Source organism: Fimbriimonas sp. LA-C6, from assembly GCF_055398105.1.
In genome coordinates this window covers 2,694,801-2,752,471 of sequence record NZ_AP038796.1, presented here as the reverse complement: position 1 = coordinate 2,752,471, position 57,671 = coordinate 2,694,801, and the positions used below count along the sequence as shown (strand labels likewise).

At 53.9% G+C, this 57,671-nt stretch carries 46 protein-coding genes and 1 tRNA gene (2 of these 47 cut by a window edge); 23 read left to right on the top strand and 24 right to left on the bottom strand.

Annotation, left to right across the window (positions count from 1 at the left end; genetic code table 11):
• Nucleotides 1-2,068: the 3' portion of a catalase gene (locus tag ACZ51B_RS12760; RefSeq protein WP_464293715.1), read on the top strand. Its footprint begins 14 nt before the window's first position; the window shows 2,068 of its 2,082 coding nt (coding positions 15-2,082); its start codon lies off the left edge, out of view; its stop codon occupies nt 2,066-2,068.
• Between the two features lie 65 nt (nt 2,069-2,133).
• Here the strand turns inward: ACZ51B_RS12760 and ACZ51B_RS12755 are convergent, their stop codons facing one another.
• The 5 genes from ACZ51B_RS12755 to ACZ51B_RS12735 all read right to left on the bottom strand — a co-directional run bounded on the left by ACZ51B_RS12755 (nt 2,134) and on the right by ACZ51B_RS12735 (nt 5,815).
• Nucleotides 2,134-2,490: a DUF2200 domain-containing protein gene (locus ACZ51B_RS12755; RefSeq protein WP_464293714.1), complete on the bottom strand. Its 357-nt coding sequence runs from the start codon at nt 2,488-2,490 to the stop codon at nt 2,134-2,136.
• 111 nt (nt 2,491-2,601) lie between these two features.
• The gene (locus ACZ51B_RS12750; RefSeq protein WP_464293713.1) at nt 2,602-3,000 is read right to left on the bottom strand and encodes a (R)-mandelonitrile lyase; all 399 of its coding nucleotides are present in this window, start codon (nt 2,998-3,000) and stop codon (nt 2,602-2,604) included.
• A 9-nt stretch (nt 3,001-3,009) separates the two neighbouring features.
• Entirely contained in the window at nt 3,010-3,975 is a 966-nt protein-coding gene (locus ACZ51B_RS12745) for an aldo/keto reductase (protein WP_464293712.1), read from the bottom strand.
• Between the two features lie 13 nt (nt 3,976-3,988).
• The gene (locus ACZ51B_RS12740) at nt 3,989-4,822 is read right to left on the bottom strand and encodes an SDR family oxidoreductase (RefSeq protein WP_464293711.1); all 834 of its coding nucleotides are present in this window, start codon (nt 4,820-4,822) and stop codon (nt 3,989-3,991) included.
• Between the two features lie 3 nt (nt 4,823-4,825).
• On the bottom strand, nt 4,826-5,815 hold the full coding sequence (locus tag ACZ51B_RS12735; RefSeq protein ID WP_464293710.1) for an aldo/keto reductase: 990 nt from the start codon (nt 5,813-5,815) through the stop codon (nt 4,826-4,828).
• A 237-nt stretch (nt 5,816-6,052) separates the two neighbouring features.
• Here ACZ51B_RS12735 and ACZ51B_RS12730 point away from each other — a divergent pair, with 237 nt between their 5' ends.
• Nucleotides 6,053-6,961, top strand: a complete 909-nt coding sequence (locus tag ACZ51B_RS12730) for an AraC family transcriptional regulator (protein ID WP_464293709.1) — start codon at nt 6,053-6,055, stop codon at nt 6,959-6,961.
• A 204-nt stretch (nt 6,962-7,165) separates the two neighbouring features.
• Here ACZ51B_RS12730 and ACZ51B_RS12725 read toward each other — a convergent pair whose 3' ends face one another.
• From ACZ51B_RS12725 to ACZ51B_RS12715, 3 genes are read right to left on the bottom strand one after another with little or no spacing between them, the layout of a single operon-like run.
• Nucleotides 7,166-7,465 (bottom strand): superoxide dismutase, encoded by a 300-nt coding sequence (locus ACZ51B_RS12725; RefSeq protein WP_464293708.1) that lies wholly within the window; start codon nt 7,463-7,465, stop codon nt 7,166-7,168.
• Between the two features lie 22 nt (nt 7,466-7,487).
• Nucleotides 7,488-8,168, bottom strand: a complete 681-nt coding sequence (locus ACZ51B_RS12720; protein WP_464293707.1) for a type 1 glutamine amidotransferase domain-containing protein — start codon at nt 8,166-8,168, stop codon at nt 7,488-7,490.
• Nucleotide 8,169: 1 nt separating this feature from the next.
• Nucleotides 8,170-8,769, bottom strand: coding sequence for a flavodoxin family protein (locus tag ACZ51B_RS12715; protein WP_464293706.1), 600 nt, complete (start codon nt 8,767-8,769; stop codon nt 8,170-8,172).
• Between the two features lie 124 nt (nt 8,770-8,893).
• Between ACZ51B_RS12715 and ACZ51B_RS12710 the strand changes: the two genes are divergently transcribed.
• From ACZ51B_RS12710 to ACZ51B_RS12700, 3 genes are all read left to right on the top strand, one after another.
• Entirely contained in the window at nt 8,894-9,853 is a 960-nt protein-coding gene (locus tag ACZ51B_RS12710) for an AraC family transcriptional regulator (protein WP_464293705.1), read from the top strand.
• Between the two features lie 904 nt (nt 9,854-10,757).
• On the top strand, nt 10,758-10,880 hold the full coding sequence (locus tag ACZ51B_RS12705) for a hypothetical protein (protein WP_464293704.1): 123 nt from the start codon (nt 10,758-10,760) through the stop codon (nt 10,878-10,880).
• 131 nt (nt 10,881-11,011) lie between these two features.
• The gene (locus ACZ51B_RS12700) at nt 11,012-11,437 is read left to right on the top strand and encodes a hypothetical protein (RefSeq protein ID WP_464293703.1); all 426 of its coding nucleotides are present in this window, start codon (nt 11,012-11,014) and stop codon (nt 11,435-11,437) included.
• Between the two features lie 191 nt (nt 11,438-11,628).
• Here the strand turns inward: ACZ51B_RS12700 and ACZ51B_RS12695 are convergent, their stop codons facing one another.
• A complete protein-coding gene (locus ACZ51B_RS12695) occupies nt 11,629-11,814 on the bottom strand; it encodes a hypothetical protein (RefSeq protein WP_464293702.1) in 186 nt (61 codons plus the stop codon).
• A gap of 312 nt (nt 11,815-12,126) precedes the next feature.
• Between ACZ51B_RS12695 and ACZ51B_RS12690 the strand changes: the two genes are divergently transcribed.
• The gene (locus ACZ51B_RS12690; RefSeq protein WP_464293701.1) at nt 12,127-13,758 is read left to right on the top strand and encodes a tetratricopeptide repeat protein; all 1,632 of its coding nucleotides are present in this window, start codon (nt 12,127-12,129) and stop codon (nt 13,756-13,758) included.
• Nucleotides 13,759-14,111: 353 nt separating this feature from the next.
• Here the strand turns inward: ACZ51B_RS12690 and ACZ51B_RS12685 are convergent, their stop codons facing one another.
• The 6 genes from ACZ51B_RS12685 to ACZ51B_RS12660 all read right to left on the bottom strand — a co-directional run bounded on the left by ACZ51B_RS12685 (nt 14,112) and on the right by ACZ51B_RS12660 (nt 24,991).
• Nucleotides 14,112-14,744: a hypothetical protein gene (locus ACZ51B_RS12685; RefSeq protein ID WP_464293700.1), complete on the bottom strand. Its 633-nt coding sequence runs from the start codon at nt 14,742-14,744 to the stop codon at nt 14,112-14,114.
• A complete protein-coding gene (locus ACZ51B_RS12680; protein WP_464293699.1) occupies nt 14,737-16,413 on the bottom strand; it encodes a S1/P1 nuclease in 1,677 nt (558 codons plus the stop codon). Before ACZ51B_RS12680 ends, ACZ51B_RS12685 begins: the two co-directional genes overlap by 8 nt.
• 1,183 nt (nt 16,414-17,596) lie before the next feature.
• On the bottom strand, nt 17,597-20,869 hold the full coding sequence (locus ACZ51B_RS12675) for a hypothetical protein (RefSeq protein ID WP_464293698.1): 3,273 nt from the start codon (nt 20,867-20,869) through the stop codon (nt 17,597-17,599).
• Between the two features lie 580 nt (nt 20,870-21,449).
• Nucleotides 21,450-21,626, bottom strand: coding sequence for a hypothetical protein (locus tag ACZ51B_RS12670; protein ID WP_464293697.1), 177 nt, complete (start codon nt 21,624-21,626; stop codon nt 21,450-21,452).
• Between the two features lie 459 nt (nt 21,627-22,085).
• The gene (locus tag ACZ51B_RS12665) at nt 22,086-24,449 is read right to left on the bottom strand and encodes a CHAT domain-containing protein (protein WP_464293696.1); all 2,364 of its coding nucleotides are present in this window, start codon (nt 24,447-24,449) and stop codon (nt 22,086-22,088) included.
• A 466-nt stretch (nt 24,450-24,915) separates the two neighbouring features.
• A tRNA-Arg gene (locus ACZ51B_RS12660) sits at nt 24,916-24,991 on the bottom strand.
• A 94-nt stretch (nt 24,992-25,085) separates the two neighbouring features.
• Here ACZ51B_RS12660 and ACZ51B_RS12655 point away from each other — a divergent pair.
• A complete protein-coding gene (locus tag ACZ51B_RS12655; protein WP_464293695.1) occupies nt 25,086-26,204 on the top strand; it encodes a TolB family protein in 1,119 nt (372 codons plus the stop codon).
• Between the two features lie 145 nt (nt 26,205-26,349).
• On the opposite strand, the gene ACZ51B_RS12650 is transcribed toward ACZ51B_RS12655, so the two are convergent.
• Nucleotides 26,350-28,407, bottom strand: coding sequence for a hypothetical protein (locus ACZ51B_RS12650; RefSeq protein WP_464293694.1), 2,058 nt, complete (start codon nt 28,405-28,407; stop codon nt 26,350-26,352).
• 491 nt (nt 28,408-28,898) lie between these two features.
• On the opposite strand from ACZ51B_RS12650, the gene ACZ51B_RS12645 reads away from it, so the two are divergent.
• On the top strand, nt 28,899-30,641 hold the full coding sequence (locus ACZ51B_RS12645; protein ID WP_464293693.1) for an ABC transporter permease: 1,743 nt from the start codon (nt 28,899-28,901) through the stop codon (nt 30,639-30,641).
• A 12-nt stretch (nt 30,642-30,653) separates the two neighbouring features.
• Nucleotides 30,654-31,991, top strand: a complete 1,338-nt coding sequence (locus ACZ51B_RS12640) for an ABC transporter ATP-binding protein (protein ID WP_464293692.1) — start codon at nt 30,654-30,656, stop codon at nt 31,989-31,991.
• On the opposite strand, the gene ACZ51B_RS12635 is transcribed toward ACZ51B_RS12640, so the two are convergent.
• From ACZ51B_RS12635 to ACZ51B_RS12625, 3 genes are all read right to left on the bottom strand, one after another.
• A complete protein-coding gene (locus tag ACZ51B_RS12635) occupies nt 31,986-33,083 on the bottom strand; it encodes a sensor histidine kinase (RefSeq protein ID WP_464293691.1) in 1,098 nt (365 codons plus the stop codon). The genes ACZ51B_RS12640 and ACZ51B_RS12635 overlap by 6 nt on opposite strands.
• Before the next feature lie 109 nt (nt 33,084-33,192).
• Entirely contained in the window at nt 33,193-33,792 is a 600-nt protein-coding gene (locus ACZ51B_RS12630) for a DNA-3-methyladenine glycosylase (protein WP_464293690.1), read from the bottom strand.
• A gap of 9 nt (nt 33,793-33,801) precedes the next feature.
• Nucleotides 33,802-35,913 carry an acetylornithine transaminase gene (locus ACZ51B_RS12625; protein ID WP_464293689.1) on the bottom strand — a complete coding sequence of 704 codons (2,112 nt, stop codon included), beginning with the start codon at nt 35,911-35,913 and terminating at the stop codon, nt 33,802-33,804.
• Between the two features lie 360 nt (nt 35,914-36,273).
• Here ACZ51B_RS12625 and ACZ51B_RS12620 point away from each other — a divergent pair, with 360 nt between their 5' ends.
• Entirely contained in the window at nt 36,274-36,417 is a 144-nt protein-coding gene (locus tag ACZ51B_RS12620) for a hypothetical protein (protein WP_464293688.1), read from the top strand.
• Between the two features lie 88 nt (nt 36,418-36,505).
• On the opposite strand, the gene ACZ51B_RS12615 is transcribed toward ACZ51B_RS12620, so the two are convergent.
• Entirely contained in the window at nt 36,506-37,432 is a 927-nt protein-coding gene (locus tag ACZ51B_RS12615) for a sugar phosphate nucleotidyltransferase (protein WP_464293687.1), read from the bottom strand.
• An 82-nt stretch (nt 37,433-37,514) separates the two neighbouring features.
• Between ACZ51B_RS12615 and ACZ51B_RS12610 the strand changes: the two genes are divergently transcribed.
• The 5 genes from ACZ51B_RS12610 (at nt 37,515) to ACZ51B_RS12590 (ending at nt 42,445) form a co-directional block, all read left to right on the top strand.
• Nucleotides 37,515-38,807, top strand: a complete 1,293-nt coding sequence (locus ACZ51B_RS12610) for a hypothetical protein (RefSeq protein WP_464293686.1) — start codon at nt 37,515-37,517, stop codon at nt 38,805-38,807.
• A gap of 84 nt (nt 38,808-38,891) precedes the next feature.
• Nucleotides 38,892-39,305, top strand: a complete 414-nt coding sequence (locus ACZ51B_RS12605; RefSeq protein WP_464293685.1) for a Crp/Fnr family transcriptional regulator — start codon at nt 38,892-38,894, stop codon at nt 39,303-39,305.
• Nucleotides 39,306-39,453: 148 nt separating this feature from the next.
• On the top strand, nt 39,454-40,578 hold the full coding sequence (locus ACZ51B_RS12600) for a DegT/DnrJ/EryC1/StrS family aminotransferase (protein WP_464293684.1): 1,125 nt from the start codon (nt 39,454-39,456) through the stop codon (nt 40,576-40,578).
• A 75-nt stretch (nt 40,579-40,653) separates the two neighbouring features.
• Nucleotides 40,654-41,727: a GNAT family N-acetyltransferase gene (locus tag ACZ51B_RS12595; RefSeq protein WP_464293683.1), complete on the top strand. Its 1,074-nt coding sequence runs from the start codon at nt 40,654-40,656 to the stop codon at nt 41,725-41,727.
• Nucleotides 41,728-41,752: 25 nt separating this feature from the next.
• Complete coding sequence (locus ACZ51B_RS12590) at nt 41,753-42,445, top strand: glycosyltransferase family 2 protein (RefSeq protein WP_464293682.1); 693 nt, start codon at nt 41,753-41,755, stop codon at nt 42,443-42,445.
• Here ACZ51B_RS12590 and ACZ51B_RS12585 read toward each other — a convergent pair.
• Entirely contained in the window at nt 42,442-43,461 is a 1,020-nt protein-coding gene (locus ACZ51B_RS12585) for a FecCD family ABC transporter permease (protein WP_464293681.1), read from the bottom strand. The two genes, ACZ51B_RS12590 and ACZ51B_RS12585, sit on opposite strands and share 4 nt — an antisense overlap.
• 74 nt (nt 43,462-43,535) lie before the next feature.
• Here ACZ51B_RS12585 and ACZ51B_RS12580 point away from each other — a divergent pair, with 74 nt between their 5' ends.
• From ACZ51B_RS12580 to ACZ51B_RS12565, 4 genes are all read left to right on the top strand, one after another.
• Entirely contained in the window at nt 43,536-44,684 is a 1,149-nt protein-coding gene (locus ACZ51B_RS12580; protein ID WP_464293680.1) for a pyridoxal phosphate-dependent aminotransferase, read from the top strand.
• A 2-nt stretch (nt 44,685-44,686) separates the two neighbouring features.
• Nucleotides 44,687-45,388 carry a ribonuclease III gene (gene rnc / locus ACZ51B_RS12575; protein ID WP_464293679.1) on the top strand — a complete coding sequence of 234 codons (702 nt, stop codon included), beginning with the start codon at nt 44,687-44,689 and terminating at the stop codon, nt 45,386-45,388.
• Nucleotides 45,389-45,537: 149 nt separating this feature from the next.
• On the top strand, nt 45,538-46,677 hold the full coding sequence (locus ACZ51B_RS12570) for a cytochrome-c peroxidase (RefSeq protein ID WP_464293678.1): 1,140 nt from the start codon (nt 45,538-45,540) through the stop codon (nt 46,675-46,677).
• A 356-nt stretch (nt 46,678-47,033) separates the two neighbouring features.
• The gene (locus ACZ51B_RS12565; protein WP_464293677.1) at nt 47,034-49,490 is read left to right on the top strand and encodes a glycoside hydrolase family 3 C-terminal domain-containing protein; all 2,457 of its coding nucleotides are present in this window, start codon (nt 47,034-47,036) and stop codon (nt 49,488-49,490) included.
• Here the strand turns inward: ACZ51B_RS12565 and ACZ51B_RS12560 are convergent.
• Nucleotides 49,480-49,914, bottom strand: coding sequence for a MarR family winged helix-turn-helix transcriptional regulator (locus tag ACZ51B_RS12560; protein WP_464293676.1), 435 nt, complete (start codon nt 49,912-49,914; stop codon nt 49,480-49,482). The two genes, ACZ51B_RS12565 and ACZ51B_RS12560, sit on opposite strands and share 11 nt — an antisense overlap.
• 49 nt (nt 49,915-49,963) lie before the next feature.
• The gene (polA, locus tag ACZ51B_RS12555) at nt 49,964-52,588 is read right to left on the bottom strand and encodes a DNA polymerase I (protein WP_464293675.1); all 2,625 of its coding nucleotides are present in this window, start codon (nt 52,586-52,588) and stop codon (nt 49,964-49,966) included.
• Nucleotides 52,589-52,708: 120 nt separating this feature from the next.
• Between polA and lepB (ACZ51B_RS12550) the strand changes: the two genes are divergently transcribed.
• The 3 genes from lepB (ACZ51B_RS12550) to ACZ51B_RS12540 all read left to right on the top strand — a co-directional run bounded on the left by lepB (ACZ51B_RS12550) (nt 52,709) and on the right by ACZ51B_RS12540 (nt 54,596).
• Complete coding sequence (lepB, locus tag ACZ51B_RS12550; RefSeq protein WP_464293674.1) at nt 52,709-53,221, top strand: signal peptidase I; 513 nt, start codon at nt 52,709-52,711, stop codon at nt 53,219-53,221.
• 241 nt (nt 53,222-53,462) lie between these two features.
• Complete coding sequence (gene lepB, locus ACZ51B_RS12545; protein ID WP_464293673.1) at nt 53,463-53,996, top strand: signal peptidase I; 534 nt, start codon at nt 53,463-53,465, stop codon at nt 53,994-53,996.
• A 261-nt stretch (nt 53,997-54,257) separates the two neighbouring features.
• Nucleotides 54,258-54,596, top strand: coding sequence for a TfoX/Sxy family protein (locus ACZ51B_RS12540; protein WP_464293672.1), 339 nt, complete (start codon nt 54,258-54,260; stop codon nt 54,594-54,596).
• Between the two features lie 7 nt (nt 54,597-54,603).
• Here ACZ51B_RS12540 and add read toward each other — a convergent pair whose 3' ends face one another.
• Nucleotides 54,604-55,620, bottom strand: a complete 1,017-nt coding sequence (gene add, locus ACZ51B_RS12535; protein ID WP_464293671.1) for an adenosine deaminase — start codon at nt 55,618-55,620, stop codon at nt 54,604-54,606.
• Nucleotides 55,621-55,722: 102 nt separating this feature from the next.
• Here add and ACZ51B_RS12530 point away from each other — a divergent pair, with 102 nt between their 5' ends.
• Nucleotides 55,723-57,671 carry the 5' portion of a phosphocholine-specific phospholipase C gene (locus ACZ51B_RS12530; RefSeq protein WP_464293670.1) on the top strand. Its footprint extends 436 nt past the window's final position, so the window shows 1,949 of its 2,385 coding nt (coding positions 1-1,949); it begins with the start codon at nt 55,723-55,725; its stop codon lies off the right edge, out of view.

Sequence of the window (57,671 nt, the reverse complement as noted above, 5' to 3'; positions counted from 1 at the left end):
GAACAATAATGAAAAAGACTCTCTTCTAGAGGGTTACATCGCGCCACAACCACCTCTTCAGGGGCCGGTTGATTTTCACGCATCGGAATATCAGACCACACAGTCTGGAACAAGGGTATCGGATGATCAAAACTCGCTGAAGGCGGGAACACGAGGCCCAACGCTTCTTGAGGATTTCGTGCTGCGCGAAAAGATCACGCACTTTGACCACGAGAGAATTCCAGAACGCGTAGTCCATGCCAGGGGAGCAGGTGCACACGGGGTTTTCGTCAACTATAAACCCATCCCGGAACTCACGAAAGCAGGGCTCTTTTCAGAAGCCGGAAAAGAAACACCCGTGTTTGTGAGGTTCTCAACAGTAGCTGGCTTCCGGGGTTCCGCAGACACCGCGCGAGATATTCGTGGATTCGCTGTCAAGTTCTACACAGACGAAGGGAACTGGGACCTCGTCGGAAACAACATACCTGTGTTCTTTATCCAAGACGCCATCAAGTTCCCAGACCTGATTCATAGCGTAAAGCCAGAACCCAATAACGAAATCCCGCAAGCTTCTTCCGCTCACGACACATTTTACGACTTCATCTCACTCACACCCGAATCTCTCCATACAATCATGTGGGTCCACTCCGATAGGGCTATCCCCCGCGCCTTCTCAACCATGGAAGGTTTTGGAGTCCACACTTTCCGTCTGATCAACGAATCAGGTGTGGCGTGGTTTGTAAAGTTTCATTGGAAGCCTGTTCGCGGTCTTCACTCCCTCGCCTGGGACGAAGCCCAACAGTTGGCCGGAAAGGATCCAGACTTCCACCGACGCGATATGTGGGAGGCAATAGAAAAGGGCGATTTCCCTGAATGGGAATTCGCCGTTCAAGTCATCAATGAATCGCAGGAGCACGACTTCGATTTCGACATACTTGACGCCACAAAGCTCTGGCCAGAAGACCTCATCCCCATCCAAAAGATCGGCAAGATGACTCTCAGTCGAAATCCCGACAACTACTTTGCCGAAACGGAGCAAGTAGCTTTCTTGCCAACCAATATCGTTCCTGGTATCGACTTCTCAAACGATCCCCTCCTGCAAGGGCGGCTCTTCTCGTATATCGACACACAATTAACAAGGCTAGGAGGTCCAAATTGGCAACAGCTGCCCATCAACCGCCCTCGTTGCCCACTCGCAACTAACCAGCGCGACGGCCATATGCAATACGCCGTCCCCAAGGGTCGAGTGAGCTATTTCCCTAACGGATTAGATGGCCACAAACCGGATGAAGACAAGCAAAACGGATTCGTAACCTACCCTGAGAAACAGGAAGGTGTGAAGGTGCGAGAGCGCTCGCCAAGCTTCTCTGATCATGTTTCACAGGCGGCCATGTTCTTCCACAGCCTTCTGCCATGGGAAAGAGAGCACCTCATCTCTGCTACGAAGTTCGAACTCAGTAAGTGCGACTCCGAAGGCGTTCGCCAACGCATGGTAGATCAGATCAATCGCATCGATCACGACTATGCGCTCCAAGTAGCCGCTCACCTTGGTCTTCCAACTCCGAAGTTTGTTGAGGTCCCCCCAGTGAATACCGCGAAGGGCCTCAGCATGGAAGACCTTCCCAAATCAGGCGTCAAGGGAATGAAGTTCGGAATATTAGTGGGTCGAGGTGCAGAACGGATAGCTCTCTCCGAGCTGTTGTCAGCGATCAACGCTTCAGGCGCCCACGCGGAAATCGTCGCGCCAAGCCTAGAAGAGTTCAACGGAATCAAGCCCGTGAAGACTCTGATGAACACACCCTCTGCCGTTTATGACGCCGTGTGCGTTCTTGAAGCGGAAAGCAACGAGAACTCCCTCCCCGATGACGGACGGGCTCTCCTATTCATCCGAGATGCATACAAGCATGGCAAAGCGGTGGGCATTGCGGGGAATGCAGTTGAATTCGTCAAACGATCGCTCCCCGAAAACTCCAACACAAGCAACGATCCGGGACTGATCATCTCCTCCGACTCCGCCCTCGAAGAGTTCGCACAGAACTTCTTACTGGCAGCAGAGCGAAGACACTGGAATAGACCCCAAACAAAGTAGACCGAGGCAAGATGAACTGGATTCGTCAGATACGGATGAATCCAGTCTTCCTGCTCAAAGAGTGACTACCCTTTGCGAAGTATCTTCTCCATGGCCCGCCCCTTGGCCAACTCGTCGACCAACTTATCCAAGTACCGCGTATTCCGAGTCAACGGATTCTCAATCTCCTCAATCCGATAACCGCAAATGACGCCTGTGATGAGATGAGCATTAGGGTGAATCGTAGCTTCTCCAAAGAACTGCTCAAATGTCGAGCCTTTCTCAATCTGCACTCGCAACTGCTCCTCATCAAAACCCGTGAGCCACTGAATCACCTGATGTAGCTCCGCCTTAGTCCGCCCCTTCTTCTCAACTTTCGCGACGTAATGCGGATAAACAGACGCAAAGACCATCCCGGCAATTCGGTCGTCATGATTCATCATGGGTGCATCTCAGCTCACTGGCGACCCAAAAGATCGCCGACACCCTGTTTTAACACCAGCACGGGTCGTCGGTCAAGGTATCGGTCATCGTTGGGTGGCCTCTGCCAATTCTCAACTACCCAAGTATTGGTCGTCAGTGACCTTCTCCATCCAGTCGACGCTCTTGCCGTCGAGCTTTTCGGCCACCGCAATGTGGGTCATAGAGGTCGTGTCTGTCGCTCCATGCCAGTGTTTCTCCCCGGGATCGAACCACACAATGTCGCCTGGCCTGATTTCCTCGATAGGGCCGCCTTCGCGTTGTGTCCAACCAAGACCCGCCGTGACGATCAATGTTTGACCAAGTGGATGCGTGTGCCACGCAGTGCGTGCTTTCGGCTCAAAAGTGACGATTGCTCCTCCAATGCGAGCAGGGTCCTCCGCTTGGAAGGGAGAGTCGATGCGCACAGTGCCGCTAAACCAATCTTCTGGGCCTTTGACGGATGGCTTTGATCCGTTCCTCTGAATGTTCATAAGCTTCACTTAGTAGCGTGATCCAACGACCGTTATTCCTTCAAGGGCGGTGTGAATGTCCCTGAGATCACTCTCGGTCATCTCTATTAATGCTGCGCCAAGGTTTTCATGCAGCCGCTCTATCTTCCGGCTGCCAGGAATTGGCACGATCCACGGCTTTTGCTCAAGCAACCACGCGAGCGCAATTTGCGCGGGCGTAGCACTCTTCTCTTTGGCGATTCTCTCCAGCAGCTCGATCACAACGCGATTCGCTTTGATTGCCTCCTGTGTGAAGCGCGGATTCTTGCTCCTTATGTCGGAAGGGTCGAACGTAGTGTTCTCATCAATCTTACCGGTGAGATAACCCCGCCCAAGCGGACTATAAGGCACAAATCCGATGCCAAGCTCCTCACATGTAGGGAGCACCTCCGCCTCAACGTTCCTCCACCAAAGCGAATACTCGCTTTGGATAGCCGTAACAGGCTGCACTGCATGAGCACGACGAATGGTAGGAGCATCTGACTCGGAAAGTCCGAAATGCTTAACTTTTCCCTCCTCAATGAGTTCCTTCACCGCACCGGCAACGTCTTCGATCGGCACCGACGGGTCGGGGCGGTGTTGATAAAAGAGATCGATCGCATCAACTCGAAGACGCTTCAAGGATTCTTCCGCCACCCGCTTAATCCTCTCGGGGCGAGAATCAAGTCCGGCGGTGGTCGTTTTCCCTTCGGCATCGTTCTGGAATCCGAACTTCGTCGCAATGACGACCTTCCCCTTGAAAGGTTCTAAAGCCTCACCCACAAGAAGTTCGTTCGTGAAGGGCCCATAGACTTCGGCCGTGTCAAAAAAGGTCACGCCTTGCTCGACGGCCTTTCTGAGAAAGGCCACCATTTCTTCATGGTCGCCAATCGGCTTATCGCCGAAGCTCATCCTCATGCAACCAAGGCCAATCGCCGAGACTTCTAAACCGCTTTTTCCTAAAGTTCTTTGATCCATGTTTTCCTCGTCATTACGCACTTGGCTGAGCGAGATCCCCAAACCAGTAGCCGGCCGTGACTCCGCCATCCATCAGAAAGTCACTTCCAGTAATAAAGCCACCATCCTGTCCCATCAACAGATTCGCGACGTTCGCCACCTCATCCGGGGTTCCCGCGCGACCTGCTACAGAACTCTCAATCATCTTTCTGTATATCTGTCCTCGAGGGCCACTCAGCTCGTCTTTTGCAAGCGGAGTCATCACGATCCCAGGGCTAATCGTGTTGATGCGTGCACCACGCTTTCCCCAGTGAAGAGCCTCGGCCATCACACGCAGCGAGTTCCCACGTTTAGCAAGTTGGTATGCATTGAGCGGGGTGGTCACCTGATCAGGCTGAAGGAAGGGGAGGGCAAGGAGATCTTCAACTGGCGTAGTGGCTAGCGCCCTGTTCTGTTCTTCCGACAGTGCAGGGAGGCGATGTCCTGATTGGGATGCAATGACCACGCCCGAGCCACCAGAAGCGATGACGTTGCCAAACTCCTCCAGCACGAGAGCCGTTCCGAACAGGTCGACCTTTAGAATTGTTTCGGGTGAAGCTTGCGATGGAGAGACGCCCGCCGCATGAATCAGCCCGGAAACCACACCGAGTCCACTAGCCTTGCTAATGAGCGCGTGGACAGTCTCACGCGAGGACACATCGACCGTCGTGATGCTCACGTCATAGCCGGCGCTGCTCAACACCTCAGCAGCCGCAGTAGCGTTTTCCTTCTTTAAGTCAGCCAGTAGTATGTGCTTACCCACCCCAACTCGACGCGCGATGGCCTGGCCGATCTGTCCGGGTCCGATGACAACAATGAGTTCTTTCATGACTTACTTCTCCGACATGCTGAGTAGTCCAGCATCGAGCCTGTCCCCGTGCACCTGGATGCCCGACAGCTTCCTATCTATCTCTTCTAAGTCACGTGGACTGAGTTCGAGGTCTACGGACTTGATGTTGTCGTCAATATGCTCAACGATGTTCATTCCGGGGATGGGCACGATCCAAGGCTTCTGAGCCAGGAGCCAAGCAAGAGCGATCTGTACAGGGGTTGCACTCTTCTCCCACGCCACCTCACGCAACATTTCCACAACTGGCATGTTCGCCTTCATAGCCTCTGTCGTGAATCGGGGGAAATTCGCTCTTAGGTCGGTCGCGCTGTCAAATTTCGTGTCCGGGTCGATCGTTCCTGTTAGAAAGCCCGTACCCAGCGGTCCCCAAGGCACAAATCCAATACCCAGTTCCTCACAGACAGGTAAGACCTCAGCTTCCGGCTCCCGCGTCCAGATGGAATATTGATTCTGCACAGCCGCGACGGGATGCACCGCGTGCGCCTTTCGGATGGTGCTCGCTCCAGCCTCCGACAGTCCATAATGTCTGACCTTCCCTTCCTGAATGAGGTCCCGAAGAGTTCCTGCGACATCCTCGATGGGAACGTTCGGATCTACCCGGTGCTGGTAGAACAAGTCGATATAATCGGTTTGAAGGCTCCTGAGTGAGGCTTCAGCAACGGCTCGAATGTTTTCCGGACGACTATCGACCCCAGTGATACCGCCATTTTCAAGCTTGAAACCAAACTTCGTTGCGATGACCACCTGCCCGCGGTACGACTTCAGTGCTTCCCCCACGAGCTCCTCGTTTGTATAAGGACCGTAAGCTTGGGCCGTGTCGAAGAACGTAATCCCACGATCAACGCCAGCACGGATTGCCTCAATGCCCTTTGCCTTATCTGCCGCTGGCCCGAGTCCAAAACTCAAACCCATGCATCCCATTCCCAAAGCGGAGACTTCGAGCCCGCTGTTTCCGAGTGTTCGTTTCTTCATTCTTGTCCCTTAAGGGAACTTGCACATTGGCAGCGCATGAACCCAGACTTTCGTTAAGATCGACCTGAAACTCCAACCGTGGCGAGCTCCGACTGGTTCGATCTCACGCCCAATGAGTTGATTCTATGCGCAAGAATAGGGGATGAAATATAACAAAACTATAGGTCTCTTGTAGAATCCTACAGAACCGTTCATTCACAAGTTGTGACCCAGCCGAGAAAGGTAAACAGGGATAAGATGGTGCAGCAACAACAGCGACGAGACAGGGAAAATCGAGAGGAGTTGGCCCAAAGGATCGCGAGCAAGTTTCGGAAAGATGGGGTGCTCGAACCGTTTGAAGGACTGCGGTTAACTCGGAATTCCCAACCGACGGACAAGATTTACGCGGTGTCTCGCCCTTCTCTGTGCATCATTGCTCAAGGAATCAAGGAGATTTACCTTGGGGATAGTCGCTACCAGTACGACCCTGAAAACTATCTGCTTGCAACCGTCGAACTGCCGGTAACGGGCCGCGTCATCAAAGCCTCCAACGAGCAGCCCTACTTATCCCTTAGACTTGATCTTGAACCCTCGCTAGTAGGCTCAGTCATGGTAGAAGCGGCAATTCCAGCACCTCACGGTCAAAATGATGCAAAAGCAGTCGTAGTAGACTCGCTAGATTCAGATCTCCTCGACGCGACCGTTCGGCTCATCAGATTGCTCGATAAGCCAAGCGGTCTTGAAGTGTTGGCCCCCCTAGTAAAACGGGAGATCATCTACCTGCTGCTAACGGGTAAACAAGGCGCCCGCCTCAGACATGTCCCAAGACTTGGCAGCGATCCTCATCGTATCGCACGAGCCATTGAACACCTAAGAAAGCACTACGATCAACCGCTCCGCGTGGAGAGCCTCGCAAGAGAGCTCGGCATGAGTCCTTCAGGGTTTCACCACCACTTCAAGGCAGTGACCGATCTAAGCCCGCTACAGTTCCAAAAACATCTTAGACTCCAAGAGGCTAGACGCATGCTCCTAGATGGAAGTATCGACGCAGCCACAGCTGGCTACAAAGTCGGCTATGAGGACCCCTCCTATTTCAGTCGCGACTATAAACGACACTTTGGCCATTCACCCATGAGAGACATCGAACGCCTGCGCAAAATGGCGTAGCATTCAAACGGGCTTCCTACATAGAGCGTGCAGACCCTCCCATGCAACCAGGTTTCACACGCCTCGGTGGAGATATAGAGACTTGACCCATTCTAGTCCTCAACCGACTGAGAGAACTAAGCGATGCGGAGGTAGATGGCCCTGTATAGATCACGCGATCGTAGAGGGGCCATCTAGTTTTTTTAACTTAGTAAAGGGACAGCGTTACTTCTGATCAGTTGCGAACAGCAACTCCCAATTCACGAAAGCTCCAAGGGGAATCAGCTCAAACTCGATCAATCCCGCTTTCACCAACGGAAATTCTGCAACGGCAGCTTGCGCTTGGGTCAAGTCCTCTGCTTCAAGGAAAATGGCCACTCCAGGTCGGTCCTGGCGGTAATAGATATCTCGAACAACGCCAGATTTATAAGCTTCCCACGTGTGCCGAAGCTCAGCTGTCAAATAGGGTTGATACTTTTCGAAAGTTGCACATGGCAAAGGGCGATCTAGACAAAGAATTTTCATAATTGTTATTTCCTGTAGCGAGTTAAATTTCTGTATTGAGCAGTTGTTCGCGGAGCGCTTCTCCTACGCCAGCTGCAGATTGTGGGTTTTGCCCCGTGATGAGGCGACCATCGACGACAACGTTCGCATGCCAATTAGGTGCCGGATGGTGGATGGCACCATGTCCAACAAGTCCGTCGGACAACAGAAACGGAACGATATCAGTAGCCTGCACTTCCGCCTCCTCTTCGTTTGTAAACGCAGCGACGTTTTTCCCATCTACCAAGTAGGCGCCATTCGAGAGCTTCACATTCACGAGCACAGCAGGCCCATGACAGACCGCACTTACAAGTCCACCTGCTTCCCAAATCTCTCGGATTACTCGCTGCGCTGCCTCGCTCTCTGGGAAATCCCACATGGTCCCGTGTCCACCAGCAAAGAAGATCGCAGAGTAGTCGGCAGAGTTGATTTCGTCAAGACGAGCTGTATTGGCAAGCTGCTCCCGAAAATCGTCATTGCTCCAATACTTGGCATTAACTTCGTCGGTCAAGTCGAGTCCGTCCACCGGTGGTTGACCGCCGAGTATCGAAGACAGCTTGCAGGGAATCCCAGCTTTCTCAAGAACTTCCAGCGGATGGGTGAGTTCTGCGAGCCAAAAACCGGTGGGGATACCCGTCGAGCCTTTGACAGCGTTACTTGTCGTCACCATAAGTACAGGCTTCATCTTATGCAACCTCCGCAAAGATTGTCTTCTTGGCCCAACCAGCCACACGAGCTCCGAGTTTTCGCCCAGTCTCAAGATCACCTTCACCAAGGTGGGCGATGCCTGCGCCCTGCGTCTGGGCCATAACTCCGCACCAACTGCCAAGTCGATTGACCCCAGACTCCTGCATAGGTTCCTCTCCAAGGCCAACCCAGATCATTCCGTGCTGCATGCCAAAAGCCTGAAGATACTGAAGGGTGCTGAGCTTGTCTCCACTAGGTGTCCCCGAGACCGTGAACCCAGATGCGAACTTGTCCTTCCAACGCTGACCAGTCCACACCCCGACCGTCGCATCTGCAAACGCTTTGAATTGAGCCGCCGGCCCGGCCATGTAAGTAGGGGTACCGAAGATCATCGCATCGTAGCCTGTGAGGCCGTCAATCAGTTGCTGATTCGAGTATCTGCCTTCTTGAATGTCAGAGCTATCGATGGTGAAAACGTCGGCGGAAACACCCTCAACACCTTTCGCTCCCTCGGCCACTGCCTTGGCTAGTTCCTCGGTGCGACCGGATCCCGTAAAGTAGATCACGGCCACTTTCCTTGTTACAATGTCTATGCTCATGGATTGAATATTCCTTCTTCGTTACCGCTGAGTTGTCACCTGAAAAAGTTATTTGCATCGGCAACTCTCAACTAGATTCTGCCCGCATGAACCAATAAATACATAGAACGGAGTTTCCGAAAACTTGAACGTTTCTACCGACCTCTGCGATAAAGCGAGTAACATGACCCTAGTGGACGAAAAGGTTGCCTTAAAGCAAGAAAGGGATCGAATCAACCTGCGAGACCTAGCGATTCGTATCTCAGAAACGGTCGCCAACGATGAGGTTCTAAGACCCGCGCCTGGAATAGTGCTCTACAAGACCAGCAAAGTCACAGAGCGCTTTTTCGATGTCACTTATCCAGCCTGCTGCATGATCGCCCAGGGTGCAAAGGACGTCTATCTGGGTGGCAAGTCCTATCGATACGACGCGGACAATTACCTGCTAGCGACCATGGAGATGCCGGTCCTCGCACGCATTGCCGAAGCGTCCCCAGAAAAGCCATTTCTCGCCATAAGAGTTGAGCTTGAACCCGCGCTCGTCGGCTCCGTGATGGTGGAAGCGGGCTTATCCCCAACGAGTCGAACAGATGTCGACCAGGTACTGGGAGTCTGCCCGTTCGAGTCCGCACTCCTAGACACCGCCGCTCGCATCGCAAGGCTTCTCGACAACCCACGAGACCTAAAGATCCTCTCTCCGTTGCTTATCCGTGAGGTGGTCTATCGCCTTCTCGTCGGAGATCAAGGAGCAAGACTGGCCCGAATGCCATTTGCCGCCGGCCATACCGATCAAATCGCAAAAGCCCTCGACAAGATCCGCCGAGAGTTCGACAGACCTCTGAATGTGCACGCACTGGCCGACGAGATCGGCATAAGCCCAACTCGGTTCTTTCACTACTTCAAGCGGTTCACAGACATGAGCCCGCTCCAATTCCAAAAACAGCTACGCCTCCAAGAAGCCCGCCGCATCATGATCGACGAAGACCTCGACGCCGCAAATGCCGGCTTCCGAGTCGGATACAGCGACGCCTCCCACTTCAGCCGAGACTACCGCCGCCACTTCGGCCTCCCCCCAGCCCGAGACGTGAACCGGCTAAGGGAGTAAGCGTTGCTGGACACATAGGCGAAAGCCAGTGGATAAGCGCTTGCTCCAGGCAAACGATCCGAAGAAGAGATTTCTCGGAAAACACCGCCGAAGAATCACAATCAGAATCGCTCTCGAGCAGCCCCAATCTCTCAATTAGCAACGACAACCAGCTACCAGAACAGCTCCAAAGTCCAATCGTTAGGTGCAACAACCGGGTTGGAGTGGACACTAAATACGTGGCGGCCTCGGAGGGACTCGAACCCCCGACGCCCTCCTTAGGACCGAGTTATTGCGAGCTCATCCGCAACATTTATATTCCAGGACCGACCGGGACCGGGTGGGAGCGTCCGGGGCGTTTGACAGACTAATTGAGAGACCTTTGATGGCTTCTCTGTTCTACCGACGGGGCAGATGGCTCCATCCGTGAAATGCATATGGTCCATGTTGCGAAGATTATCCGTTGACGAAGCATCTATAGGCACTGCAGTCCCAAGGACAACGGAACGGATAGTCCATGCCATTGAACGCCTCTGAATAACGCGCAGCAAGTCACCTATCCGACAGGTCACTGGCATCGGTCGAGAATCGTCTTCCCGTTCAACGTGTCCGGTCGGTCGTTTTCAGCAAACCAGAGTTCGAGCACTACCGCATCTAAATCGATCCGGGGACGGCTTAAGAGCCGTTCGCACTTGTTACCTTCCGCGCAGGACCCCTATTGTGGGGCGGAGGAGGTAGATAAGCCCGAAAATACATTATGTAGAAGATAACTGAATAACTATTTAGGGTTGCGGAGACGGCTTCCGGCTAAAATCACCAAGGCTTTTCCTTTTTTGACTTTGACCTGATCACAAGGAAAGAAGTAGTACGGCTTGGATCGGCAGGGGCCGTGGCCTCCCCCTTGGGGCACTCATGCGAAAACGCAATGACAACTGCTCAAGGTGTGGCCATGGGAGAGCCGTTTCTGACGATCTCGAAGTACTGCGGAGACGATATGCCGAACTACCGTTTGATCAGCGCGCTTCCCGAAAAGAGCTTGCGGTCCTAACTACAACGATTTATGAGAAGATAAGTCGCACTTGGAGCGCTATTATTGTATCAATGAATGGTATCGGGCTAGTCGCAGTTTTGCTTACACTGGGTGGCGCATTGATGCCTCTTACCGCGAGGAGAAGAGGCATGCTCGCTGCCGGTGCCGGTCAAGCGGGAATTTCGTATCTTCGCCTCTACGCACTGATCGCCTTGATCTTCGGCTGTGTATGCCTAGCGCTTTATTGGAAACAGGTAGTAGATCTCAAGGACGAAATCCTTTTCGGATTCGGGCTGTTTCTTGCCATGGTTGGAGGAATGTTCGTTCAGGTTCTGGCCTCAAATTTCAAGGCCGACCGGCCCCTGCTCGATGTGGCAGGGGACAGACTTCTTTATCCTCTACTGTTCTCTGTGATCGTATTCTATCCGATTTGGGCGGTCGCTGCCTCCGCGCCCAAGGGTTTCTTCGTGGTGCATGCCGCCTTCCTAAACGGCTATTTCTGGGAGGGTGTCGTCGCAGGTGCTCGGCCTCCGCAACCTACGAACACATCCGGGGTTCCGGGCGGTAAAGGCTAGTGCTGAGCGCCGAGTCCGCAATTGCTAGTAAGGGGGGAACGCTGGCGACTGACGAGCTGCACTTCCTTGTTCGCGATCATATTGAACGCACGAAAGAGCTCATTAACCCATTTCTCACCCCGACCTACTACCGGCAAGACTCACCGATTGTTGGGGTAACACCTCCTTCAAGAATATCTCTGTTCGAATTTCTAAATGCCTGGGACGTAAATGCCTGGGCGGTACTTGCTGAAGAGCGCCCCCTGGTCCTTTTTCACGCGGGCACCACCTTCGCCCTTTGTGAGTTCTTTTACGCACTTCTTGCGCTTCCGACTATATGCGCCGACGTTGATAGTTCTGCCGAGATTCCAGATGATGGTCGCGGATTGAAGATCCATACGCTTCACACTTCGCCTTTCGAGTCTTCGTGGTGGAAGTCCACCACGAAGACTCTCTACGAAGAGGACAAGCGTAATGGAGTTCTCGGCCGAACATGGGCCAATTATCTCGTTCGCTCCCCGAATTCCGATGTTAGAAGCCGGATCGCGCACGAATGTTACATTACGGCAATTCGGTTTCTATTTTTCCACGAACTTGGTCACATTGATCGGGGCCACATTGACCTTGTCGGAACGCCAGAGCAAGGGTTCTTGATCGGGGAAGACTCAGCAATCGGGTTCGCGAAAAGTCAACTTGACCAACTGGGGCTCATGTCACTGGAAATCGACGCTGATGCTTACGCATTGGCAAGATTATTGCCTCTCTTGCTTCCAAGGAGCGAGTCGGCACCCCATGGGCAGACTTGGTCCGGTACCAAGCCAGGCGAGTCGCAGGCCTATCGGATGTTCTTCTTTTCGATCGGAGGCCTTATTCTCTTCCTTGATCATCAGCAACAGATTAAAAAACGCTCACTGTTACGACGCATTTTGGAGGACCGTAGCCCGACTCATCCAAAGCCTTGGACCCGGATCCAATTCCTACAAGTCTTGGCAGTCAACAGTGTCGAAGACGCAGGATTCCCAGGTGAACCGATCCGAGCCGCGGTTAGGCAATCTCTGAGCGACTTAATGTCCATCGTGCATGTGATGCAGGGAGCGAAGATAGCAATTGATCCTCCAAATTCTGCCGAAGTCGAGAGCCTTTCAGAAAGGTTGGAGAGCCTGCAAGACAGTTTGAACAAGTGCCGGATAAGTACGAGTGCGCGGTATTTTATCCATAGTGAGATCGCCTCAGAAGAGATGATTCGAAGGGGGGAGTTTGAAGCCGAGGATCCCCAGAGTTTGTCAAGGCAGTCCATCACTCTTTACACCAACGATGGTGAGTTCACGATCCCATTCCTCACCGATAACGATACCGTAGAACGCTTCCTCGAGAACTCAGCAAAGTGGGAGGCGGCGGGCTTTCTCGACAACGCTTACGTCTATGCTCGGTTTGCTGAGCAAAAAGACGCGGCGAAATCGGCGGACCGGCTGGCGGACCTGCGCCAGAGGTTAGGATCGGCCCTAGAAGCCCTTGATGAACTCCAAAATCGTAAAGGCTTGACTCACTTTCTGGCCGCCGAGATTGATGGCACTCCTTACTTTGACGAAGTGTCGAAACAGTATAGTCTGGCCGAGGTCGAATTGCGTCTCGTAGCCACGCTGAGGCCAAAACAGGCCCTTCCTCGCCTGGCCCTTGCTCAATGTCTCTATGCCCTCAGAAGATTCGAAGAGGCAAAGGAGCAATACGAGATGGGAGGCGAACTCGACGATGATTGGGCTTCGACGGCGATTGCAGCTGGGGCTAATTGCGACGTCGAGCTCGGAAGGATCAATGCGGCCATATCCGGGTTCCGACGAGCGCTAGATCTCGACGCAGAGAACGTCTTCTCACTGAGCAATCTAGGCATTTGCCTTCTGCGTAATTCTCGCCCAGCAGAGGCCATCGGAATCTTCGAAGAGGCACTAAAACTTGAGGGGGACAATTCTCATTTTTGGTTCTATCTTGCCTGCGCCAATGAGGCGTGCGGGGATCTTGAGAAGTGCCATTCGACCGTTACTAAGGCGATCTCTCTTTCAAGAGAGGAACAGGAATACTTCCGTGTTAGAGCGCAGTGTAGTTCGAAGCTAGGCGACCACGAGGCTGCAATTGAGGACTACACGATCGCAATCGGCCTCCCAGGGGACGAATATTCTGCACGCTACAACCGCGCGTTGGAGTATTCCAAAGTAGGGCGTCTTGACCTTGCAGTCGAAGATCTTACAATTGTTTGTCGATCAGGGACACGCTTGTCCAACAATGCTGCATCGATGCTTAGTCAGCTATCACACAAAAACTCGCCGCCGGGAAGCGACCTTAGGTAAACGTCACTCAAACTAAAAATCGCCAGCAAAAACGAGTTTGGTCTCTCAATCCAAGTTCAAATACATGGCGGCCTCGGAGGGACTCGAACCCCCGACGCCCTCCTTAGGACCGAGTTATTGCGGGCTCAACAGCAAGTTTTTTATTCCAGGAATGACCGGGATCGGGTGGGAGCGTCCGGGGCGTTTGAGAGACCAATTGAGAGACGAGCCTGCATACAATTTACTCTTTGGTGTAAATCTATGGCAGTCAAGCGCGGTCATCAGCAGTAACTTGCTTTGGGATTACAGCGCGGAGACTAGAGACTATTGGTTAAGATTGATCTGCTAATAGTTTTCCTCGATTTAGCCGCATCCTATTTGTCGCTGTTTTGCTGGCACATGTTTTCGTTGATTGAGGTGTTTGTTTCTTGTTTTCCCCCGACTGGGGATTTTGAAGCGTATTCCGAAGCGATCCTCCCAAATGCGGTTGCGGAACCGGCGGTCAGAAGCAAAGTCGCCCAAAAGATCCCTTCGGTCACGAACATTGAGGAATCACTCCAGGGGCTCCCGTTATCTAACTTTGAATTCTCAAGAACCTTTTTTAGTGAAGCGTGCGGCAGCGAATTGTGATTAGCATCCATTTCGTAAACGGCTTTCTCGGCTTCGATGTATCTCACCGATTTCCAGAGCGAAACGATGACTTCCTCCTTATTGTCAGGATCGGATTCATCGAGACGCTTAACTGTCTCGAATCTCACAGCAGCGAATAATCCGCAAGAAACAAACAAAAAGAAGGTGCATTTAAGGAGCCTCCCGCTGCCCGTCTTTGATTTCTCTAGGGTTAACCAGCCGCACAAGCAGGCAACGGCGATCAGGGCCGATCCCAACAATTTGGGCGTACCGGGGGGAGCAAAATCACTCGCGAGTGCCGATGCCGCAGCCGGAGAAACAACCTTGAGCAGTTCGGAAAGTTTCTCCCCCTGTGGCTCCTGCGAACTCTCACCCACTCGCGCCATCCCCGTGCACGTAAAAATCTACAGGCCCGCTGCTATCTGCACTAACGAAAAACTTTTTGATGCCGGAAGTCTTTCCCTTAAGGGAATACCTCGCCCAAAAAATATCCTGCTTCCACCGAGTTCCTGCTCCTACGGTAGTTGGATGCTCCAACGGCACGAAATTGCCGTTCCTATAGACAGCGCTATAAAATGTAGCACCTTTCACCTCAACTTGTTTTGACTCAGGGCTATCAAACAGCCTGACCTTCACATCAAATATTTTTTCATGTGGATCCCCTATCACCCCTTCGGATGTCTGACTTGCCCATAGCCCCTGGGTACCTATTGGGCCGTGGGAGTAGATGAAGTAATCGACTAGCGACTCAATAACATCTCGGCGAGGCTGACTTACTCTCAAGGCAACCTGAAGCTCGGACATGCAGTAGATGAACGAAAGAGAGTCGGAGCTCCCTTTTTCTTTTAGCATCTGAGAGGCGGCAAGCGGGTCCAACGGGAATATGGGAAGGTCCGATTTCCTGCGAGCATAGAAATGAGCATCATCGCTTCCAAGCGATGACATGGCCTCATCCCAGAGCAATTCTTTGCTTTCACTCATGCCGCCCGCGTACAAAGCCAGCCTGTTTGTATCGACGGCCCACCCCTCGGTGAACCGATCAATGAAGCTGCTGGCCTCCATAACAGCGGTAATATCGTTCGAGTCGTGATACACCGAGACCTGTTTCCTAAGTTGGTCATAGGCAGACACATCGAGAACGTCTGGGACAGCAATTCGGATTGGATCTCGGGATGGCGGGTCGGGTATGCCCGAACCCTCATCAAGCGCCCTATTTAACAAGTTGGCCAGTCGATAACCAGCGAGGACAGCGCGCAAGGCGGCTACCTTCTGGGCTTTCTCGATATAGACAGAATCGGGCGCGATACCTTCACGAGTGCTGTAAACGACAGACTTGGCAAGTGATAGGCCCTCTTCCGTCCATTTGTCGGGGTTAGTTTCGCCTATCTTCAGGAGAAAAGAGCGGGAGATGGAGGCGATAAGTTCCTTGGCCTGCGTCTCCGCGGCGGCTTTGCCCACCTCGCGGGGGCGGGAAGGGAAGAGGCCGGCGCCGCTGTCCCAGAGGGAGTGAAGATTCTTCGGTCCGAGCTCGCTGCCATCGGGAGGCAGGATCGCAAAGCTGTTCCCGCCGCGGTCACCCCCCGGGTAGGCGTCCGACTCCCTGGAACTGGCATGTAGCGGCTGGTGGATGTCGCCTACGAGGTGGATGAGGAAGCGGAGGGCAAAGGCGCGATCGGCATCCGACCTATTCTTGTCGGCGAGGACGGCGGTGAATTCACGGATCTTATAGACGGCATTGATCTCGTCGGGCTTGTTCCTCGCCGTCTTGCCGTCGGCACGGAAATAGAGGTCTTTGAAGTGCCAGGGGCCTGTTTCGCGGTGCTTGCTGCGGTAGTCGTCCGCCCAGGGGCCGACGGTGATGAAGTCGTCCGATCCGGGAATATCGACGCCAATCCTCAAGAGCCGGTCAGCTTCGGCCTTCGCGGTCGGCGTCAGTTCCGCGCGCGCAATCGCAGCGATGACCATGTGGCCGGCAGCATTCCAAGCTCTGGCCGTCGCAACTAGAAGAATAAAAAATACAGCAGTTGCAAATTTCCATTGCGTCATTATGTACCTCTGCGGAACTCAGCATGATTGTAACATTGTTTTGTTCTCTTCTGATGGCTCTTCAAACGGCCGCTGGGCGGAACAGCAACGTACTGAACAACCCCGATCAGCGGGTGCACCAGCGCACTGATGGCCGTACCGTGCGATTAACCAGGGCGCGACGGCTGGCAGAATCCCAAACCATACCAAGGCTTCCTTCCCGTAAGTTCTTCGTATGAAATATGAATTTACTTTCCTTTGATCTGGTGACGGTGCCGTTAGTTGATATAGGTGCAACCTTTCAATCGCCACCGATGGAAATTTTGGGAGGGCCTCACTCGGGCAAGTCAGGCTCAATAAATGACCAAATAGTGCCTTCATGGCTCGGTTGGTTTCTCAATTGGAATTGAGAAACCAACTCGGAGATAACCATATTTAAATGCGCCTAACAACCATTTAGGTTCAAATTGCGGTGGCCTCGGAGGAACTCGAACCGCCAACGCCCTTCTTTTAGGACGGAGGTAAAACGAGGCTGAATAGCGCACTTTGAATTCACATCCGTAACTGATTGTTCCGTTTCGCGCCTGGTATCTGAGAGACGAGAACCCAAAGCACGGATTGGTTCGTACCATGACCCAGGAGGAGGCCGTAACAGCGCTTAAGGAGACGAACTCGCTCCTGATCCAAGGCAAGTCGCCCCCTAGCGGTAGGGCATGGTGGCAAGCTGGCTCGACGTCTGGTTGGAAGACCACCTCAAGCCGAATCGGACCGTCAAAAATTACGTGTTCTGCCGCCCGATGGCCGAGAAGCGGATCAAGCTCTACCTCGGCCTGGCGGAGCTTCAGCGGGTCGGGCCCACGGACATTACGAGCTTTTTCAGGACAATAGAAAAGAACGGATTGACACCATCCTAAGTTACGAGCCACGTGCGTCGTCGCGAGGTGGTAGGAGAGGCGCACTCCAACCCCATATCCAACGCCTGCGACAGGAATGCGGATCCGATCTGACGGGCGTCACCTCGGCTAATGCGGATCTGAAGCAGAAGACCGCTTTCGTGGCCAACCAACTCGAAGGGATCTGCTCCGAGTTGATGCCCAAGCCACTTAAGACCAAAAATACCTCCGCACCAGCATGTACTTGGAAAAGCCTATCGTTGGGTTGCCAAGACTTCTCCCGTGAACAGTTTCTCCTTAGGCAAAGCGCCTCACAGGTCGCCCCCTTCCAGCCCAGTGTCATGATGCGGTTGCAAAATAGGATCGCCCTTCGTAGACACAATCTCTATAGCTAAAGGTTCACTGAGTTCGCTAGCCTCTTGATTTCGCCACCAGCGACATGCCACAAAAACCAAGTGCTTCTCACCTTTGCCAATACCAAGCTTCTCGACCATACGAGGCTCAGCGTTCAACAAGTAGGGGCTTCCACGATCAAAAGCAATACTTACCCAATCTTCGGGCCGATCCACCCCATTGCTTGTATGGACAAGAACTTCGAGCCTGTCCGGACGGTTCTTTCCGGAAGGCAATTCAGAAGGTTCAGTATGCCCGGGCAAAATCCACCTAGTCCCATATTCCAGGCAAGGGTATGGTATCTCGTCAATGTTGATCCAGCGAATCTCAACCTTGGGCCGCCCCAACTTAGTTGGGCTTGAAATGACTTCGAGGTATTTGGACCACCAGTCAGCAAGGTAACTGTCAAATTCCACAAACTGTTTAGTCTCGTCGAAGGCATCTGGACGAATATGAACTCTCAACATATCCGCCGTCGGAATAAACGCTCTTTCAAACCTCGCCTTTTCGCTGAGCTCGCTAATTCGCAGTATCGCTTCAACGCTCCTCATCTCATGAATGAAACTATATGGGCTAAGTAGGCCAAATAGGATCTCATTACTTATTTTTAGCTCCTTATAGGGTTTTTTAGGCAAATCTCTCCGCTCGGTGCGCCACTTGCCGGAAACGACATCTACCCCGATATGTCGGGTATGCGGATAGGTCGACTCTACAAAAAGTTCTTGTACGTTGCGAAGTAGGAACTCGCGAACCATCCGAGCACGCCGCAAAAGAAAATTCAACTGATCGCATGTCGCCGAGTCTTTGCTTTTGAGCCTAAAGATCTCTCGCTCGCCGGTGTTCGGATGCAAATTGCAACCTTTGATGTCCAAGTAGCCGCGAAGCCGGCTACGAAAGTCGTTTCCCTTTGCAACACGCCAAAGCTCTTGACGGTGCCTCAAATTCTGCTTCTCCAGTCGGACTGATTCTGTCGGCGGCAAAGGCGTTAAGTCGTCTGTCTGTGATCGTTCAAGAACTTCTCTAAACGTTAATGTAACGATTTCCTGACGAGGTCGTTCTAAACTGTCGCTTGGAACCGGAAGGTCCAAGAAGGAGTCGAACCTGCTCCCCGCGAAAACAAAGATGCTAGTTCCGATCTTGTTCTCACGCTGTTCATGGATGAAGGTGCCGTCTTGCATCGGCGATAGAAAGGTCTGCAACCATCCAAAATCAACCTCGTCCAAGGTAGTGTCAAACTCATCCCAGAAGACGACAGGCAGCTTTCCCTTCAAAACCTCATTCTGGACTTGTTGATAACACGCGGGCAGCTGCGCAGGACTTTGTAGTTGAGACAGATTAAACGTAAGAAACACCACTTCCCGCTCGCCCGCGATCGTGCGTATTACCTCTTTAACCCCAAATGACTTCCCTGCGCCCGGACGTCCAAATACGGCAACACTAAGAGGTGACTGCTCCTTCCTTCGCAGATATTCGTTAACGATGGCAGAAAAGTTCCGCAGGCCCTCAATTTCTCCTCTATCGCATGTTCGTAGATCCCCAAATTCCACGTAAGGTATAGAAAGCGAATAAGGAAAGTACTCTCTCCGATCCCATCCTCCGTAACGCAATACTTCGCAGGCATAACGCACGGTGGCTCTACCCAACTTCTCTTCATCCGATACGCCGTCCTTCTCTCGCCGAGCACGCCTGTGCAATTCAACCGATAGGAAGGACCACCAGTGCTTGCGGAAAAAGTCCGGATATCCTCTTCGAGCCAGTTCTTCACTCTCGGGACCATCATATGCTTGGTAATTGATCTCTTGCCAGTCGACGCGCAAGTATCGCAACCTTTGACTTTCCACAAACTCGTCAATGCACTTGAAAGAGGAATCTATCTTTCTAGCGTTTGAGATGCGCCCTACAACCTCATCTTCGTCGGCATTTGACGCGCTACCTTGGTACATTCCGCGGCTGTACTCTCGAAGAGAGTTCCGGTATTGATGCCACGATGGAAACTGCTGAAGCATTTGTTGCAGTTTTTCTACATCCCATGCGGCAAATGCGGGCTTACCGTCATCCGAATTGGAGTCACCGAAGCTCACGGCTTGCATATCTGCATGCGCTCGAATCTCCTTGACGCTCACACGCTTGTTGCCGTTCCGAGTCAGATCTCTTGTAAACGCTAGACATAGTCGTAAAGCATCATGCCACCACCAGTTTCTTAGTTCTGTCGGTGCCTCTCGAAATGTGACGTACTTACCATTGCTGAAGATATTCTTTGCCGAGAGCAGGTGAGCGAGTATCGACGAAACCCAGGTCGTAGCTCCGTACACTCGACCTGGAACAGAGTTGTCTGTGTCTCCTTCAATGTCCGGTCCATGAAAGTACAGCGTCGCTTTAGGATTGTTAATGTCTTCGCGATCTAACAGAACAATTCCATCTGAGCTGAAGAGCACTAGAACATACCGTGCTTCCCTCAGGCCAGTAATCTGCTGACATTGATTGAATGCTTCATATCCCTTTGCGACTCCCAGGAGGTGCTGTACCGTTCGCTCCCAGGATATCCCGCGACTAATATTCGCTCCGAGCAATCGCAAATCGCTAGCGTTAACTATGCAAATGGTGTTGTGTTGAATCTCCAACGGCGCGCTCTTGCAGCGGGAGGCATACGTTTCAAATTTGTGCTTCTGATCGTCGTATTCGATCGGTGGATAGATCCTGCTTTTGATTAGAAACACGCAATCTTGGAAGACTCGATGATCCGCAGCGCATAACCAACTCCTTAACGTGCAGCCGTTCGGGGGCTGAGTATCTCCTGCGCTCGGGAAGAAGGCACCTTCCTTGTCATCAAAGTAGTTCCTCAGACAACCCCATCCAGCATCATTTAGTAGCACAACCTCAGGTTTGGATGCTCTTAGCCTCGCGATAGCACGAGCAAGGTGTGTCTTAAAGAGTATCCGGTAGTTAGCCCAGTCGCATGAACTCCAACCTAGAGGTTCCTTCGTGCGAAGGACCAGGGTTTCAACTTCTGGGTTTTCCTTCCCCTTGTTCTTGCTTCTGGGCAAATCGGCGATGCTATATCCAAAGGTTGGCAACCAGTTGTCTAAGTCAAGTCCCTTAATATCTAGAGCGCGCGCTGTAGTCAAGAGGTTTGCGTGTGTTTGTAAGGTGGCGTCGGGGATGTCCTGGTCGACGCCAAAGTGTGCGGCCATAAAGAGATTCCTAATTCTTTGCTCAATTTCATCATCGGTTTGTTGCGGATTTAAACCGTGGAATGGACGAGCGCCAAGCAACTGAAGCTGCCATACATTTAGTCCAGATAGGCCATAGGTGCCCACACCGTTCCACCGCTTTTGCGATCTGTCTTTGGCCGGGCCAGCTGAGTCAATGGCAGACTGGCAATAGTGCCAGGTTACGTCGATATCACCCCAGACCAAGATAGTTCCAGGACCCGTAGGTTCTGCGGATGGCGGATTATTAGGGTCCGTATTGGGGATTGTCAGTTCGGTAGGCATTGTCAAAGACAATATCATGTCCTTCAACGAAAGTTGTCTCATCTCTAGAAAACTTTGCCGGTGAATTTTGTTTGACAAGGCACATTTGGACTATGGCGACGAGAGCTGTGTCGGTGTGACGCAGGTACGGTTCGGCCAGAGGCAATACATGATCTGAAAAGTGTTCAATGGCCATTCCTCAATACACCTGGTGTTGCGCGAGTCTGGATCGTTCGAATTGCTCCGAAGATGTGATCCAGGATAGGTGCGGTGAATGTGCCCTTAGTCGCCATCGGGCTCAGGTCCGTGCAAGGGCTTTCGTACACATCGTTGCCTCCATCACACCGTGCTCCGTCAGGTAGTCGATAGTCAGGTTGATGGACTCGATCAGCTTCGAGTTCAAGCCCTGGGAAGATAGGAATTCGCTGAACGAAGCCTTTGCCGCACTGCGGTCCAGCCCAACGAGCAAGCGCACAAACAACCCCGGCCCCTCGCTCTGCGCTCGCTCAAAAGGAAATGAACCTTCGGTACCGCTTGCTTTCAGATATCCGAGCCGGCTAATGAAAAACGGAAGTTGTGGGGACTAGTCAGTGAACCTGCCTTCCGATCAAGCAGTGGCTAAGGCCGCCTGTCAATTGCCCAACTCGTAAAGAGAGGTTAATAACGGGCCTTGCCTAACCTTATTAGGACTCAAAAGATGAATTAGGTTCAAATTCTTGGCGTCGTCGACCGGATTCGAACCGATGGCGCCCTCCTTAGGACCGAGTTATTGCAGGCTCAACAGCAACATTTTTATTCCAGGACGTACCAGGATCGGGTGGGTGCCTCCGAGTCGTTTGAAAGACCAATTGAGAGACGTTTTGATCGCGTCTCTGTCCCACCAATGGAACAGAGGGTTCCATCCGTGAAATGCAGATGGTCGATCTTGCGAACACTATCCGTTGACGAAGCATCTGTAGGCACCGCAGTCCCAAGTAGAACGGAAAGGATATTCGATGCCTTTGAACGCCTCTGAGTAACGCGCAGCAAGTCTCCTATCCGACAGGTCGCTGGCTACGGTCGAGGCCGTATCTCCGCTCATGTTGTACATTTGCGCAGCAGCGACTGATAGCGCACTTTCGGGTCCCATACCCGAGGCTACTGACTTATAGAAGATCTTCGCAAAAATGTAGGCCGCAATGCTGTGCACTGCCCAGGCTGGAGCGACTGCAGTGGACTTGCGGTTCAGGAGTGCCAATGAAACAAATCCCATTGCCTCTCGGCTTACGAATGTCGCGAATGCATTCGTGCTTGCGGTTACGCCCCCATGGCAGGCGTTTAGAAAAACGAGTTCATGCCTAAGCCGATGCGCTCTACTTTGGAAGTCGCTGAGGCCGAAACCCTCTACTTCCAAGAAGTCGGCAAACCATGGGTCGCTGAAATTGGTCACTGCACTTCCATGAGCTGCGATGTGGATGAGATCAGCGTCGCTCGTCAAGATGGCGTTAGCTGACGAGATGGACGTACTATGCCTATCCACTACTGCTTTTGGAAAGCATCTGCCGATCATGTCCGCTTCGTCCACCGCCAGATCTAAGTTGGCCGGGGGATCGATAAGAATGAGTGCTTTGGTGACAGCAACCGGACCCGCCTTGGGTGTAGGGAAGGTTGCCATAGCGGTAGATATGGAGAAACCTTCATCAAGCATCATTGCCCTAAGAGCGTCGTTCTTCAGCATGGCACCTAAGAACGGCAAAGACTCGGAAAGGCGATCAGGCAGAATTACAAGCCTGCTGCTCTTCGACGCGACGTTCTGCATCAGTTCTCCAAGCGACTCGGAAAGACGTTCGGCACTGGCCTCAACGGCTTCATGGAGGCCAGTATCCGATCGCTTATGCCTGCTTAGATAGATGCCGGTTCGCATAGACTTGAACGGCTCTGACGGAAGGTCAATGCGCGAATACCCCTCGCCAGATAGCAGGAAAAGCCAGTAGCCCTCTGGATGAACGATCGAGAACAGATACGCTATCCCGGACCGGAGAGACTCCGAGTAGTGCTTCGACAGACTTCGGACTGACACCGCCTCATATGGTCCAATACCTCCGACAAGTTTCTTCACTTCCCCAATGGGCACGAATAGGTCATTCCATGCCCGTCGAAACTGGTCGGCCCCACTGTTCGGGCCGCCGTCCAAACCGGATGGTTCAAAAGGATCGTCGTATTTCTCGCGGAATCCGTAAAGAATTGGAGCCCCTAGGATAGCGACATTGTCGATAGCCGTTGCCAGGCAGTCGCCTAAGTTCGAGTGGACGACTTGGCGTCCTTCGTCTGCCCACTGCAGAAGAGACAGCCAATCGGTTGTGCTATTGCCTGCCTGCCAAAGTAGGGGTCCCAGAACATTCGCCGAGGGACCGCTCGTAGGAAGGTCTCTCAGAAGCTTGGCAAGTCGTCGCGCGTACTTTTCCCTAACCCCCCTTCTGTAATGAAGCCGCTCTGCCTCGGACAGCAATTCGTCGAGTGCATCGACCAAATCGCTTATCGACTCAACCCAATCCTCGCAGGCTTCTGCGGCATAGACCGCCGTCTTAACGAAGAGCAACTCGATATAATCTGTAAGCGAGTAATCACAGCCATCGTGGAGGAGGCGTAATGCCTCCTCGCTCGCCCAGAACGCGGACGTAGGGTCGTCCAGGCGTAGGTAGCAGATCGCAGTGTTCGTCAACGAGACGAATCGCTCGGTGTCAGAAAGCTGGGATTGATCAAGCTCTTCGAATGCATCGAGGGCCGTTTCGTAACGTCCCAGCCTTACGTTGAGATTCGCAACATTTAGGCGGAGCGATCCTGGGAAGTCAAGCCCCAACTTCGTGCAGTAGACTTCGGTTCTTGCGAGGATTTTAAGCCCTTCTTCATGCTTGCCTTGCTCAGAGAGGGAGATCGCGCGATCTTCCCACAGAGCAATGAGTTCGGCCCCCAAATGCTCGTTTCGAGCGATCTCCTCCGCCTCCGCAAATGCTCTGGCCGATGCCGAGAACGCCCCCGCGGCGTCAAAGTAGATTGTAGCGAGACTGAGTCGGGCAATGGCTGCAGAGGCCTGTCCCAACTTTAGTCGCATTCGGACAAGCAGTGCGAGTTGGTCCACCCGAACGTCAATGGGAGGCGTTGTCGCCATGAGATACGCTTCGATTTTGTCCAAGTCGCTATCCAGGACTACGCCCGTGGCCAAGTTCGCTATCTGCCGCAAAACGTCCGTAGCCATTCTTCCGCTCGGGTCGCCTTGAAGGGTCTTTGAGAGCCATGCGATCAACTCTGGAACATCCATAACAAATAGGATATGCCCATGAAGCGTGACTTATCCGTTCAAGGATGCTTTAGTCTAACCGGGGAAGCAGACAGAAGGGATTTCCAGCTCGACCATGGCGACAAGTTAGTCCGAAGCAGTTCTTTAGCAGGTCTGCACCGTATGCTGTTGACCATCTCCCCACGGGAGCCACTAAACTCCTTGGGTACGAAGGGGCGTGTCCTGACGTGCGATCACGACCATTCCTCCGTCTCCGCTATGGGCTCCGGTCCAAAACAAACCAACTACAGGCCGCTTGCTGACTCAGCAAGCTTTGAGGCTCTCCATACTCCGGAGGGCAAGAAACGGTCACTTTGAGCCTGAATTCTAAGAGTCCGAGCGTAAAGTCTCTCAATTAGTTTCAGTCTATAAAGACTAAAACTGAGAGACCAACCGGCGAAATCTCTTGGAAAACCGAGTTTGGTCTCTCAATCCAGGTTCAAATACGTGGCGGCCTCGGAGGGACTCGAACCCCCGACGCCCTCCTTAGGACGGAGGCGCTCTATCCCCTGAGCTACGAGGCCGTAGAAGGGATCCTTATTATACGCTCAACGAGTTGTGCCAAAGATCGTCAATATCGGCAACCATCTGCGTTTATAAAACAGTCAAACTAAATGCATGTTTTCGGCGCTGATTCTGTCCGCGACACTCTTCGGCCACCACGCGGCACACTGCGGACAATGCACTTTTCTGCCTGATTACGACGACCAAGCTGGGCTACTTGCCATGACACAAGAAGCGGTAGCACCAGCAAACCAGACCCGCGAAGTCGACCCAGAAGAGAAGCACCTAACCAACCTCCGCCAGCTTACGTTTGGCGGACAGAACGCCGAGGCTTACTGGAACAAAGACTGCACCCAAATCATCTACCAAGCCCGAGTCCCCGGTTACCCCGACGAGCAGGTCTTCACCATGAACGCCGACGGAACCAACAAGAAACTCGTCAGCACAGGCAAAGGCCGATGCACCTGTAGCTACATCGCACCAGACAATAAGAAGATCTATTTCAGCAGCACCCACGAGCGAAACGAAGGACCCCAAGCCCCGGTCGATATGAGCAAAGGCTACGTGTGGGCCGTAAACGCAGACTACGCCCTCTACCGCGCAAACCTAGACGGTACGGGCCTACAAAGACTCTCCAACCACCCCGGATCGTACGTCGCCGAAACCACCATCGCCCCCAGCGGCAAATACATGGTCTGGACCAGCGACTTCGAGGGCGATCTCGATATCTACCGCTCCGATCTCAACTTCAAACACATCACCAAACTCACGGACCAAGTGGGCTACGATGGCGGCCCGTTCGTCAGCTGGGACTCCAAAAAAATCGCCTACCGCCGCGACGCTTTCACAGACGATAAGCAGATCGAGACCTACAAAGAGCTACTCAAACAGCACCTCATCCGCCCCAGCAAACTAGAGATCTGGGTGATGGATGCAGACGGAAAGAACAAGCGACAGGTCACCCGCCTAGGCTGCGCGTCCTTCGCCCCCTTCATCCACCCCGATGGCAAGCGAGTCATCTTCAGCTCCAACTACGGCGATCCAAAAGGACGCGAGTTCGATCTCTTCATCATCAACATTGACGGCACCGGACTCGAAAGAATCACCCACACCAAAGAGTTCGACGGCTTCCCCATGTTCACCAAAGACGGCAAGAAACTCATCTTCGCGTCCAACCGCTTCGGCAAGGTTCGCGGAGAAACAAACATCTTCGTCGCCGACTGGAAAGATTAAATTGGACGTTCGGCAAAGAACGAACCTAAATTAGAAACCCTGCTATGTGGGCAGGTGATCAAACCGATCCATCAAACCCCACATAGCTAACCCTCGCAGCCCGACCGGGGACAAGGCATATCAACGCCAACGCAAGAACCACCATCTACTTGATCGCCTCGTCACCTCGATCCGGATTATTCAGCACCTCTTCAACTTCCTTTCGAAACTTCTCGGGGAGCGAAGAATACGGAACGGCTGGGCCAGTTCCAGGGATCCGATCCGTTAGAGTATCGACGAGTTCGGCAATATCGTTGAAACGTACGTAAAAGTGAAGGTGCCGCAACCTACCAACCACAAATTTACGTTTCTCTAGCTCCTTCTTGGCAAGGACAGGATCCTCATGATGAGAGCAAGACTGGGCAACAGCACGGGCCTCCATTACTTCAGTGGGAGCGGTGCTATCCGTGACTGCAAACGATTCAGACTCGACAATATTAAGCGTCCCGGGTGCACCAATTCCATCATAGATCGCTTCCGAGGGCTCCCCAAGGATCCCCTTGAGGGGGATCGCGTCCTCATCCCCGCCCGCAGCAATCAGGTTTCGATCATGCGGACGAGGCTCCTGTAGTCCACGATCGATGTTGCAAATATCGAAGAGAATCCGGCGAGAATCTTCAGAGAGAACGCTGAGAGAAACGCCTCCGTTTAACGCCTGACGCTGAAGCCCTTCACCCAGAGAGCCGTAGAATTCTAACCACAAGCTGCTCGAATCAAAGAGACTCGTGTTCCTGATGTTGACCATATTCTCTAAGATCGACTTAAGCGATATGGAAATGCCATCAAAGGCAGCGACATCTCGCATGGGGTATCGATTCACATAATAGGCTTGCTGCTCAAGCGACATTCTGGGATTTGAGATTCTGGCCCTCAGATATTCACCTAGTAGCGAACGATCAATTCGTTTGGAGCGTTCCAAGAGCGGATGCGCTGGGCAAATCGTGATCCAGCCGTTCTCCCGGACGATATCAGCATCAACATTCTCCATCCTGTGAAGAAACTCCCCCACCCTTGGCATGACTGGTTTGTCATCAGGTTTCCGTGGCTCGGTGGATTCGTCATCACCCAGATCTGCATCTATGTAGAGAAAATCAGAGAGCATCGAATCCTGGATATAAGCGACCATCTGACTCTCCTCGACCTTAGCTATCTGTGACAGGATCGGAACGGAAAAGAAAGCCATCGGTTCATACTTCTCTGGCTTCAGGAACTGCTGTACCAACTCCTTCGGTGCGGTATGCCGATCCTCGCGCAGCCATTCCCACTCGGACGGAAACACGAGCCGTGGACCCTCAGAAACTGCTTTCTCATGCTGCTTGGGCTCTTCAAATCCAATCGCCGCGGTCTGATTGGCAAGGATTGGTCCACCTCTCTTGCCCACCATCAGGTGAAACATGAATCCACCCTCAACGCTTGAGACAACAAGCAAAACCTTCGTCGTGTTCTTATCATCCGCGGACCAGTCTGTGAGGGAACCAGCGCCCAAAGTCTTAGCATCGACGCCCTTCTTAACGGCAGCCTCAGTCCATACCGCTTGCTCCGCAAACATCCGATCCACAATCTTCTGCATCGCAGGCGTAAATGGCCGCTGCATCTTCGTGGGCAAAGAGGAGAACGTGACATACGACTCGCGAGACAACTCAGCCAGTTGAGAAGGAGTAAAAGCCAGAACCAATCTCTGCAAACCGATCAAAGATGGCATCTGCATGCGAAGCTTTCTCTGTAGCGGGCGATTCACCTTCGCGTCTCCCTTCGAGAGCCGCAAAAACTCGCTCGCAATGCTGCTCGCCTTCTCAGGAGTGAAGGCAACGTCGGGCTGAGCCCTCGCTTTGTATTGGACCAACGACTTCTCGATGTGCTGAAGCTGGATCTGCGCCTCTTTCTTCTGCTGGCGCTTCAAAACATCCACAGATCGCACCAACCGAAAGCCGCCCGACATAGGAACCCACTCAGCATCCAGAGTCATGGCAATCCGTTTCATCAGCTCCGCAGAAGACGCATGGTTCACATGAATGTAAACCACGTCATCCCGCGTAGAAGCTCCCGCCTCCAACGCCATCCCAAGCTCCTTCCCCAGTTCAGGCAGCAGCCGCGAGCAAGGGGCCGCCGGTGCGGCGAAAGTCACACTTTTATCTTGCGCAGGAGCAAGTGCGAGAAGGAGCAAAGGAAGATAAACCACAACGAATGTAGAACGTACTGAAAGCCCGTAGGGGTTCGACCTTATTCACACATTGTAACGACGATTGTTAAACAATCCAAAAGCCAAAGAATTCAGCCGAGACCCCAAACGTGGTTCATTTATCGCTCAAATTGGAACGATGACCCCATTGCATGATCCGCGCGTGCGAATTTCCGTATACTTTCAACGGAACGCCAGCGCGTTGTAGGAGGAACAGTCGATGGACGCAGGTCCTAGTCATAGTTATCCGATCACCACAAACCCAGAAACATCATCAACCGCGGGTGCAGAGCCATCGACTCAACCCTCGGCGGAGTGTGGACTCCTGCGCAGGCCCAACTAATTCCTGAGCCCCGTGGAGCCAACGCTCTCCGGGGCTTTTTCGTGTCTGAGCAACTCTCCCCCCACTGCCCAACCAAGAGGTGAAAAGTCATGGAAGTGCAACACAGAACACGAGAACCTGAAAGGAGCGAAGGATGATCCGCAACCTAAGCTTCGACAAAGCCCGATTCGCCAAATCAGGCGGACTACTCGCAGACATCGCGCTGATGCTGGGCGTCATCGCGCTCCTCTACATCCTGGCCAAGGTCGGCGCAGGCATGATGGTCGCCTTTAGACCGCCCTCCATCCTGCCCTCCATCGACCTAGACCCCAAAAACCTGCCCTACTACGCCGCCCGCTCAACGCTGCGGATGTTCATCGCGCTAGGTTTCTCAGTCGTTTTCACCCTCGTCTACGGCTACATCGCCGCCAAGAGCAAGCGAGCGGAGAGGGTCATGATCCCCCTCCTCGATATCCTCCAGTCTGTCCCCGTGCTCGGCTTCCTGTCCGTCACGGTCACGGGATTCATCGCCCTCTTTCCCGGCAGTCTCCTAGGCCTCGAGTGCGCCAGCCTATTCGCCATCTTCACGGGCCAAGTCTGGAACATGACCTTCGCCTTCTACCACTCGGTCATCACCATTCCCAAGGAACTGGACGAAGCCGCGCGCATGTTCCGAATGACCAAGATGCAGCGCTTCTGGAAGCTCGAAGTGCCGTCCTCCATGATCCCGCTGGTGTGGAACGGCATGATGAGCTTCGGCGGTGGCTGGTTCTTCGTCTCCGCCTCAGAAGCCATCAGCGTTCTCAACAAAAAGTACACCCTCCCCGGCTTGGGAGCCTACGTAGCCAGCGCCATCGAAGCCAAAGACCTCAGGGCAATCGCCTGGGCCGTGGTAACAATGACGCTGATCATTATCATCGTCGACCAGTTCTTCTGGAAGCCCCTCGTAGCCTGGGCAGAAAAGTACAAACTAGAGCGCAGCGCCTCGCAGTCCGTCCCAACATCCTGGGTCTACGACCTCCTCAAAGCATCGCGTATCCCCAAACAAGTCAGCCGCTCCCTCCGCCGCTTCCGCAGAAAGGTCGTTGCCCTTTTCCCAAAGAAGGCAACCCAACCTCACACAACAGTCGAGTTCAAAAAGCCCAAGAATGAAAAGCTAACCGATACCGTCTACGGAATTGTTCTCGGTGTCGTTCTCTGCTCCTCGGCCTACTTCGCCGCGAAATTCATTCTAGGAGAGGTCAAATCAAACGAGGTGCTCACCTGCATCGGCCTCGGCATCCTCACCATGCTTCGCGTGACCGTGCTGGTGATCCTCGGAACCGTCGTCTGGGTCCCCATCGGCGTCGCCATCGGCTTCAGCCCCAAACTCGGACGGATCTTCCAACCCGTCGTCCAGTTCCTAGCCTCGTTCCCAGCCAACTTCCTGTTCCCGGTGGCAACCATCTTCTTCCTGAAAACCGGAATCACCCTGAACTGGGGAAGCATGCTCCTCATGTCCCTCGGAGCACAGTGGTACATCCTCTTCAACGCCATCGCAGGTGCCATGGCCGTCCCAACGGACCTCCGTGAGATGTCCAAGAATATGCGCATGGGCCGCCGATCCATGTGGCAAAAAGTCATCATTCCGGCCATCTTCCCAGCGTGGGTCACAGGCGGTATCACAGCCTCAGGCGGCGCGTGGAACGCCAGCATCGTCTCCGAAATCGTCACATGGGGCGACAAAACCCTCACCGCGTCTGGCCTTGGCGCCTACATCAGCAAAGCAACCGAAGTCGGCGACTGGCCCCGAATCGTGCTCGGCGTCTCGCTCATGTGCATCTTCGTCGTAAGCATCAACCGACTCTTCTGGCGACGCCTCTATGTGCTCGCCCAATCAAGATACAAACTAGGATAACCGAGGTGTGAAATGGCAACCGTAGCAGAAACAAAGAACATGATTCTCGACCTACAGCGTGTCTCTAAGACCTTCCCCAGACCCGATTCTGGAGGAGCGTACAAAGTCTTAGAAGAGGTCACACTTCAGGTTCAAGAGGGTGAATTCATCGCCCTCCTTGGCCGCAGTGGAAGCGGAAAGAGCACCCTCCTCCGCATCGCCGCTGGCCTCATCAAGCCCACCACCGGCGTGGTCCAAAGTTCCGGAGTCCCCGTCCAAGGCTCAAACGCCGACGTCGCCATGGTCTTCCAGAGCTTCGCGCTCCTCCCATGGTTAACGGTTCTCGATAACGTCGAAATTGGACTAGAAAACATCGACGTCAACCACAAAGAAAAACGAAAGCGCGCCATCGAAGCCATCCGAATGGTCGGTCTCGAAGGTTTCGAAAAGGCCTACCCCAAAGAACTCAGCGGCGGAATGCAGCAACGTGTCGGCTTCGCCAGAGCCTTCGTGATGCGTCCTCGCGTCCTGATGCTCGACGAACCGTTCAGCGCCCTAGACGTCCTCACCGCAGAAAATCTACGCGGAGAAATCAGCGACCTCTGGGAGAGCGGTGAGTTCCCAGCCGAAAGCGTCCTCATGGTCACGCACAACATCGAGGAGGCCGTCCTCCTCGCCGACCGAGTCATCATCCTCGGCGCTAACCCCGGCCACGTACGCGGAGAGCTAAGAGTCGAACTCCCACAACCGCGCGACCGCAAGTCCGTGGCCTTCCGCGCGATGTGTGACCACATTTACACCATCATGACCAACCCGGAGACCAAGGTGACCCCCTTCGGAGTCCCCGTCGCCAAGGTCGAACAGGAACTCGCCCCCCTCCCTCATGCCCGAGCCGGTGCCATCAGTGGCTTCCTAGAACTGGTGCAGGATTACGGCGGACCCGAAGATGTTGCCGTCATCTCCGATCGCCTACGCCTAGAAGCCGATGACCTACTCCCCATCCTAGACGCTGCCGTCCTACTAGGCTTCGCCAAGGTAGAACACGGCGACGTCACGGTCACCGAAATAGGAAAGCAGTTCGCCGAAGCCGAAATCGAAGACGCCAAAGTGGTCTTCCGCAACCAGGTCATCGCCAACGCCCCGCTGGTAGCTCTCATCCATCGAACCCTAACGAACGTCAAACACCAGACCATGAAAGCCGACTTCTTCTTGGACATTCTGGACGAACGCCACAGCGACGAAGAGGCGCAACAGCAATTCAAAACAGCCATCGATTGGGGACGATACGCGGGTCTTTTCGACTACGACTCCGACGATCACCTCCTCACGCTCTACGGCGTAGGAAGAGAGCACGACGCAGCAGGCCTATAAAGCCGAAGCTTTGCCAAGAGTAAAGTAAAAGGTCGAGCCTGAGCCAACCTCAGACTCGGCCCAAATCTCCCCACCATGGCGGTTGATAATACGCTTCACATTAGCCAGCCCAATCCCAGTCCCCGGATACTCAAACGTCCCCACCAAACGCTCAAACGGGGAAAATATCCGATCCACATACTGCATCTCAAACCCAATGCCCTGGTCGCGGACGTAAAACGCCTGCCCCTTAGACGTCTCCATAGAACTCACTTCGATGACGCCACCGTTGGGCGAATACTTGATTGCGTTGTCAAGCAAGTTAATCAGAGCTGTCCGCACCAGCATAGGGTCGCCCACTGCAGGCAGATTCTCCGCAACCTGAATCTTCACAGGAGCCCCCATCGCATCCTGAACGTCTCGCGCCACATTGGATGCAATCTCCGCCATATTAAAAGGCTTGGAAAGGATGTCTTGCCGTGAGATCTTGGCGTAATCCAGCAGATCATCCATCATCTGAGCCAACCGTTTTGACGATGAGATCGACCGATTCAGCAGCTCCATCTGATCCCGCGTCAAAGTGCTCTCAGGGTCGGTTGCAAGAATGCGGGAATACCCTGCAATGGCCCGCAAAGGTGTGCGGAAATCATGGGCAATCGTGTAGCAAAACGCCTCTAACTCCGCAGTGGCCTCTTGCAAGGCCCTGGTCCGTTCAACCACTCGGAACTCCAACTCGCTTTCCAGTAACTTGCGTCGAGTTACCTCTGCCTCTAAATGCTCGATTGCACGCAGTTTCTTTTCGGAGAGCACCGCATTGCAGCAACTGATGAGCACCACGATGATGAGAGCGGTCCAACCCGCCGAATCAGGCGGCATCAACTGACCGCTAGGTTCGGCTACCCAGTACTGACATATCAAAACACCAGTAGTAAGCGCGCCGATTCCAGCATAAAAGCCCCGAAACCACGAGACAATCACGACGGCAAAATAGACTGCAACAAAGACGTACGTGTGTTGCATAACGCCCATCAAAGCAACACGTAGAGCACCTGCCGCACAGCCACAAGCAGCACCAAAAAGGAACCGAGACAAAGGCGCGTTAGTCTGCCACATCGCAGTCGTCATCCTAGTTCATCCCCCCAATGTATCGCGAGATACGAGATCTCACGTCTCCTATACTACGGAAAGTTCACACGCTACTCAAGGATTAACTTAAAGTACTTCAAATTTCATACACCGCGGTAGGATGAGGCCTCGAAGCCCACCTCATGCCTGCGGCATCTACAAAGCGCCAAGGAAGCTGCTCCCCCTTCCCAACAGAAAGCCCAATCCGGGGCCCTACCGCGATCCGAGTGACTCTCGGGCCAGGGAGAATATGCAGATCACGGCCAACTGACCCAACAAGCTCGCACCCATTGTGACGCTGATCAATACCAAACGCCTGACAAAGCTTGCCTGGGCCAGAGAGCAGTTGCGTGTCCTTAACAACCCCACGGCGCGACCGCATCTCATCAAGCCCCTCTAAAGGCTCCGCAGCCCGTACCAGCACCCCAGCAGCGCGCCCATTCTCGTGGGCGGAAACATTCAGCATCCAGTGGATCCCGTAGTTGAGATAGACGTAGGCTCGACCCGGTTCGCCGAACAACACCATGTTCTTCATCGCCGTCTTGCCAAAAGCATGGCAGCCCGGATCGTCCTCAGCCCGATAAGCTTCAGTCTCCACGATCCGGGCACGCATGCCACCACAAACCAGCTCGGCACCAAGCAGCGCCTTAGCCCCCTCAATCACATCCTCTCGCAGAACACTGAGGAGATCCTGCATAGACGAAACTTACAGTCCGAGGACTTTCTGAAGAAGCGCCTTCTGAGCGTGCAATCGGTTCTCAGCCTGATCCACTACCCGGCTCTGAGCACCATCCATCACGTCGTCCGTAACCTCAAATCCTCGTCGGGCAGGCAAGCAGTGCAAGAAGATGCTGTCCTTCTCAGCCATCGACATCACTCGAGAATTCACCTGGTACTTGTCGAACACCTTCAACCGGTGCTCCTGCTCATGCTCATCGCCCATCGAGACCCACACATCAGTGTAAATCACATGTGCGCCAGACATACCTTCCTCAAGGTCAGCCGTTTGCGTCAAACCAGGCATCGCTTCCAACTGGAAGTTCTCAGGACCACAGAGAGTGAACGGATACCCAAGCCGAGTCGCCAGCCGTGCCAGTGACCGCGCAACATTGTTCCCATCACCCACATAAGTGATCTTCACGCGCTCGCTGCCAAAGGCCTCCTGCACGGTCAACATGTCCGCCAAAGCCTGACAAGGATGCTCAAGCTCCGTAAGAGCGTTCACAACCGGCACATCGCACTCCTGAGCCAACTTCTCAAGATCCCGCTGCCAGTAAAGCCGAGCCACCACCGCACTACACCAACGAGAAAGGTTAGTGGCCACATCCCGGATCGATTCCCGAGTCCCCATCCCAATGTCGGCCTTGCTCAGATAAATCGGATGTCCACCCAACTCTCGAACAGCCGTCTCAAACGAAACGCGAGTCCGTAGAGAAGGCTTCTCAAACACCAACGCCACCGTGCGATTCTCAACCGGCTGAATCACCGACGGCGCCAGCTTTCTTCGTTGCTTGCTGTACGCCGCCAAGCTAAGAACTTCCTCAAGCTGAGCATCGCTCAAGCTGTCCACTGTCAGCACGTCGTGATAACCCTGAACCTGGGCAGACACGGTGGATTTCACGGCAAACACCGGAGCCTCAACCCCAAGAGCATCCGCCAAGATAGACAACGCCTTCGCCATCTGCTGCTCAGAAATGATCAACGGTGGAATCAACCGAACGGTCGACTCATCCGTCGCATTGATGATCAACTTGTTCTCAAAGCACTTCTTAACGACCTCTTTGGCAATCGGCTTGTCCAGGGCAATCCCAATCATCAAGCCCTTGCCGTCCACTTCAACCACGGAACTCATGGTCTTCAGCGCATCCATGGTCGATTGACCAAGTTTCGCTACGTGATCAAGAATCCCCTCATGCTCAATCGTGTCGATCACCGCAAGAGCCGCAGCGGAAACCAACGGGTTGCCGCCATAGGTCGTTCCATGGTCGCCTGGCTCCAAAATTGCCGCAGCCTTGGCATTCATCACACAAGCCCCAATCGGCACGCCGCCGCCAAGACCCTTCGCAAGAGCAATCACGTCCGGCTTAACACCAAAGTGTTGGAAAGCAAACCACTTACCAGTCCGCCCCATCCCGCTCTGAACCTCGTCCAGCATCAAAAGAGCGTTATGCTCGCGGCAAAGCTTCTCAGCCTCCAACATGAACTCTTCCGAAACCATGTGAACGCCGCCTTCACCCCGAACAGGCTCAATCAAGATCGCAGCCGTCTTGTGCGAAAACGCCTCTCGCAACGCCTGCATATCGTCGCAAGGGATATGAACAAATCCAGGAAGGGAAGGTTCAAAGGGACGTTGGAATTTCCGTTGCCCCGTCGCTGCAACCGCTCCCAAAGTTCGCCCATGGAAAGATCTCTGCAGCGTAATGATCTCGTAATCGCCATCCGGTCGCTTGGAGTTTCCGTGCTTGCGAGCAACCTTCAAAGCGGTCTCATTGGCCGTAGCGCCACAATTTGTTAAGAAAACTTTATCAAGACCACTGATCCGCACCAATTTCTCAGCCAACTGAGCCTGAGGAGCGGTGAGCAAATGGTTCGAAACATGAATCAGCTGCTGCGCCTGGCGACTGATAGCAGCAACCACAGCAGGGTGACAGTGGCCAAGTTGGCAAACGGCCACTCCCGCCAACATATCCAGGTATTCATTGCCTCGGTTATCCCAAAGCGAACAACCAGCACCCTGCACGAAAAGTGCAGGCATCCTATTGTAAAGTTTAACAAGATACTGGTCGTCGAGTTCTTTAATGGTGTCGTATTTGAGCATGGGCTAGGTTCTTCGTGAAAAGCGTAGAGAGCGCTACATCGCGCTGGTTCGGAGAAGAACGGTGATAAGGGGAGCCGGTTTGCGACATCGCGGAACAGGAGTGAACACAGCCCCCCTAGCTACGGCGGAGCGCACGACGCAGACGGCGTCGCAGTGGAGATTCACATACTGGCTCGGTGTAATTCACCATGCAAAAAACACATTACCACAAGGACTGAATCCTTATTGGTTTTTAAATCGTTGCTATAATGCGGTGAGATTGAATTGTATTGGTGATTTCCCTAGGTGGTATAACAGCCGTTCGAGGGAGATTTTGTCCAGTACATCTTCGATCTCGTCAAAACTGGAGGTGTTCGAATTATGAAGAAGATTTTCGCGCTCGTAATGGTAATCAGCGTTCTCGGTGCATTTGTTGGCGGTTGCGGTCCTAAGGACGACGCAGCTAAGTCTGAGACTCCTGCTGCAGGCAAGGATGCAAAAGAGCCAGCAAAAGACGCTAAGTAAGCTGATTCCAGCATACGGCGCATAGACCGATTTATCGGTCACTGAGTTGGAAAGGCTCCCGAGCTTGCTCGGGGGCCTTTCTGGGTATTTAGCCCTGGTAATCGCCGTGCAAAATAGTGTTTTCGAGGTCACCCTCAAAACTCACTTCGCCACCCAAGATCGAGCGCTTGATCGCTCCAGAAACCTTGACCTTCGCACCGGGAAGAACCACCGAGTCCTCAATCGAAGCGCACTCAACCGTAGCGCCCTCTCCAACCACGACCTTCTCACCAACCGTCCCGGTCACGCTACCGGCCACCAAAGGCTTTCCATCAGCCAAGAACGCACTGACCTCAAGGAAGGAGTCCAATGTGCCCGTATCAAACCAAGTGCCTTCGTAAACGCCTGCAAGAACCGTCTGGCCTCGGTCGATCAGCATCTGGATCGCATCCGTGATCTCATACTCGCCACGAGCACTTGGCTGAAGCTCAGGAAGCACATCCCAAATCTCTGGCCCAAAGAAGTACAAGCCCGCCATCGCAAGATTCGACTCAGGCTCCTGAGGCTTCTCAACAAGCTTCACAATCCGCTCGCCTTCCACGTTAGCCACGCCATACCGTCGAGGGTCCTCAACAGGTTTCACCAAGTTGAGATTCGCGCAGCCACTCTCCAAAAATCGATCCGCAAACGGCTTCAATGTGCTGCTGTAAATGGCGTCGCCCAGATAAAGCACGAACGAATCGCCCCCCACAAACTCCTTGGCAAACCCAACCGCATGGGCCAAACCGTTCGGTGAGGTCTGGCGAACATAGCTGAAGTTCAAACCAAACTGGGAACCATCGCCGAGAGCCTGCTTCATGCTCTCCTCGTTCTCACCCACCACGATGCAAAGCTCCGTGACCCCAATCTCCTTCAACTTGTCAAAGGCGTACTCTAAAGTCGGTCGGTTTGCCAATGGCAAAATCGGTTTAGGCACAACGTGCGTGACTGGGTACAGGCGACTGCCTTTACCCGCTGCGAGGATAACTCCTTTCATATTCTCCTTCTCGCCCTCCTACAGGCTGAACTTTCGTTCAAGTGCCACCACAATACCCGCCGTGCGGTAGCCTGAGAATGCCATGGATGGTAAGCAAAACATACAAAGTCGATTTTGTCGATTCCTATCGGCTCCAGCCGTGCTTTTAGCGTTTTGTCTAGGTTGCCGAGGCGAAGAGAAGGTCGCTTACAAGACCTACGCAACAGAGCCACCTCCCTACACGCCTTCAGAAAGCGGCTCAAACGCGTACGATGTCTACATCCAGGCATCCAAGGCCCTAGACGCAGCATTCGCCGCCCAAGAGAAGAAATCTGCCAGCACCGACGCTGACGTCCTCCTCACACGCACCACCTTCACCGGCCCCCAAAAACTCGCATGCCGCAAGGCCGCCGAACCCGCTCTCAAAGTCCTCCAGAGAGCCATGGGCAAAGTATGCGACTTCAAATACACCCCCGCCAAGTTCGGCAAAGCCCTCCCCTACCGCTCCGAATGGCGGATGCTGGGCCGCTGCCTCCGCTGGAGAATTGACGCGTACTGCGAACAAGGCCAATTTGACGAAGCCATCCGAGACACCATCCTCGCCACCAAACTCGGCTTCGACCTCACCGGCGGCAGCCCCACCGACGCCATGCTCGGCTCCGTCATCGCTGCAGATGCCCGCCGCGCGCTCGTGAAATTCTCACCCAAACTCAGCGCAGCACAGCTAAGCAAGCTATCTCAAGGCATCAAACAAGTCTATGTAAACCGACCGCCCATAGAGAACTGCATCAAAAATGGCGAGCTGGACATGATGGTCAGCGTCCAAGCCGTCCAAGATGCTTTCCAAAAAGAGGACTACACACTCATCGAAAAAGCCCTCGGACAGGACGCCAAAGACCCCGTTCAGTATCTGAAAGACCTCCACTCCAAAAGATCCTCAGAAAAACTCGCCTATTTCGACGGCCTCGCACAAGACGGAAAAGACGAAGTCCAAAAAATCCTAAAGCTTTCTCAAATGTCCTACGCCGATCGCAAACCACTATGGGATGAAAAGAAGAAATCGTCCGACCCATGGAAACGGTTCGACAAACACTTCTTCGGCATCGGCAAGCCGCTCCTAGCCATGATGGATGACTTTCGAGCGCGCACAAAACTCTTCATCCTCGACGCAGAAATCCTCCGAACCATCAAAACACAAGGCTCGGCCCCACTAGACCTCCACGGCTTCACCAAGGAACTAACAGAAGACCCCTACACAGGCCACAGCTTCGGATATCACGCAGACAACACCGACTTCCGCGTATACAGCGTCGGCGAGGATCTAACCGACAACGCCGGCGACACGGACGATACTTTCACGAGGCCAGACCTACAAGTTGAACGAACTCAGCAATAGTCAGCGTCGGTAAGAGTATTCTAAATTCTGATGTCTGAAATGAGTGAAAGGTGTATTTCAATTAATGAGCTGGCCGGAACGCAGTTGGCAACAGGTTTAACACCTGAACAACTCGAAGTGCTTGCCCAAAACGCCCAGATTTGCGTGTTCCAAGATGGTGAGAACATCGTGGAGTCTGCCGATGCAACCCACTCCCTCTACCTGCTCATCAGCGGCCAGGGTCAGGTCAAAGGCAGCTTCGATCAAGACGTAAACCTCATCGAATCGGGCAGCCTCATCGGCGAAATGTCCTTCCTCGATGGCAAACCCCGCTCAGCATCCGTCATCAGCGTAGGCCCATCCAGCTGCGCGGTCTTCTCCCACGAGATGATCAACAAAATCCGCACCGAGCGCCCAGACATCATGGTCCAGATGATGTGGAATCTAAGCTTGGTCCTCTGCGAAAAGCTCCGCCGAACCTCCCGCCTCATCGACGCACTCTCCATCACAGGCGTCTAAAACGCGTAGCCTCTGTGATCACCACAGAGGCCAACCCGTAGAATTCTCTGGTGCAAATCACAGCGCAGTTTCGCGTCAATAGACCGGAACCAAACCTTAAGACTTCCTTAATGCGCCACAATTGAGGACATATCCTCGGTGTTATCGAATGAGAGTCCCCTTCTACGACATCAAAGCTCAGTACGACGAGCTAGCCCCACAGATCGATCAGGTAGTGCACGAAGTCATCTCCAGTGGCTCCTACATCATTGGTAAACACCACAACACACTCGAAACCGAAGTCGCCGAACTCCACAACTGCAAACACGGAATCGCGCTCAACTCAGGCACCGATGCACTCCGCATCATGATGGACGCCAACGAGATCGGACGAGGCGATGAGGTCATCACCACAGCCTTCACCTTCGTGGCCAGCACAGAAACCATCGTTCAAACAGGCGCCAAACCCGTCTTCGTAGACATCGACCCAAGAACCTTCATGATGGACCCCTCCAAGATCGAGGAAGCCATCACCCCCAACACCAAAGCCATCATGCCGATCCACCTCTTCGGCCAAATGGCAGATATGAAGGCCATCGGAGACATCGCGAAAAAGAATAATCTCGTCGTGCTGGAAGACGCAGCCCAAGCCATCGGCTGCACCCAAAACGGCATCCCAGCCGGAAACTTCGGCGTCGCAGCTGGCTTCAGCTTCTACGTCACCAAGAACCTGGGCGCCGCAGGCGACGCAGGCATGATCGTCTGTAACGACGACGAAATCGCCGACCGATGCAAGTCGATCCGAATCCACGGCATGGGTCGCGAGCGATACTACTACGACTACGTAGGCTACACCTCCCGAATGGACGAAGTCCAAGCCGCAGTCCTCCGCATGAAGCTCACCAAACTGGCCGCATGGAACGCCCGTCGAGCCGAACTCGCCGCCATATACGCTGAGACTCTCTCGGGAACCGACATCCTCTTGCCAATCACGGCAGAAGGCAATAACAACACCTGGCACCAGTACAGCATCCGAACCCCTAACCGAGCCGAGCTACAAGCTTTCCTCAAGGAACAGGGAATCGACTCGATGATCTACTACCCAGTGCCACTCCACTTCCACAAACCCTACGCAGGCTATGGAAAGTCTAAAGGCGACCTACCCCAAACCGAACAGGTATCCGAAGAGATCCTAAACCTGCCTCTTCACCCACATCTGAGCGACGAGCAAGTCCGACACGTCGCCCACACCGTAGCCCAGTTCGCCGAGTCGAAGCGAACTGCCAACGTCTAAAGCAACCGCTCCCCTAGGTCTAAGTTTTCTCATCCTAGGGGAGCATCCAACCAGGAACCTGACTATACTTTTGCGATGCTGAGGACGCGCGTCATCACCGGCCCCGGCCTTTATGCGGAGCTAGAAAGCTCTTGGAAACAACTCGTTCAAGAGTCACCCACCGCTACCCCATTCCAAACCTGGGAGTGGCACAGCACCTGGCAGCGCTTCTACGGCCGCCAACGCAAACCCATCGCCTTCGCGTTCTATGAAGGGGAAGACCTCGTGGGACTCATGCCCATGACCCGCGCGCTAGGACCCTGGCGAACACTCCGACCAAGTGGCATCGGACCGTCCGACTACCTCCATCCATTGGCCCGACCCGATTACGAAGATTCCGTCGCAAAGCAGTTCGTAGAAGAACTCCACGACACAAATCTAGCGGACCTCATCGATCTCCACCAAGTCCGAGACATACGCCCGCTAACCTCAGCCGTCCCCGAAGGGTGCGAAATAGAGCAGGCAACATGCCTCGTCCTAGACCTCCCAGCCACCTACGAGGACTACCTCCAAACACTCGGCAAGAGCCTCCGCTACGACGTCCGCAAACTCGACAAGTCTCTCTTCAAAGAAGGCCGCGCAAACGTCGAAAACGTCACATCTAACAACATTCAAAACGGCCTAGACATCCTCTTCGAACAGCACAAACTGAGATGGAAAAAACGCCACCTCCCCGGCGCATTCCTCGGTAAAGCCATCCAGTTCCACCGAGAGTGGTGCGAACTAGCGGTGCGCAACAACTGGCTTCAGTTAGGAATTCTTAACCTAGATGGTTCACCCATCGGCGCAATCTATGCAATGACCCTGGGAGATACGACGTACTACTACCAGGCAGGCTTCGACCCCGCTCACGGCTCCGTGTCACCAGGCACACTCCTAGTGGCCCACACCATCCGTGCAGCAATCGAGCGTGGCCAAAAGAGGTTCGACTTCATGAGAGGAGACGAACCCTACAAGCGAAGATGGAAACCCCAGAACGAGCACAAAAATCTCCGATTAGTATTCCCTTCGAGGGCCATTCCCGGGAAAATGGGTGCTGCCTGGAACGTCGCGGGAAATCAGATCGAAAACAAGATTCGAGCGCGCTTCGAGGGCAAAGGACTCCTGTAAGAAAAGGTAGCCTGAACGAGAAATTATGGGGGAGGTAAAAAAGCCGCATGTTGCGATCATCGTTCCAGCCTTTAACGAAGAGGCGCGGATCGCAAACGTACTCAAAGCAGTTCTAGGCTCTAAACTCGCCACGGAATTCATTGTCGTCAGCGATGGCAGCTCAGACAACACCGCCGCTGTAGCCGCAAAACACCCCAAAGTTTCCGTCATAGACCTCACCACCAACGTCGGCAAAGGTGGAGCCATGGCAGCAGGCGTAAAAGCCACACGCGCGCCTTACATTGCCTTTGTAGACGCAGATCTCAACGGCCTCAGACCTGAACACATCGACCAGATCATCCTCCCAGTCCTCACCAACGACTGCGAGATGTGCGTCGGCATCTTCCGAGGCGGCAAAATGTGGAGCGACACCGCCCAACGCATCTCTCCCTATCTCAGCGGACAAAGAGCCATGCGCCGTGAACTGTTCGAGTCAGTCGCCTACATCAACGAACTCAGAATGGGCGTCGAAGTAGCACTCAACTCAGCCGCCAAACGCAGAAAGGCAAGAGTCCTCAGAGTCGTCCTCAGAGGGGTCAGCAACAGTCACAAAGAACAGAAAATGGGTCTCGTCAAAGGCATCCAAGCCCGTGGCAAGATGTACAAAGAGATCACCGAGGCCATGGTCCGTACCCGCAAAAAGCGACGTCCACCGAAAACCCGCAACCGCTGGCTCTAACCACCTTTCTTCAGCATCGCCAATAAAACCGGTGCTCCAATCACACTCGTCACAATGCCCACAGGCACTTCCATACCGGGTGTGTGGGTCAGATAGCTCAAACCGCGCTGGGCAATAGAGTCCGCCACCACCAACAGAAGCGCCCCGATCAAAGTCGAACCGATCAGCGACCACCGCCAATCAACACCCACCATCTTCCGGGCTAAATGAGGAGCCACCAGGCCAAGAAACCCGATCATCCCCACAGTGCCCACCGCAACGGCAGTCATCGCACTCCCAGTCAGAAGGATCACCCGAGTAAGACCCGGAACATTCACGCCCAGTCGCTGAGCCACATCCCCGCCCATCGCCAACGCATTCAATCGCCGCGACTCCCGCAGCAAAACCACCAACCCAATCGCCAGAACCACCGCCAAAACAGCGATCTTCATCCAGCTCCCATTGCTGGTGTCACCCAACAGCCACCGCAAGATCTCCGTGGTGTCCTTCTGAGCAGACAACAACACAACCGACAGCATGGAGGAAGTGAAGGATCCAGTCACCACGCCAGCCAACAACAAGGTGCGAATATCCACCACACCATGCCGCCGAGATAGCCCGTACACCACGACCAAACTGATCATCCCGCCCACAAAACCAAACGCCGAAAGCGACAACCCACCCAGAGCTGTGCCCACACCAAGCAGAACCGCAATGCTTCCGCCAACAGCCGCACCCCCAGAAACCCCCACCACGTAAGGATCAGCCAGCGGATTGCGAAACAGGGCCTGAAAAGAAGACCCCACCGCTCCCAACAACCCACCGACTAAAAGACAGAGCAGCACCCTTGGCAACCGCAGCTGCCACACAATGGTGTTCGTGGCGTCCCCGGAATCGCTTGGACCACGAAACAGCTCACCCAGAATCACGGAAGGGGAGAGACTCGCGTGCGTGCCAATCCACACGTGCAGCACCACAAAAACGCACATCGCCAGCAGAAGTGCGAGGAAAATACGGGCTGGACGACGCGGAGACACGGGCCATTATAGCCCCTGCGGATATACTGCCAAGTAAGGTGAACACCCTAACCCTATCTCAACGCGCAAGCATATTGAAGCCTTCTCCCACTTTGAGCATCACTGCCAAAGCAAACGCCATGAAAGCGGAAGGCATCGATGTCGTCTCCTTTGCAGCAGGAGAACCCGATTTCAACACACCCGAGCCGATCTGCGCGGCTGCGATCGACGCACTGAACAAGGGATTTACGAAATACACCCCGAGTTCCGGAATACCGGATCTCAAAAAAGCCATTGCAGCCAAACTCGCCCGCGATAACAACGTCAACGTCACCCCCGAGCAAGTCGTCGTCAGCTGCGGTGCCAAGCACTCCATCTACAACGCCATGCAAGTCCTGCTCGATCCAGGCGACGAAGTCATCCTCCTCGCTCCCTACTGGATGACCTACGCAGAACAGGTCCGGCTTGCAGACGGCGTCCCCGTCGTCGTCAAGACCACCGCAGAGTCTGGCTTCGTACCCACCATCGACCAGCTCAAAGCAGCCATCTCGCCCAAAACAAAAGCGATCATGGTCAACAGCCCCAGTAACCCAACGGGAGCAGTCCTGCCACGCGAGACCATGAAAGAGATCGCAGCACTCGCGCTCCGACATGGCTTCTGGGTCATCGCAGACGAAATCTACGAGCAGCTCATCTACGGCGGCGAAAAGCACGTCAGCATCGCATCCTTGGGCAGCGACATCGCAGAGCAAACCCTCACCGTAGGCGGATGCTCCAAGAGCTACTCCATGACCGGCTGGCGAGTCGGCTTCCTAGCAGGCCCTCTCCCCGTGGCAAAGGCCCTCAGCAACTTCCAAGACCAAGTAACCAGCAACCCAACCTCCTTCGTCCAGAAGGGCGCGGTAGCTGCCTACAACCTTCCCGCCGAAGCCGTCGAGACCATGCGAGCCGAATTTGAAGCTCGCCGAGATCTCATCGTCGGCCTTCTCGAAGGAATACCAGGAATGAAAGTGCCTACGCCTAAAGGCGCATTTTATGCATTCCCAGACTGCAGCGCATTCATCGGTGGCAAAATAGCCAACGATCTGGAACTAGCCGCCTATTTACTCGAAGAAGCAAAAGTTGCTACAGTTCCAGGGTCCGTATTTGAAGGCGAAGGCCATATTCGCTTAAGCTATGCAGCAAGCCGCGCAGACATCGAGCGTGGCGTCGCGCGCATTGCCGAAGCGCTTGCTAAGTTATAGGAATGATCCCAAAGGCAATCCCACTAAAAAGCGAAGAGGTGTTCAAGCTGGCGATGAGGCACTCATCGGCAGCTTCGAACACAGTCACCGAAAGCTACGAGAGACTCGAGTTTTTCGGTGACTCCGTTTTGGGATTGATCATTGCGCAGTACCTCTACGAACATCACCCCGAATGGGACCAAGGCAAGCTCTCCAAAGCCAAGTCCAGCGTGGTCCAGGAAGCCCCCCTCGCCGAAGTCGCCCTCAAACTAGGACTCGATGAGTTCATACAGCTGAGCCCAAGCGAAGACGCCAGCGGCGGCCGCAAAAGACCCTCCATCCTAGCCGACGTGGTAGAAGCCGTCATTGGTGGCATCTACCTAGAATCAGGCCTCGAAACAGCCCGATGGTTCGTCCTAGAACAGCTTCACAAACCTCTCATGCGAATCAGCACAGGAGACGTGAACCCCGACGACTACAAGTCAAAACTGCAAGAAATGGCCCAGCAGCTTTGGCGAAAAACCCCTCAATACCGAGTCCTCAAAGAGACCGGCCTAGCTCACGACAAGCGGTTCGTAGTGCAAGTCGCATTCGATGACGAAGTCATCGGAGAAGGCACCGGCCGATCCAAAAAAGAAGCCGAGCAATCCGCCGCTTCGGATGCCATCAGCATCATCGAAAGAGCACGCCGCCCCCGCGAAGAAAGCCACGACCCATACATGTAACCACACATGTCAATGTGTCGAACTTTCTGGTATCCATAATCCGTCTACGCGGCGGCCAGTAGTGAACAAGCTACTGCATCTTCATGTCGCTCGGATATCTGGGTCCCAAGAGACACCGAAATCTATTACTATTTATTTATCTGCACACAATGAATACCGCTCATAACATCAGAAATCTTGGTCGCAAATTTTCGCTTGGAATTGGGGCACTCGGCGCTATCGCAGCAGTCGTCAGCTGCGCCGGATCAGGCTCTAGCAGCAGCACCCAGGGACTCACGAAAGCCGCCCTTGGACGTTCTCTCTTCTTCGATACGTCCCTCTCCTCTAGCGGCAAACAGTCCTGCGCAACCTGCCACGCCCAGTCTAACGCCTTTACCGATCCAAACCAGGTTCAGCCAACCTCAGAAGGAGCAGTCCACGGCCTCTTCGGCAACCGACAGGCGCCTACCGTAGCCTACATGGCTTTTGCACCAGCCTTCCATTTCGACGCCACAGAAGGAGATTACGTAGGAGGCCAATTCTGGGATGGCCGAGCCGCAGATCTTGCTGAGCAAGCAAAGAAGCCTCTCCTAAACCCCATCGAAATGAACAACGCTTCCCAAGCAGATGTGGTGAACAAAGTCAAAAACGGCTCCTTCGCCCCGCTCATGAAGCGAATCTACGGAAGCCAGATTTTCAACGACACCACAACCGCCTACAACGCCATCGCCGACGCGATCGCAGAATTCGAAAAGACCCCAGAAGTCTCCCCCTTCAGCTCCAAGTACGACGCCTACCTCAAAGGCAGAGCCGTACTCAGTGACGCAGAAGCACGCGGACTCGCCGTCTTCAACGGCAAAGCTGGCTGCAATGCATGCCACCCAAGTTCCCCCAGCGCAGACGGAACTCCACCACTGTTTACCGACTTCACCTACGACAACATAGGTCTACCCAAGAACACCGACAACCCGTTCTACAACCTCCCCGCCCAGTTCAACCCAGCAGGCGCAGGGTTCATCGACACAGGCCTAGAAGCAACCACCAACCGACCACAAGACGCCGGCCGATTCAAAGTCCCAACCCTCCGAAACATCGCCATCACCGGCCCCTACTTCCACAACGGCGTCTTCAAAACCTTGGAAGAAGTCGTAGCCTTCTATAACGCCAGAGACCTAGGAGGCTTCGCCCCACCCGAGATACCACAAACCATGAACACAGAAGAACTAGGCGACCTAAAACTAACCCCGCAAGAATCGTCCGACCTAGTAGCCTTCATGAAAACCCTAACAGACGGCTACAAAGGCCACTAACCCCCTCCGAGCCCTTTCCTTTCCTCCCGGAGAGGAAAGGGTTGGGATAGGAGAGTCCGGTTGCTTAACAAAGCCTCCCAAACTCCCTCTGCTTCGTCCCCGAGAGCAAACGGTTGAGATAGGAGAGTTCGGCTCCAACCTCCCTCTGCTTCGTCCCCGAGGAAGAGGGCCGGGGTGAGGGTGGACAACATCCCAAGCCAAGAAGACCAACTTCCAGTGAAGACCCAGCACGACAAGTAAATAAATAGTTATCTCCCCCTCAACGGCCTTCATAGGTTCAAATATACAAACTATCACGGTTTTGCAAGTGCTAAACTTCGTTCCATCTCACTGACGAGAGAGATAAGGAACCACCGGTGATTGCACTCTTACTTCTATCTATCAGTCGGCCTACAGACTCGGTTGACTCGCGAGTCGAAACGCTTCTCTCAAAAATGACCCTCGAAGAGAAAGTGTCACTATGCCACGGCGGATCAGCATTTGCCACCAAGGCCATCCCCCGACTAGGCATCCCAGCATGGGAATTTTCGGATGGTCCCCACGGTCTGCGACGAAGTCCAGATCCAACCACAGCTTTCCCCACAGGCGTATCATTCGCGTCCACCTGGAACCCCAACCTGATCTACAAAGTAGGCGAAGCTTTGGGCGAGGAATCTAAGGCACTAAACCTCTCGGTGCTCCTCGGACCAGCGGTCAACATCGTGCGGACACCCATCGGAGGCCGCTCCTTCGAGTATCTCAGCGAAGATCCCTACCTCGCCGGAAAGCTGGGCGTTCAGTGGATCAAAGGCATTCAAAGCAAAGGCGTAGGCGCCAGCTTAAAGCACTTCGCCTTTAATAGCATCGAAAACGACCGAATGGATGTCAGTGCAGAAGTCGACGAGCGAACAGCACGCGAGATCTATCTGCCCGCCTTCGAAATGGCCATCAAGGAAGCACAGCCTTGGACCGTCATGAACGCCTACAACAAATGGAACGGCATCTATTGCGGCTCCAACACCGAGCTTCTAGATAAGATCCTTCGCAAAGACTGGGGCTTCAAAGGCTATGTCATGTCGGACTGGGGCGCGATTCACGAAATGAAACGCACCGCTCTGGCAGGTATGGATCTCGAAATGCCCGGCTACGAAGGCAACTTCCTAGGAGACCCTCTCCTGGCTGCAGTCAAGAGCGGCGAAGTCCCCGTCTCCGCCGTAGAGTCCAAGGTCCGCAACATCCTGCGCACAATGCTCGCTTACAAGGCACCAACAGAAGCCGAGAAGAAGAAGATCAACACCAAAGAGCATCAAGCTTTAGCTCTAGAAACAGCCCGCGAGTCGATCGTTCTCTTGAAGAACAAAGGCAACCTACTCCCCCTCGACCGCACCAAACTCAAGTCGATCGCCGTAATCGGCCCCATGGCAAACGCAAAGAACTGCCAAGGCGGCGGAAGCTCTCAAGTAACACCTCCGTACGAAATCACTCCTCTGGAAGGTCTAAAAAAGAAGCTGGGCAACACGGTAAAGATCAACTACGAGCTAGGCTGCACACTCTCTACCGAAGAAGGCACCGTGATCCCTTCCACATATCTGAAGGCATCCGGCTCCGGCGAGCCAGGTCTGACAGCGGAGTACTTCTCCAACACGAAGTTGGAAGGCACTCCAGTAGTCACACAGGTCGATAAAACAGTCGATTTCGATTGGACGGGTGGCCCTGTCAACGGAATCGGTCACACCAACTTCTCCGTTCGTTGGACCGGCCAGCTCACCCCGCCAAAAACCGGCGTCTATCGACTCGGAACCACCAGCGACGACGGCTCGCGGCTCTACGTGGATGGCAAGCTCGTGGCCGATCAGTGGTTAGATCATGCAACAACCACCCAGATGAACGAGATCCGCCTCACCGCAGGCCAGCCCGTTTCCATCGTCGTGGAGTACTACCAGGGTGGCGGCGACGCGAACATGAAGCTGGTCTGGCAAGAGCCACGCACCCAGAGCATGCCCAAAGGGATGTTGGCCGCGATTGAGGCTGCTAGGAAGAGCGACGTGGCCATCGTCTACGTAGGCACCGGTCACGCGTATGACAGCGAAGGCGGAGACAAGCCAAACTTGTCCCTCCCCGGATTCCAAAACCTGCTGATCGAAGCAGTCCATTTGGCAAACCCAAAGACCATTGTCGTTCTGAGCACCGGCTCCGCCGTTGAGATGTTCCGGTGGGGCGCGGAGGTCCCAGCAATTGTCGAAGACTGGTACGGAGGACTAGAGATCGGAAACGCCTCAGCCGACGTCCTATTCGGCGATGTGAACCCAAGTGGCAAACTCCCACTCACCTTCCCCAATAGACTCGCGGACATCCCTGCTCACCAGAACGGCAACTATCCGCCCGTCGGTCACGTGTTGAAATACGACGAGGGAATCTTCGTAGGCTATCGCCACTTCGACACCCACAACGTAGCTCCCAACTTCCCATTTGGACACGGCCTCTCCTACACGAGCTTTGAGTACAAGAACATCAAGATCAGCCAGCGCGGTTCAAAGGTCGTCGTAACAGCCACAATCACGAACACTGGCCCCAAAGCCGGTGCAGAGGTAGTTCAGCTCTACGTGCACGACGAAAAGCCTGAGGTTGCTCGTCCAACACAGGAACTGAAAGGCTTCCAAAAAGTGAAGTTGGCCCCAGGAGCTAGCTCAACAGTAAAGTTTGAGCTAGACAGCCGGGCGTTTGCTTACTGGAGCACAGAGAAACACGACTGGGTTGCCCCCAAAGGCAACTTCGAGATTCGACTCGGTAGCTCCTCCAGGGATATCCGACTAAGCGAGAAGATTAACCGTTAAGACGCTCGAAGAGCTTGTCCAAAAGGGCAAGCTCTTCCTTGTTTAACTTCCCGAATAGGTGCTTCTTGACCGCTTGTGCATGCGCCGGCCGCGCATCTTGAATGAGATGCTTGCCAACAGCCGTACAAACAACCAGCACGCCACCCTCTTCAGCGCCCGTCTTTCGGGTCACAAGGTCTCGCTCCTCCATTCGGGTGAGGTGGTGCGACATGCGGCTTTTAGACCAATGCAAAGCGTTACACAGTGCCTGCTGACGCATCTGACCTTTCCCTTTATCCATCAGAGCAGCCAAAACGCTGAAATCGGGATCCGAAAGACCAGTCACGTCAAACACTTCTTGGGCTACCTTCGCTCGAACTTCCTCATTGAGGTTTTTCCAAGCTTCCCAACGCCGTTGTTCTATAGCAGATAATCCCTGTGCCACAGACTCATCTTAGCACTCTCCAGTTGACATATCATTGCTGTCGCTAGGTCTAAGCGCTAACGATAACAGGAGTCATATCATTCCAGTTGTCGCCAACCTTGGCATCCACTTCCACCGGGACTTTAAGAGGAAGTGCCTGCTCCATGGTGAGGCGGAGCTTTTCAATAAGAAACTCCTCGCCCTGCTTCAACTCAAAAACAAGCTCGTCGTGGACATTCAGTAGCATACGGGTCTGGCAGCCCTTCAGGATCGGCACCACATGCAACATCGCAAGCTTAAGCATGTCCGCTGCCGTTCCCTGAATCGGAGCATTCATAGCTTGCCGCTCCGCGTACTTGCGCTCCATCACCTTCGGCGCATGGATGTCCGGGAAGTACCGACGACGTCCGATGAGCGTAGCCGTAAACCCTTTGCTCCTAGCCTCCGAGATAATCTCATTGGTGAACTCTTTCACGGTCGGGAACCGCTCGTTGTAAAGCCGGATCAGCTCCTTCGCCTCGGAAATGCTAAACCCACCACCCAACTGCTGGGCAAGGCCGAACTCACTCACGCCATACAAGACCGCGTAGTTAAGCATTTTCGCCAGTCGGCGCTGCTCCTTGGTGGCCTGACCCTCCCCAAGCCCAAACATCTGTTGGGCCGTAACCGTGTGAACGTCCACACGCCGGTTAAACGCATCCACCAGCGCCGGTTCCTCACACATATGCGCCAGCACGCGCAGCTCAATCTGGCTATAGTCCAGCGACGCAAGCGCAAACCCTTCAGGAGCCGTGAACGCCTTGCGAATCCCTCGTCCAAGTTCAGTTCGGATAGGAATGTTCTGGAGGTTAGGGTCGTTAGAAGAAAGCCGTCCAGTGGCAGCCACGTACTGGTGGTAAGTCGTATGGATGCGCCCGTCTTCTCGGATCAGCTTTTCAAGTGAGTCAGCGTAAGTGCTCTTAAGTTTCGACAACTCGCGCCAACTCAGAACCTCAGCAGCGATCTCATACTGGGCAGCAAGCGGCTCCAGAACCTCGGCTCCAGTGGCATACCCAGTCTTCGTTTTAGTAGCCCCTGGAATCTGAAGCTTATCAAAAAGGATCTCCCCAAGCTGCTTAGGAGACCCAATGGTGAACTGCTGCCCAGCCAGCTCATAAATCTTTGCAGTGGTGGAGGCAATCGTCACCTCAAGCATCTTGCTAAACTCCCGCAGCTGGTTGCGGTCTGTGCAGATACCCGCCTCTTCCATGGCTGCCAGAACGGAGATGAGCGGAATCTCAACCTCCATCAGCACCTTCATCTGACTCTCTTTCTCAAGCCGATCCTTCAGTGGCTCAGCCAGCCGATAAAGAGCCGCCGCCATCTGTTCTGGCTGAGTCGGTGGTTGAACTTCCAAGTAAGCCTGAATGAGATCGCGAAGAGCATATTGAGACCGCTCGCTTCGCAGCACATAGGCAGCAAGCATCGTGTCAAACCCTGGGGGAGCAATGTCCGGGTTGGTCTTTATCAGTCGTCGGTACAACGGCTTGGCGTCATGCAAAATCGCGTTCTGCGGATACTTGGTAACCAGTTGAAGAGCATCACTCTCCGAACAATCGAACACCCGGTTGCCCAAGGCGACATAAGCACGCCGCGTGTCGTCGGCAAAGAGGTCGGTCCGAACACCCACAGTAGTCACAAAAACGGCGTAGGTCTGCGTACCCACCAGCGAGTCCAACTGAGCGAAGCTCTCCACCACGGAGGACTCCGCTTCGATCACCTCATCCTCTACAACCGGGATCTCTTCAGCATCGGCTCCCGCCTGATCAGCACCCTCTAAGTAGGCACCCAAAACCTGGGGCGCCCGCCGTGCCTGAGACTTGAATTCGAGACTCTCCAAAACGGCGATGGCAGCCTTCATCTGTTCATCCGTAAGGACAAACGGTTTGAAGTTGTAGTCAAGAGGCACGTCTCGAATAATCGTGGCCAGACGCTTGCACATAATCATCTGGTCCTGGTTGCCCTCGATCTTCTTCTGATACTTGGCCGGGACCTCGCTCCATCTTTCGAGCAGCTGCTCCACGGTCCCAAACTGCTGAATCAGTTCCGTGGCCCCCTTGTCTCCAATCCCAGGTACGCCAGGAATATTGTCGCTAGGGTCGCCCTTCAAAGCCTTAAAGTCGGGAACATGAACCGGCCCAAAACCATAGCGCTCAACGACGGCAGCAGGGTCGTAAGTGACGGTCTCAGAGACACCCTTGCTCAAAGTCAGAACGGACACGCACTCATCAACCAACTGGAGCGAGTCAAGGTCACCCGTGACGATGGTGGTGTAATAACCGTTCTCCTCACCCAGCCTGGAGATCGTTCCAACCACGTCGTCAGCCTCAAAACCAACCACTTCAACCGAAGGAATGCCCAGGGTCTCAATAAGGTGGCGCGACTCTTTCAGCTGAACCTTAAGCTCATCCTGCGTCTCCTTGCGGGTTCCCTTATAGGCCTCGTACTCAGCGTGGCGGAAGGTTTTGCCGGGAGCATCAAGAGCAACAACAATCGCGTGAGGCTTCACTTTTTCGAGGATGCTAAAGAGCATGGACGTAAAGCCAAACAGGGCGTTAGTAGGCCTTCCGTCGCTGGTGCTGAGATATCGCGTGGCAAAAAATGCTCGGTAAAGCAGGGAGTAGCCATCAATCACGACCAGCCTCTTCGGGTTCATATCGGAAGGCTACCCAGCTTTAAGACCCGTTTTTCAGTGAGAGGTCGATCATTTCGCCCTCTTGAACCCGTTAATAAAGATGTATTTGCTTTGCTTTCATGAACGTGCTGTGGTGATCTTTTGTTCAGCAAAGTACAGCGTTTCAGCGCATCAAGAAAAATCGTTCTCGCAGTTCTCGCCCTAGCAGGTGGCCTTTGGCTCCAGCCGTATAGACCTCTCGTCTTCGTGGGCGCTTCCATGAATCCGACATATGAGAACTTCTCCGTGACCCTCACGGAGCCCGTAAACCGACCATTGCAACGTGGCGACGTGGTGGTAGTGAACCTTCCAGGACGCGGAAGGATCGTAAAGCGGGTCGCTTTCGTCGCAGGCGATGTCATTCGGCAGTACCGTACTGTCGCGGGTTGGGCAAACCTCATCGGGGTTCGCGAAGCTCGTCACATCAAGCCCGACCGTATCCGTTCCAGAGCAGTTGCGGATGGAGAGATTTTCATATTAGGGGACAACCGTGACGAATCGGAGGACTCAAGGATCTTCGGTGCCGTCTCGATGGATCGGGTCGAGAGAGTGGTAATTGCTCCAAGACCAGCGCCTCCCAGCGATTGGAAAGAAAACCGTATGGCAATGCGGTAGCCCTGGTTTTCTTAACAATTGAGGATGTACCGAAGCCTGAGCTTTCAAGAAAGCTCAGGCTTTTTTACGCGCTATTGTTAAGAGAAATTGTTAAGAAGCATCGCCGTTGTTAGTTCAAATTGCCGCGAACTAGTGCTTCATCTCTATTTTTTGCCTAAATGGTGATCGTTTTGCCATTGTCAAACGTTAAGAGACTATTAAGTCTTGACAATTAAGCCCATAGACTTTTTAGGAGTGAATCATGGCAGGGAAGGAATTACTGAAGTTGGCGTTTGGCAAACCGTTCACCATCGCACTGTTGGCCGCGAGTGTTGCATATGTGCAACCTTATCGCCCACTCGTGTTTGTGGGGCATTCGATGGAACCGACTTATTCGGCCTACTCCCTGGCGATGACGGTTCCGGTGGCAGGGCCTCTACACCGCGGTGATGTCGTAGTTGTGGAGAATCCAGAGTTGGGCACGGTGGTCAAGCGTGTTGCGTACGTTGCAGGCGACCGAATTCCTCAGCTAAACATCCACGGCGAGTGGGTGGATCTGTACGACATCAAACTGCGCACAGTCGTTTCAAAAACAGAGTTCAGGGAATATATCATCCCCGACAACTACGTCTACCTCCTTGGCGATAACCGACGCGGGTCGCTGGATTCCCGAATCTACGGGTGTGTTTCCACTGATGACGTGAAGCGCGTCGTAGTCCATGCCAAGCCATACGTTGAGCCCCCAGTCAGCGAGCCAGTGGCGGTCAAACTGGTGGCATCCAGATTCCATAAGTAAGTCAAAAACTCCCGAGGGACGCCTTGGGAGTGGGCACTTTTGGAGGAAACACCCCGCTTTTTATCCAGGAGCGAACTAATTTGGGCGTATTCCGGTCATCCTAGTAGTGCACTGTCTCAAATATCGGTCTCGCTTGGGATAGAACAACCTCAATAAACTGGTAATCCATATTGGGAATGCTTTGGTAAAATGCAATTCTGCGCAGGTTACCGTGTGCAGATTCATAGCCGGCACCAGGGGAGTGGCTAGGGGAAATATAGAATGGTCTATCGTCCACTTCGGTACGAACAGATGATGCGGGCTGCAGAAGCCTACGATGTACGCGCTCGACGTATGTTCGGGGGCATGGGCATCTACACTGGCGAAAAAATGTTCGCCTTCCTTGTTGGCGACGAAATTGGTCTAAAACTGTGCCCAGAAGACTTGAGCGCAGCCATGGAACTGCCAGGTTCTGGCCCCATGCGACCAGACAAAGACGCGGAGCCAATGCGCGAGTATGTAAAAATGCCTCGCGAAGTGCTGGACAACTTGGAGCAGTTCCTGTTCTGGGTCGAGAAGAGCGCCAACTACGCCCGCCGCAAGTTATCCAACGCTTCGTAAGTTGGGTCTAGTTTTCCATCAGCGCGTTAAACTCTTCGCGCATCTTTGCCATGAGTTCTTTCTTGGCATCATCGGCCAGCAGGCTCGCTCTCACGGCGTTCTGGGAGAGTGACCACAGAATGTCTTCGTTAAACCCAAACGCCTCTGCACAGCGGAAATACTCCTCAGAAAGCGTGGTGTTGAACATGGGTGGGTCGTCCGAGTTGATCGTCACATACAGCCCCTCATCCAGAAGCTGAGGCAGCGAATGAGACTCGATCGACTTGAACACGCCTAAACAGATATTCGAACTCGGGCACACCTCAAGCGGAATCTGCAAGTCTCGCAGTTGCTTCACGAGCTTCAGGTCTTCCACACAGCGGACGCCATGTCCGATTCTCTTAGGATTACAGAACTCAAGGACCTCCTTGATGCTCTCTGGACCAACGGTTTCGCCGGAGTGAGGAATCACGGTCACACCTCTCGCTTTTGCTTCAGCAAACACTTCAGCGTACTGAGCCGTGCCCCGAACCTCCTCGCCCGCAAGTCCCAACGCAACCACGCCCTCTGCATTCGTACACCAATCCAATACCTGCATCGCGCGCTCGACAGTATCGCCTCTCACGATATCCAAAATGACCCCCATCGACACGCCTAGCTCCTCCTGCCCGTACTTGATGGCTCTTAACAAAGCTTGGTGCTGGTCCGGCCAAGAGATGCCGTTGAATTTGTCGATGGTGCACGCGGTGTAAGTGACCTCGCTGTGGTAGATATTCTGCTCGGCTTGTCCCTCCAGGAACTCCCGGGCGATCAGTTCAACATCCTCCGCGGTCTTAATGCACTTCGAAATCGCCACGTAAATCTGGACGAAGTGCGGAAAATCGCGGAACGTGTACCACTCCTGGAGCCCCTCAAGCGAGTCTGCGGGCAGGGTGATGCCGTGGCGCTTCGCCAGCTTCAGAACCGTCTCAGGCCGGACAGAACCTTCCAAATGGACGTGGAGCTCCACTTTGGGCAGCTGACGGCAAAACTCGCGGGTTACCATGTTCAGAGAGTTTACGCCCTTTGTCTCGGGCTAAGGATGTTAAGGCCAGGTTGTGAGCAACATAATTGCAGCTGGCGCTCGGGTACGTTTACATGGTTAATCATGCACACCCGACGCGATTTCCTGCGCAATGCAGCCGTTCTCACAGGCTCCGCCTTCGTTTGGGGTTCTGTTCCTGAAGCCATTGCACGAGCCATGAGCATCGACCCGGAGAAAGGCTCAACGTTCCTAGACGCCGAGCACATCGTCATTCTCATGCAAGAGAACCGATCCTTTGACCACTGCTTTGGCGCTCTCCAAGGAGTCCGCGGTTACGGTGACCCACGTGCACACATCCAGCCAAACGGCAATCCCGTATGGTTCCAAAAAGATCCGCAGGGCCGCACCTACGCTCCCTTTCGGTTAGACATCAAGCGCACAAACGCAACCTGGATCGGAGGTCTGCCTCACTCCTGGCCAGACCAAGTAGACGCACGTAACGGTGGCAAGTACGACCGCTGGCTCTACGCCAAGCCCCGCACCGATCTGCCCTTCACACTAGGTCACTACACGCGAGAGGACATCCCCTTCTACTACGCCCTCGCAGATGCCTTCACCGTGTGCGACCAAGCATTCTGCTCCTCCCTAACAGGAACCACTCCCAACCGACTCTTCCTGTGGACTGGAACCATACGGGAGAACGCTCACGCCCCTGCACGAGTTCAAAACGGCGACACAGACTACGACGCCGAAGCAGCATGGACAACCTATCCAGAACGGCTGGAGAAAGCAGGCGTAACCTGGCGCGTCTATCAAAATGAAATCAGCATCGACTCCGGCTTCGTCGGCGAAGAAGATGCATGGCTTTCCAACTTCACCGACAACCCCCTAGAGTGGTTCACGCAGTACAAGGTTCGCTTCGCCAAGGGCCGACGAGCGTTCATCGCAAAGCAGCTGAAGGATCTACCATCCGAAATCGCCGCAAAGGAAACTGCAATCAAGTCGGCCACAGGCGAAGACCTCCAGAAGCTCACCAAAGAGCTTGAAGGACTAAAACAGACCCTCGCCTCGGTGCAAAAGGAAAGCGCGCAGTACACCGAAGAAGCATGGAAATCAGAGTCTGCCTTCACCCGTGCACTTCATGAGAAGGCTTTCACCACCAACGAGAACGACTCCAACTACCGAAAGCTCACCAAGTTGAGCTATCAAGACGGAGACCACGAGCGCTCCTTGCAGGTTCCTCTAGGCGATACCTTGCACCAGTTCCGACAGGACGTCAAGGGCGGCAAGCTCCCTTCAGTCTCTTGGATCGTTGCCCCCGAGCACTTTTCCGACCACCCAACTTCGGCCTGGTACGGTGCTTGGTATGTGTCCGAAGTGATGAACATCCTCACCGAGAACCCCGAGGTTTGGAAGAAGACCATCTTCATCCTCTGCTACGACGAGAACGACGGCTACTTCGACCACGTCCCTCCGTTCGTAGCGCCATTCCCCGGACGACCCGAGACGGGCAAGGTCTCTCAAGGCATTGACACCACAGCCGACGTCTCGAACAACCACAACCGAGAAAGCTCTATCGGTCTCGGGTTCCGAGTCCCCCTCGTAATCGCATCTCCGTGGAGCCGCGGTGGAGCAGTCAACTCCGAGGTCTTCGACCACACCTCCGTGATCCAGCTAATGGAGACCTGGTTGAGCCACAAGGGCAAGCAGGTAGTTGAGACAAACATCAGCGATTGGCGACGCACCGTCTGTGGCGACCTCAGCACCACTTTCCGCCCCTACAACGGCGAGACTCTGGCTCTACCCAAGATGCTAGACCGCGACGCGACGGTACAGTCGATCCACGAGGCAAAATTCCAGAAAGCTCCAAAGCGTGGAGAGGCCCTAACGCCTGAGCAGATTGCTTCCTTCAACATGGGAGCAGCCCAAGAGAGTGGTACCAGACCATCCTGTCCGCTGCCCTACGAGCAGGTAGTTAACGCCAAGCTAATCGGCAATCAACTGCACGTAACCCTTGAAGCAAGCAACAAGCGCTTTGGCAAAAAGGCCCTAGGCTCACCATTCAACGCGTA

Bases quoted from the DNA above. Each gene is read 5' to 3' on its own strand.
- ACZ51B_RS12755 (WP_464293714.1), bottom strand. From the start codon at position 2,490: ATGATGAATCATGACGACCGAATTGCCGGGATGGTCTTTGCGTCTGTT.
- ACZ51B_RS12750 (WP_464293713.1), bottom strand. From the start codon at position 3,000: ATGAACATTCAGAGGAACGGATCAAAGCCATCCGTCAAAGGCCCAGAA.
- ACZ51B_RS12745 (WP_464293712.1), bottom strand. From the start codon at position 3,975: ATGGATCAAAGAACTTTAGGAAAAAGCGGTTTAGAAGTCTCGGCGATT.
- ACZ51B_RS12740 (WP_464293711.1), bottom strand. From the start codon at position 4,822: ATGAAAGAACTCATTGTTGTCATCGGACCCGGACAGATCGGCCAGGCC.
- ACZ51B_RS12735 (WP_464293710.1), bottom strand. From the start codon at position 5,815: ATGAAGAAACGAACACTCGGAAACAGCGGGCTCGAAGTCTCCGCTTTG.
- ACZ51B_RS12730 (WP_464293709.1), top strand. From the start codon at position 6,053: ATGGTGCAGCAACAACAGCGACGAGACAGGGAAAATCGAGAGGAGTTG.
- ACZ51B_RS12725 (WP_464293708.1), bottom strand. From the start codon at position 7,465: ATGAAAATTCTTTGTCTAGATCGCCCTTTGCCATGTGCAACTTTCGAA.
- ACZ51B_RS12720 (WP_464293707.1), bottom strand. From the start codon at position 8,168: ATGAAGCCTGTACTTATGGTGACGACAAGTAACGCTGTCAAAGGCTCG.
- ACZ51B_RS12715 (WP_464293706.1), bottom strand. From the start codon at position 8,769: ATGAGCATAGACATTGTAACAAGGAAAGTGGCCGTGATCTACTTTACG.
- ACZ51B_RS12705 (WP_464293704.1), top strand. From the start codon at position 10,758: ATGACAACTGCTCAAGGTGTGGCCATGGGAGAGCCGTTTCTGACGATC.
- ACZ51B_RS12700 (WP_464293703.1), top strand. From the start codon at position 11,012: ATGCTCGCTGCCGGTGCCGGTCAAGCGGGAATTTCGTATCTTCGCCTC.
- ACZ51B_RS12695 (WP_464293702.1), bottom strand. From the start codon at position 11,814: ATGGATCTTCAATCCGCGACCATCATCTGGAATCTCGGCAGAACTATC.
- ACZ51B_RS12690 (WP_464293701.1), top strand. From the start codon at position 12,127: ATGTCACTGGAAATCGACGCTGATGCTTACGCATTGGCAAGATTATTG.
- ACZ51B_RS12680 (WP_464293699.1), bottom strand. From the start codon at position 16,413: ATGACGCAATGGAAATTTGCAACTGCTGTATTTTTTATTCTTCTAGTT.
- ACZ51B_RS12675 (WP_464293698.1), bottom strand. From the start codon at position 20,869: ATGGCCGCACACTTTGGCGTCGACCAGGACATCCCCGACGCCACCTTA.
- ACZ51B_RS12665 (WP_464293696.1), bottom strand. From the start codon at position 24,449: ATGGATGTTCCAGAGTTGATCGCATGGCTCTCAAAGACCCTTCAAGGC.
- ACZ51B_RS12655 (WP_464293695.1), top strand. From the start codon at position 25,086: ATGTTTTCGGCGCTGATTCTGTCCGCGACACTCTTCGGCCACCACGCG.
- ACZ51B_RS12645 (WP_464293693.1), top strand. From the start codon at position 28,899: ATGATCCGCAACCTAAGCTTCGACAAAGCCCGATTCGCCAAATCAGGC.
- ACZ51B_RS12640 (WP_464293692.1), top strand. From the start codon at position 30,654: ATGGCAACCGTAGCAGAAACAAAGAACATGATTCTCGACCTACAGCGT.
- ACZ51B_RS12635 (WP_464293691.1), bottom strand. From the start codon at position 33,083: ATGTGGCAGACTAACGCGCCTTTGTCTCGGTTCCTTTTTGGTGCTGCT.
- ACZ51B_RS12630 (WP_464293690.1), bottom strand. From the start codon at position 33,792: ATGCAGGATCTCCTCAGTGTTCTGCGAGAGGATGTGATTGAGGGGGCT.
- ACZ51B_RS12625 (WP_464293689.1), bottom strand. From the start codon at position 35,913: ATGCTCAAATACGACACCATTAAAGAACTCGACGACCAGTATCTTGTT.
- ACZ51B_RS12620 (WP_464293688.1), top strand. From the start codon at position 36,274: ATGAAGAAGATTTTCGCGCTCGTAATGGTAATCAGCGTTCTCGGTGCA.
- ACZ51B_RS12615 (WP_464293687.1), bottom strand. From the start codon at position 37,432: ATGAAAGGAGTTATCCTCGCAGCGGGTAAAGGCAGTCGCCTGTACCCA.
- ACZ51B_RS12610 (WP_464293686.1), top strand. From the start codon at position 37,515: ATGGATGGTAAGCAAAACATACAAAGTCGATTTTGTCGATTCCTATCG.
- ACZ51B_RS12600 (WP_464293684.1), top strand. From the start codon at position 39,454: ATGAGAGTCCCCTTCTACGACATCAAAGCTCAGTACGACGAGCTAGCC.
- ACZ51B_RS12595 (WP_464293683.1), top strand. From the start codon at position 40,654: ATGCTGAGGACGCGCGTCATCACCGGCCCCGGCCTTTATGCGGAGCTA.
- ACZ51B_RS12590 (WP_464293682.1), top strand. From the start codon at position 41,753: ATGGGGGAGGTAAAAAAGCCGCATGTTGCGATCATCGTTCCAGCCTTT.
- rnc (WP_464293679.1), top strand. From the start codon at position 44,687: ATGATCCCAAAGGCAATCCCACTAAAAAGCGAAGAGGTGTTCAAGCTG.
- ACZ51B_RS12570 (WP_464293678.1), top strand. From the start codon at position 45,538: ATGAATACCGCTCATAACATCAGAAATCTTGGTCGCAAATTTTCGCTT.
- polA (WP_464293675.1), bottom strand. From the start codon at position 52,588: ATGAACCCGAAGAGGCTGGTCGTGATTGATGGCTACTCCCTGCTTTAC.
- lepB (WP_464293673.1), top strand. From the start codon at position 53,463: ATGGCAGGGAAGGAATTACTGAAGTTGGCGTTTGGCAAACCGTTCACC.
- ACZ51B_RS12540 (WP_464293672.1), top strand. From the start codon at position 54,258: ATGGTCTATCGTCCACTTCGGTACGAACAGATGATGCGGGCTGCAGAA.
- add (WP_464293671.1), bottom strand. From the start codon at position 55,620: ATGGTAACCCGCGAGTTTTGCCGTCAGCTGCCCAAAGTGGAGCTCCAC.